Source organism: Nocardioides sp. NPDC127514, from assembly GCF_040302125.1.
Lineage (GTDB): Bacteria > Actinomycetota > Actinomycetes > Propionibacteriales > Nocardioidaceae > Nocardioides.
This window is the reverse complement of sequence record NZ_JBEORF010000012.1, coordinates 56,233-112,464: the sequence shown is the minus strand read 5'-3', so window position 1 is coordinate 112,464 and position 56,232 is coordinate 56,233. Positions and strand designations below refer to the sequence as shown.

The window sequence follows — 56,232 nt, the reverse complement described above, 5'->3', positions numbered from 1 at the left end:
GGCGGCCTACGGTCGCCGGTGGCGCGGGATGCTCGCCACCCTCGGTGTCAGTGGCAAGGCCGGTGAGGTCACTCGCCTCCCGGCCGGGAGCGAGATCGGCGCCCAACTCCTGGTGCTGGTCGGGCTCGGCAAGGCCGGTGCGGACGGGAGCTACTCGGCCGATGCCGTACGCCGCGCCGCCGGCGCCGCCGCTCGCTCGGTCCCCAACGCGACATCCGTCGCTGTGTCCCTTCCCGCCGACACCCCCGAGCTGGTGCGTGCCGTCACCGAGGGCTATGTCCTCGGCGGCTACACCTATACGACCTATAAGTCGAGCGCAGCCAAGTCGAACGGCGGCAAGTCGGGCGGGGACGGCAACGGGCCGAGCGATGTCGCGATCCTGAGCGCGATCGCGCGGCGTACGGACGCGGTCACCGCCTTCGAGGAGGCGCAGGTCCTCGCCCAGGCGGTCGCCGGCACCCGCGAGTGGGTCAACATCCCGCCGGCCGACCTCACTCCCCCGGCGTTCGCCGACGCCATCGCGCACGTGGCCGAGCTGGTCGAGGGCGTCGAGACGACCGTGTACGACGAGAAGCAGCTCGCCGAGCTCGGCTGCGGCGGAATCCTCGCGGTGGGCATGGGCTCGGCGGCCAAGCCGCGTCTGGTCGAGCTCACATACTCCCCCGACGACGCGCGCGGCCACATCGCGCTGGTCGGCAAGGGGATCACCTTCGACTCCGGCGGCCTCACCATCAAGCCGGGCAGCTCGATGTCCACGATGAAGTCGGACATGGCCGGTGCCGCCGCGGTGGCCCAGGCGACCTTCGCGATCGCCCGCTTCGGGCTGCCGGTGAAGGTCTCCGCGTTCGTGCCGATGGCGGAGAACATGGTCTCCGGCTCGTCCTACCGCCCCGGTGACGTGGTCACCCACTACGGCGGCACGACCGTCGAGGTCTCCAACATGGACGCCGAAGGCCGGATGATCCTCGCCGACGCCCTCGTGCGGGCCACCGAGGTCTCGCCGGACCTGATCATCGACGTCGCCACTCTCACCGGCCACATGGTGATGGCGCTGGGCGACCGGGTCAGCGGCGTACTCGGCTCCGAGGACGTCGTCGACCGTGTTCTCGCCGCCGCCGACGTCGCCGGCGAGCAGATGTGGCCGATGCCCATCCCGGAATGGATGGACGAGCGAATCCGTTCCTCCAAGGTGGCCGACCTCAACCAGCACGACTGGATCCGCTGGGGCGGTGGGCTGTACGCGGCCGCCTTCCTGCGCGAGTTCACCGGCGGTCTCCCCTGGGCCCATCTCGACATCGCCGGACCCTCTTTCAACAGTGGTGGCGCCTCGGGCCATCTCACTCCCGGAGGCACGGGTGTGGCGGTGGCAACACTGGTGGACTACGTACGCGAGATGGCTACCGATCAGTAGTGGTCCGGTTGACACAGCGCTGCGGGGGTAGTGACAAGATGGGCTCCGTGATCGACGCCCTTGGCCGCCCGTCTGGCGGCATCATGAGTGCGTCGGGCAGGTGTCGACCCAGACCGATGCGCCTTTCTCTCACGGAGTCTCCTCGCCGAGCCCTCGGGCTCGGTCGTGGCGACGCGCGTGTCCGGACATACAAGTAGAGCAACGAACAGACGTAGAACGAAGGAACCCATGGCCACCGAAGTAACTCTCCCGGCACTCGGCGAGTCCGTCACCGAGGGCACCGTCACCCGCTGGCTCAAGCAGGTCGGCGACACGGTTGCGGTCGACGAGGCCCTGCTGGAGGTCTCCACCGACAAGGTCGACACCGAGATCCCCTCGCCGGTCGCCGGCACCGTGCTCGAGATCAAGGCGTCCGAGGACGACACCGTCGAGGTCGGTGGCCTGCTCGCCATCATCGGCGCTGCAGACGAGGCCGGCGCCGATGACGCTCCCGCGGAGCCCGCCGCGCCCGCGGCCGAGCCGGAGGCTGCCGCCCCCGCCGCCGAGCCCGAGGCTCCGGCGGCTCCGGCCGAGCCCGAGGCTCCCGCCGAGCCCGCCGCGCCTGCCGCTCCGGCGCCCGCCGCCGGTGGCAACGCCACCGAGGTCGCTCTCCCCGCGCTGGGCGAGTCGGTCACCGAGGGCACCGTCACCCGCTGGCTCAAGCAGGTCGGCGACACGGTCGCCGTCGACGACGCGCTGCTGGAGGTCTCCACCGACAAGGTCGACACCGAGATCCCCTCGCCGGTCGCCGGCACCCTGCTCGAGATCAAGGTCGCCGAGGACGAGACCGTCGAGGTCGGCGCCGTCCTCGCGCTCGTCGGTGACGCCGGCGCCGCTCCGGCCGCCGAGCCCGCGCCCGCCGCCCCGGCCCCGGAGCCCACCCCCGAGCCCGAGCCTGCTCCTGCCCCGGAGCCCGAGCCCGCTCCGGCCGCCGCCGCACCCGCGCCGGCTCCGGCCGCTCCGGCTCCTGCCGCGCCGGCCCCGGCCGCTCCCGCTCCTGCGGCCCCCGCCCACGCCGCGCCGTCCACCGACGGTTCCCCGGCCATCCAGCCCGGCGGCTACGTGACCCCGCTCGTACGCAAGCTCGCCGCCCAGCACAACGTCGACCTCGACACCGTCCAGGGTTCGGGCGTCGGTGGCCGCATCCGCAAGGAGGACATCCTCCAGGCGGCCGCCGCGAAGTCGGCTCCGGCCGCTGCCCCGGCAGCCGCCGCTCCGGCGGCCTCGGCTGCTCCGGCCGCCTCCGCCGCCCCCGCGGCCCCGTCGCCGCTGCGTGGCACCACCGAGAAGATCTCGCGTCTGCGCAAGGTGATCGCCGAGCGGATGACCGAGTCGCTGCACACCGCGGCGCAGCTGACCCAGGTCATGGAGGTCGATGTCACCAACATCGCCCGCCTCCGTGAGGCCAACAAGGCCGGGTTCCTGCAGCGCGAGGGCGTCAAGCTGACCTACCTGCCGTTCTTCGCCAAGGCCGCGATCGACGCACTCAAGGTGCACCCGAAGCTCAACGCCGGGATCGACATCGAGGCCGGCACGGTCACCTACTACGACCGCGAGAACATCGCCTTCGCCGTCGACACCGAGAAGGGTCTGCTGACCCCCGTCGTCAAGGACGCGGGCGACCTCTCGATCGCCGGCATCGCGAAGAAGATCGCGGACGTCGCCGACCGCACGCGCAACAACAAGATCACCCCGGACGAGCTCTCCGGCGGCACCTTCACGATCACCAACCTGGGTTCGTTCGGTGCGCTCTTCGACACCCCGATCATCAACCAGCCGCAGGTCGCCATCCTCGGCCCGGGTGCTGTCGTGAAGCGTCCGGTCGTCATCGACGACCCGGACCTCGGCGAGACGATCGCGGTGCGCTACATGGTCAACGTCGCGCTGACCTACGACCACCGCCTGGTCGACGGCGCCGACGCCGGCCGCTTCCTCCAGGACGTCAAGAAGCGCCTCGAGGCTGCTCAGTTCGAGCTCTGAGCCGGTAAGCAACGAGCGGCGCGGTCCCCACGGGGGCCGCGCCGCTCGTCATCTCACCGGGGTGACGACTACAGGTCCATGTCGGACATGTCGGTGATCTTGCCGCTCGGCTTCTCGATGGTCACGGGCTCACCGTGAGCGGACAGGTCGAAGACGATGTTTCCGGAGTCCCCGCCATCCATCTTCATGCGCACCAGCCGACCCTCGGAGTCGACGTTGAGATCGACGGTGGAGCCCTCCGCCCCGAAGTCCGACTCGCCCGCATCGAACGTGTAGTGAGCGGTGTCGACACCGTCGATCGTCGCCTGCCCGACGTACGTCGTGGTGTCCGCAGAGATCGCGTGGGTGACAGAGTCCAGGAAGAGGTTGGGCGACGGCATCATCGCCGACATCACGGTGGCGAACCCGCCCATCACCCATTCGCCATCCATGCTGGCGTACGCGATGTCGTCGAGAGTGACGAACTCGACCGTGCTCGGTCCGTCGTCGCCGCTGATCTCGCCTTTCACGTGGAAGGCCATCGGGTCCTGCTGATAGTCGCCTTCGCCGGTTCCGGCGATCTTCTCGCCCTCCTCGACGGCGTTGATCTCCATGTCGACGTGGACTGTCGACATGGACGCGGCGGCCGCTTTCACGACCTTCATGGCCTCGGACGCCGACAGCGTGGTGCCGGGCTCGATCGAAGGTGCGGCATCGGCCGCGGAAGCCGTGTCTCTCGCGTCGCTGCCGGTCTCACCACATGCCGCAACGGTGCAGGTCGCGGTCAGGGCGAGGACGGCCGCCGCGAGGCGGCGACGGTTCTGGGTGGTACGCACGTCTGGGTGCCTTTCAAGACTGATCCGAAGACCGATCGCTCCCGAGCGCGGCCAGTCGAAACACGCGCATTCTGCGCACAGCCTCTTTACCTCCGCCGGGATATCGCCAAACCGTTATCCCGCCGATCCGGCGTTCACCGTTCCGGGCACTGCCCGCCCGGCTCGGCCCGGGGCGTACGATCTCGGTGTGACTGAGCTGCGCTTCGTTGAGGTCGGGACGATCGACTACCTGGACGCCTGGGAGCTGCAGAAGCAGATCCATCAGCGCGTGGTCGACCGCGAAGAGCCCGACACGGTGCTGCTGCTCGAGCACCCGCCGACCTACACCGCGGGGAAGCGTACGAAGCCGGAGGACCGGCCCGCTGATCCCGGCGGCGCCCCGGTGATCGACGTCGACCGCGGCGGCGAGGTGACCTTCCACGGCCCCGGCCAGATCGTCGCCTACCCGATCGTGCGGCTGCCGGAGAAGGTCAAGGTCGTCGACTTCGTACGCCGCCTGGAGCAGGCGATGATCCGCACCTGCGCCGAGTTCGGCGTCACCGCCTACCGCGTCCCGGGCCGCAGCGGGGTGTGGCTGCCCGCGGGCGAGACCCCTGACGGCGTACGCCGCCTGGAGCGCAAGGTCGGAGCGATCGGGCTGCGGGTCAGCCAGCACGTGACCATGCACGGCATCGCGCTCAACTGCGACGTCGACCTGGGCTGGTACGAGCGGTTCGTGCCGTGCGGTATCTCCGACGCCGGGGTCACCACCCTCTCGATCGAGGCCGGGCGGCAGATCGGCAACGCCGAGGCGATGCCGGTGCTCCACGCGCAGATCGCGGAGATGCTCTCCTGGCGCGACTACGAGCAGGGCCCGAGCCTCGAAGCCAAGCCCGACCCCGCGAAGACTCCGCGGGTCCCGCTGCTCTCCCCCAGCCTGGGCTGAGCGGCGGCCGGCGACGATCGGTGTGACCGACCAGTAGCCGCCTGCCTTCGAGGTTCCACCACCACGCGGCGTACCCTTGTGGGGTGACTCAAGCTCCTGCCCCAGAAGGTCGCAAGCTCCTCCGTCTCGAGGTCCGCAACGCGCAGACTCCGATCGAACGCAAACCGGAGTGGATCAAGACCAAAGCGAAGATGGGGCCCGAATACAAGGAGCTCACCGCGCTGGTGAAGTCCGAGGGCCTGCACACGGTGTGCCAGGAGGCCGGCTGCCCCAACATCTTCGAGTGCTGGGAGGACCGCGAGGCCACCTTCCTCATCGGTGGCGACCAGTGCACCCGGCGCTGCGACTTCTGCCAGATCGACACCGGCAAGCCGACCGACCTCGACCGTGACGAGCCCCGCCGCGTGGCCGAGTCCGTGCAGACCATGGGCCTGAAGTACGCCACCATCACCGGTGTCGCCCGTGACGACCTCGCCGACGGCGGTGCCTGGCTCTACGCCGAGACCGTCAAGCAGATCCACGAACTCAACCCCGAGACCGGCGTCGAGAACCTCATCCCCGACTTCAACGGCATCCCGGAGCTCCTCCAGGAGGTCTTCGAGTCCCGCCCCGAGGTGCTGGCGCACAACGTCGAGACCGTCCCGCGGATCTTCAAGCGGATCCGTCCCGCGTTCCGCTACGAGCGCAGCCTCGACGTGATCACCCAGGCCCGCGACTTCGGCCTGGTCACCAAGTCCAACCTGATCCTGGGCATGGGCGAGACCCGCGAAGAGGTCTCCGAGGCGCTGCGCGACCTGCACGCGGCCGGCTGTGAGCTGATCACGATCACGCAGTACCTGCGCCCGAGCGTGCGTCACCACCCCGTCGAGCGCTGGGTCAAGCCCGAGGAGTTCATCGAGCTCCAGGCCGAGGCCGAGGAGATTGGTTTCTCCGGCGTCATGTCCGGTCCGCTCGTTCGTTCGTCCTACCGCGCCGGTCGGCTGTACCGTCAGGCGATCGAGGCGCGCGACGCCTCCTCCGTGGCTTCGTGAGTCCCTGCGTACGAGAACTGAAAGAGGAAGATGTCCCAGACCGACCCGAGCACCATGAGTCGCCGCCAGCAGATGGTGGAGACCTACAAGCTCACCAAGCAGTCAGACCCCAAGATCGGCCTCATCCTCGGCTCGATCTTCGTGGTCGTCGCCGCGGTCGCCGGCGTGATCTTCTGGTTCCTGCCCGGCGAGGGCATCTTCTCCTGGATCTTCACGATCGTCGGCGCCCTGCTGGCCGGCCTTCTCGCCGCGATGGTGGTCTTCTCGCGGCGCGCGCAGAAGGTGATGTACGCCCGGCTCGAGGGCCAGGTCGGAGGCGGCTACGCTGCCCTGACCATGCTCCGCCGAGGCTGGACCGTCACCCAGGCGGTCGGCGTCGAGCCGCGCAGCCAGACGCTGGTCCACCGCGTGGTCGGTCCTCCGGGAGTCGTCCTCGTCGGTGAAGGCAACAGCCCGAGCAAGGTCCGCTCGCTGCTGGCCAGCACCAAGCGCACCCACGCCCGCGTCCTGTCCGAGGTGCCGATCACGACCGTCGTCGCCGGCAACGGTGAGGACGAGGTGCCGCTGCCTCAGCTGACCAAGCACGTCACCAAGATCGGCCGCAACGTCTCCGGCCCCGAGATCACCGACATCCTCAACCGCCTCAAGGCCGTCGACGCCACCCGCGGCACCATGCCGATCCCGAAGGGCCCCGTCCCGACCTCGATGAAGGGCATGCGCGGCAACCTCCGCGGCCGCTGACAGTTCTTGATTGGATAGTCCGGGACGTTCCCGTCCATTACTCACAGGTATATGGGCCGGAACGTCCCGGACTTCATTTCCCCGTCGAGTTCCATCGCCGTCATCTGGCCTCGCGCCGCTCCCACGGCACCCTCAAACTGACGGAACCTCGACGGTGAAGTCCTCGTCGTTGTTATTGAAATCGATCCGCATGGAGAAGTCCGGCACGGTGTCCTCCGGATCAAACACGATCGAGACCGGATCGCCCTCGTCGTCCGTCCAGAAGTACGCATCGACCACCTCCGGAAGGTCGACCTCCGCAAGCTCCGCGACGCCTGCGAGCGCATCTCCCAGTCCTCCGACCGGAAGAGTGAGCAGATATCTGGGACCTTCCATCGCCCCCGACGGATCGTCGCCCTCGTAGGTCGCAGCGTCTAGATCCCGCGCGATGGCTTCCACCATGTCCAGCGGGCGGGCGATCTCGTCGCGCAACGCGAGTTCTTTGACGTTTGACGCCCGAATCCAGTTCTCTTCCGCTCCATAGTCGGAGTAGCTCAGGTATGCCTCGTCGCTGTCAGGAACCCTCACGTCGACGACCTTCGAGCCAAGCTTCATGCCGGCGAAACTCCATCTCGCCTGTGAGGGCGCCTCATCCCCTACCGTGGCTTTGGCATCCAGCGAGACATAGATCGCCTCGTCGGGCGTCGGACCAACGTTCATCGACATCTTCATGTGAGTTGATTCGATCTGCTCGAGCGAGCTCTTGAGTACGTCAGTGGATGTATGCGAGGAGGTAGAGGCCTCCTGACCACATCCCACCAACGCGACAGCGCACATGGATACGGCTGCAGGTCCGACCAGTGAATACGTCAATCGACGATCTTTGTGCACCCGCAACGCCCCCATCACCTTGCCATCACCGAACAGTCCCTGGATGGTCACACATCACTCCCCGACGCGAGGGCGAAGTCGCAGAAGCGTTGCACGACCAATACCGGTCACTCGGACCGGCGTGCCCGGATCGCGTAGAGGAGCGGGATCCGGGGCGCCTGCTCGGGCAGCCTGAACCAGCCGTCCTCCCCCGCCACCATGGACGGGAAGCGAGGCCACGGCAGCCGCTCGTCCTCGCGGACGAGCTCGATCCGCAGGCCCGCTCCGGCGAGGGCGGTGACGACCTCGCCGACCCCGTGGCGCCACTCGTACGCCGTCGTGGCGGTGCTCAGCGCCGGGCCGTCGGTGTAGGTGTGGGTCGAGTCCTTGGCGATCGCGCCGCGGCCCGAGAGGTAGTCGTGGCGCAGCTCGAGGGAGTCCTCCCGACCGGGCTCCGGCACCTCACCGAGGGCGTCGAGGAGCGGGTGGAACTCGGCCAGATAGAGGAAGCCGCCGGGCTTGAGCAGATCGTGGACGACCCGTGCCCACAGGTCGATGTCGGGCAGGTAGCAGACCGCGCCCTTGCCGGTGTAGACGACGTCGAACCGGCCGGCGCCCAGGACCTCGACGGCGTCGTGGACGTCGGCCTCGTGGTAGTCGACGGCCAGCCCGCGCTCGGCGGCGATCCGGCGCGCCGCGGCCACGGCCTCGGCCGAGATGTCCAGGCCGTACGTCACCGCACCCCGCTGCGCGAACGCCACCGTCTCAGTGCCCAGATGACACTGCAGATGCACGACCTCGCACCCGGCCAGCTCGCCGAGGTCGCTCCACTCGTAGTCGGCGAACCACGACTCCGCGGGCCGCGACCCGTCGATGCCGTAGAAGGCGCTGGCGAGGTGGATCGGCGTACGCGCGTCCCAGTTGGCCCGGTTGGCCTCGATCTGCCGGGTGATTTCGGGGTCGAGAGTCATGGGAGCACGGTCCCACGAATGCTGTGCTCCGAAAACGACAAAGGGCCGGCCCCGTACGGGACCGGCCCTGCTGCCTACGAACTGGCTGTCAGCCGGCCATGCTCGGCATGTCGGTGACCTGGTCCGCCGGCGGCGCCTCGATGGTCACGTCCTCGCCGTGCTTGGACAGGAGCATCTCGACGGTGCCCATCTCGCCCATGCCGACCTCGGCCTTGCGGAGCAGGCCGTCCGCGTCGACCCAGATGTCCTGGTCGATCGTCTTGGGCATGCCCTTGGTGCTGTCGGCACCGAGGCTCTCGGCGAGCCCGGCGGAGTCGACGGTGAAGCTGTAGTGCTTGGTGTCGGTGCCGTCGACCTTCTCCTCGCCCTCGAACTTGGAGGACTTGATCGACTCCTCCATGCCGTCGAAGAAGGCGAGCGGGTTGCTCATCGACTCCAGGCTGGTCCCGCCCATCTTGGCGAGATCGTCGGTGCTCGCGGTCACCCACGAGTCGCCCATCATGCCCTTGATGTAGATCTTCTCGTCGACAAGGATCGTCTCCAGATCCATGTTCATCGAGCCACCACTCATCTTCATGGTGGAGTGCTGCGCCGGCGGCTCCTTCTGGATGTCGCCCTCGCCGGTCATCGAGACCGTCTGACCCGACGCCTTCGCGTCCATCTTCGTGGTGAAGTGGGCGGTGTCGATGTCGGTCGCCTTCTTCATCACCTCGGTCATCTCCTCGGCCGAGACCGAGTCACCCTCGCTGGCACCGCCGGCCCCACCACCGCCACCGCAGGCCACCAGGCCCGAGAGCGATACGGCCAGCACGCCTGCCACAGCGGCGCGGCGCCAGAGGCCACGTGGCCCGAGAGTACGGTTGAGCGTCATTGAGCTTCCCTTCGTGTTTGCCGCTGCTTGCGGCTGACCTGTCAAACTTACCCTCGGAAGCTGCTCAACCAAGCCGGCGAAACACGTGTCGATAGGTCTGAAGCGTGACGGTCGCCGTACCCGCCGCCAGATCGTGGAGCCCGCGCCGGTCAGGACGGAAGACCAGCGGCGGTACGACGAGGACGACCAGGATCTGACGGGCGATGCTCCGCAGCGGATCGAGCGGGCGTACGTCCGGCTCACCGGCCGTCACCCGCACCGTACGCAGCCGGGTGACGAGCTTGCCGAAGGAGCCGCCGCCGAGCGTGGTGAAGACCGCCGTCTGCACGATGAAGACGACCAGGATCCACAGGTTGTCTGTCGGCCGCGGGTCGACACCGGCGAGCAGCGACCCGAACGGCAGCGCCCGTACGCCGAGGAAGACCGACGCCACCAGCGACGACGCGAGCCAGTCGATGAAGAGTGCCAGGACGCGCCTGCCCCAGCTCGCGGTGTCATAAGGCAGAGTGGGCGTCGCAGGAGTGGCGGAACTGGTCACGTCGTAAGCGTAGGCGGCAACGTCTTGAGGGGTGAGATCCGGGATGGTTGCCGATCAAATCACACAACCTGTTACACGCCTGAAACATTTGCGACACTCCTGCGCAACCGTCCCTTCGTAATTTGCGTGGCACGGTCGGATCCATGAGGGTCCGGCCTCGATCGCGAGAGACCTATCTGGCTCTTCCCGCCCGGGTGAGCCAAGGAGGATTGATGTTCAGCACTGACGACGAGCTCTTGAAGTTCATCTCTGACGAGGGGGTCGAGTTCGTCGACATCCGTTTCGTCGACCTGCCTGGCGTCCAGCAGCACTTCACGGTGCCGGTGTCGTCGTTCAACCTGGAGCCGATGGCCTTCGACGGTTCGTCGATCCGTGGTTTCCAGACGATCAACGAGTCCGACATGGCGCTCTACCCGGACGTCACGACTGCGTACATCGACCCGTTCCGCGCCGCGAAGACCCTCGCGCTGATGTACTTCGTGCACGACCCGATCACCGGGGAGGCCTACTCTCGCGACCCGCGCAACATCGCGCGCAAGGCCCTGGCGTACCTCGCCTCGACCGGCATCGGTGACACCGCGTTCTTCGCCCCCGAGGCGGAGTTCTTCATCTTCGACAAGGTCGCCTACAACACCTCCGAGGGCGAGTCGTTCTACAAGATCGACTCCGTCGAGGCCTGGTGGAACTCGGGTGCCGACAAGAACCCCGACGGCTCGGACAACCTGGGCTACAAGACGCGCTACAAGGGCGGCTACTTCCCGGTCTCCCCCACCGACCACTTCGCCGACCTGCGCGACACGATGGTCAAGAACCTCGAGGCCTCCGGCCTGCTCGTCGAGCGCGCCCACCACGAGGTCGGCACCGCCGGCCAGGCCGAGATCAACTACAAGTTCGACACCCTGCTCAAGGCTGCCGACGATGTCATGAAGTTCAAGTACATCGTCAAGAACACCGCCTGGGAGGCCGGCAAGACGGTCACCTTCATGCCGAAGCCCGTCTTCGGTGACAACGGCTCGGGCATGCACGTCCACCAGTCGATCTGGAACGCCGGCGAGCCGCTGTTCTACGACGAGACCGGCTACGGCGGCCTCTCCGACATGGCCCGCTGGTACATCGGCGGCATCCTGAAGCACGCCCCGTCGGTGCTGGCGTTCACCAACCCGACCGTGAACTCCTTCCACCGCCTGGTCCCGGGCTTCGAGGCTCCGATCTCGCTGGTCTACTCCTCGCGCAACCGCTCCGCCGCGGTCCGCATCCCGATCACCGGCACCAACCCGAAGGCCAAGCGCGTCGAGACCCGGTTCCCGGACCCGTCCTCGAACCCGTACCTCGCCTTCTCGGCCCTGCTCCTCGCCGGCATCGACGGTATCCAGAACAAGATCGAGCCGCCCGCTCCGATCGACAAGGACATCTACGAGCTGCCGCCGGACGAGATGGCCGAGATCAACCAGGTGCCGACCTCCCTCGGTGCCGTCCTGTCGGCTCTGGAGAGCGACCACGACTTCCTCACCGTGGGCGACGTCTTCACCCCCGACCTGATCGAGACCTGGATCGACTACAAGACCAACGACGAGATCCTCCCGATCCAGCTCCGCCCGCACCCGCACGAGTTCGAGCTCTACTACGACATCTAGAATTCGTTCTAGTACGCCATGTGGCCCCTGACCTGCATCTTTGCAGGCCCAGGGGCCACTGTCGTTCTCGCTCTGAAGGTGAAATTCCGCAGAGATTCCGCAGAAGACGTACCTCAGAAGAGCCCCGGCGGCTCCGGGCCTGCCGACCTGCGAGGCGGGTCGCGCCTCTGGCGCGGATCCTGGTCCCGTTTTAAGGGTCGTTGGTGATAGACCTTCGCCACCGCGGCGCGAGAGGTGTCGTCGCGGTCGGGCCACAGGTGGCCGTAGGTGTCGAGGGTCGTCTTCGCCGAGGCATGCCGGAGCCTCGCCTGGACGATCTTGACGTCGAGGCCGGAGGCGATGAGCAGCGAGGCGAAGTAGTGGCGCAGGTCGTGGAAGCGGAAATCCTCCGGCAGTCCCTTGACCTTCTCACGAGCGGCACGCATCGCCCGCTCGACGGTCCACGGGCTGGCCGGGTTGCCCCACTCGTCGGTCATGATGCTGCGCCCCCTGGCCCGCTTCACCGCGGTCGCGAGCTCACGCACCATCTGGGTGGGGATCGGGATCGGCGTCTGGCTCATGTCGGACTTCAACGGGTCCTCGGGCCACTGGACCGCGGGCTTGATGAGGCCTTGCTTGAAGTCGACATCGGACGGGCGCAGCGCCGCAGCCTCGGCGAGCCGCAGCCCCGCATGGGCGCCGAGCAGGATCGCTTGGCGTACACCGACCGGGAACTGCTCGTACAGCGCCCAGACCTGGCTGGTGGTGGCCACGAAGGGCCGCTGCTTGCCCATCCCCGGAGACGTACGCCGCGAGCACGGGTTGCGCGGGACCAAGCCGTCGTGGACGGCGTCGGTGAACAGTTGCGAGAGGCGGGAGTGAAGGGCGTAGACGTAGGAGTCTGCGTACCCCTCGGCCTTGAGCACCGACGTCCAGGCGCGGACATCGGAAGGACGGACTGCGCTGAGCGGCACCGCGGCGAATTCCTCCTTGATGAGCTTCAGGTGCGTCCTGGCCTGGGTGACGGTCGACTTGCGCCGGGTGCCGTAGCCGGCCAGCCAGCGCTCAGCCCACTCCCCCACGGTCAGCTTGGCGTCCTTCGGGGCGACGTGGTCGCCGCGTACGACGGAGGCGATCTGCTGGTCGAGCCAGGCCTGCGCCTCGGCCTTGCGGTGGAAGTGCCGGGTGCGCTCCTCGCCGGCGGCGTCGACGTAGCGTGCACGCCAGCGGGTGACCTTGCCTGCGACCGCGGACGGCACCTCGGTCGTGCTTCCGTCGGCGTCCTTGACCCGCTTGCGCCAGCGGTCCTCTACGGCTCCTCGCTGGCGGCGGTACTGCAGGTTCATGCGCGCCTCCCTCGTCCGACGGGAAGGATGTCGGGCCTGTCGGCCAGGCGCTGCTGTCGGATGTAGCCGCGGACGTCGCCAACGGTGGTCACGAGCCGGCGGCCCATCTTGAAGAAGCACGGGCCGGTGCCGAGCTGGCGCCACCAGCGCAGCGTGTTGACCGGGACCCTGAGGATCTCAGCGGTCTCGGTCAGGGTGAGGAGCTCTTCGGAGTCCCGCTCGGGGAACGGGACGTTCATGCTGGTCATGCCTACCTCCGGTAGTGGTGTGGATACTCCCCAAGGCGTTCTGCCGGTCGCGAGCGGTCAATGCGGGTTGCGGCCAACCGTCGCCGGAAGGAGCTGGTTCAGCAGGTAGGTGTGCAGGGCTCCCCACGGCGTCGCCGAAATATCTCCGATCGGGTAATTTGCTGCCAATGGACCGGCCGACGATCATCGAGGAGGCCAGGCGCGCGAGCGGCCTGACCCAGGTGGAGCTCGCCCGTCGGGCTGGTACGTCGCAGTCGACCCTGTCGGCCTACGAGCGCGGTCTGAAGTCACCGTCGCTCAAGGTGACCGAGCGGCTGATGCTGGCAGCGGGCTACGACCTCGGCATGATCACGCAGGTGCGCTTCGGCGCGGTCATGGAGACCCGGACCGAGGGCTATTTAGTGCCGGACCGGCTCTGGCGAGTCGAGGTCCCGAACTGTTTCGCGACAGTCACCTTCCCCGACTACACGCAAGGCACCGACCAGGCCATCTGGAACCTGCGCAAACGTCCCGACCGGCGTCGCCTGTACGAGAACGTGCTGACCAAGGGCCGCGCGGACCGGATTGTCCGCTGGGTCGACGGCGCTCTCCTGGTCGACTTGTGGGACGAACTCACCCTGCCGCCCCGGCTTCAGCAAGCATGGGCCCCACTCATCGAAGCCGCGGCGAACGGACCGATGGAGCGTGGCTGAGCCGACCACTGGACTCGAGCACTTTCGAAAGAAACGAAAGCGAGTTACGCTTACTTCGAAAGGGGTGTTGACATGACCGCAGAACCGCTCGACCAGCAGACGTACGTGGCCTCCGCCACCGACGCTCTCGCAGATGTCCTCGACTTCATCAAGGCCTACGAGTCCCGGCGTTCGGCCGGCTCCGGAGACCAGCACCTGTCGTTGGGCTCCGACGGCGACGATCACGTCGATCTGCCCGACCCCGTCTACCGAGCACTCACCCAGGTGGTCGAGGCGCTGGCAGCCGGCAAAGCCGTGACCATCGCACCGCAGCACCAGCTGCTCACCACCCAGCAGGCTGCAGACCTGCTCGGCCTGAGCCGACCGACGGTCGTCAAGCTCATCGACGACGGCGCACTCCCAGCCGAGACGCCCGGCGCGAAGCGGCGCCTGATCCGCCTCGACGATCTCCTCGCCTACCGCACACGGCGTCGTGAGGCCCAGCTGAAAGCGATCTTCGAGACCTCGACGGGCGACCTCGACCTGGACGAGGACCCTGAAGTTGTCGCCGAGCAGATCCGGCGGGTCCGGGCCGAGGTTGGCAAACGGCGACGCGCGCGCGCCGAGAGCTGACGAGGCTACGTGCGAACCGCCGTTCTCGACACCAACGTGTTGTGGCCGAGTCTTCAGCGCGACTTCCTGCTCTCGATGGTCGCGTTCGGAATGTATCGGCCACTGTGGAGCGATGCGATCCTCGAAGAACTCGAGCATCACGAATCCCTCAAGCTGACCCGGCGCGGCACCGATCCAGATGCCGCGGCGGATTCAGCCGCACGGCTCGTCGGGGTGATGCGCACCGCCTTCGACGATGCCCTGGTGACCGGATGGGAGCCACTCGACGGCACGTTCGGCCTCCCCGACCGCGACGACGAGCACGTGCTGGCCGCCGCTGTGGCAGGCGGAGCGAGTTCGATCGTCACCGACAACCTGCGCCATTTCCCCGCCCGGCTGCTTCCCGCCGGGATCGAGGCGCTGACCGCCAAGGAGTTCGCAGCCACGACCGTCGAGGCGGACCCGGCGGTTGCCGCCACCGCGCTCCGCGCCATCTCCGCACGGTACCGGAACCCACCACGTACGAGCCTCGACCTGCTCGACGTCCTGGCCACCCGATACGGGATGAAGGATGTCGACGCTCTGCTTCGCCCTCTCATCTCTGAAGAGAACTGAGTCGTCGACCGACGACGTCACCTGAACGTCATGAGCACGAGGCTCACATGCCGATGCCACGCTCTTGGGACGAGGGCGACGTCCTCTGCGGCGGTGCTCCCATGGCGGCCGGGGACCGCTCGTATTCGGGACGCAGCCGGCTCGGTCGCCCGAGATAGCGCCGTGCGGCGTTCGGGCCGTAGCGCTCGATATCCTCGGCCGCCAGTTCGGCCGCGTGTGCAGGCCCGAGATCAGCGCGGTTGCGGCTGAACACCTCGACCCACTGACGGCATGCGTCCTCCAGGTCCTCCGCAACCAGGTGCGCGACGTTGCGTCGGCGGCCGCGGGTCATGCCGACGTACGCCGCCGCAGCACCGGTGTGTTCGCCGATGAGGAGATGGGCGGTGTCGACGGTCTCACCCTGAGCCCCATGGACAGTGCTCGCGTAGGCGAGCTCGACGTATCTGTTCACATAGTCGGCCGGCAGATGGCGCGCGCCTGCCGGGCCTTTGATGCGGAGTCCACCCCGGCGATCGACTGCGGTCACGGTCCAGCAGTCGCGGTTGGCGACGTCGAGGTCGCGGCTATTGCGCCGCGTAGCGATCCGGTCACCGGCGCCGATCTTCTCCCCCGCGCCGGTCACCACCGCCCCCGCACCCCATCGCGGCTCTGCCTCACGTCGCTGCCGGACCGCGTCATTGAGCGCGACCACCTCCTCACGGGTGTCCGCCAGCAGAAGGGGCGGTTGGTCATCGGCACCGATCCGGGCGAGCGCATGACGACGCTCGACCTCGCTGGCATAGACGACCACGTCTCCGCGCATCACCAGCTGCTCGAAGACGCCGTACGCGTCCACGCCGTCGCGCATCTTCAATGTCAGCGCGGCGTAGGTCGGGTCGCTGAAGCGGTGGACTACGTCGAGGGTGAGATGGGTGCTCCCACTGGCCCACCGAGCGGCAAGGTCGAGCACGCCGCCACGTCCGACGGCCGGGAGCTGGTGATGGTCGCCCACGAGAGCGACCCGCGCATGTGACTCGTCGGCGATGATGAGCAATGCCCGGGCCAGGTCTTGGTCGAGCATGCCGGCCTCGTCGACCAGCAGCAGATCGCCCGGTCTCACGCGGGCGTGTCGAGCGATCGGGATCCCTGCGTTGTCGGTCCCGGTCGCGACGCGTCCCCAGTGACCATCCTCGTCCCACCGGAACCCGTGCTGGTAGGCCAGCCAGGCCGCCGAGGACGCCGCGCCACCGACCTCGCGACCGGCGACCATGGCCGCCTTCTTGGTAGGGGTGACGACGATCATCCGTCTTCGCTGTCTTCTCAGCACTGCCGAAGCCGTGGCAAGCGTCTTCGTCTTGCCCGAGCCAGCGGCACCTTCGATCACCAACAGCGCCCCGCTCCCGATCAACGCGTTGACGGCCTTGCGCTGCGCAGGATCGAGATCCGGTGCCTGTCCCAGACGACCCGTGCGCGCCTCGACCTCGGCACGTCGGGCGAAGCGATCGTTGAGCTCGGCCTCGACAGCGAGCACCCGATGGGACGTGAGTGCGCGGACGTGCTCGGGCACATCGGTACGCGAGAGCAGGGGCTCGCACTGGCTGGTCGCTCGGGCCGTGATGTCCTCCGCCAACTCCCGACGCACCATCGGTTCGGCGACGACGCCGACCTCGGCGATCAGCACCTCAGCCCCGCCGCGGATGTCCGCGGCGTTCCAGGCCGAGGCTTTCGCTCCCAGTCGGTCCACGACCAGCCCTGCCGCCAGATCCCGATCGAGCGTCCCGATCGCCGTCACAGACAATGACACCGATGACCGCGGTGGGCGGTGCCCGAGCGCGTACAACTCGTCGATCCAATGGCGAGCCATCTCGGCTCCATCGACCGGAGCAACCTTGTCCGGGCGAGCATCCGCCCACGCCCGCCGATCCCATGCTCGCCGCAGGCGAGGACCGGGTTCGTCCCCGGGATGCTCCTCCCGCCACTGCGCCTCGTACCGCGCCACGTTGCCGTTGATCTGCTCCGCCCGCGAGGAGAACTCTCCGACGAACCTGGACAGCTCATTGACCTCACCGGTCGCCCGGTCCAGCGTGTACCCGTGGGCGGCGAGCACGCGCCGGAACTCAGGGTCGCTCATCACCACCGCATGGCCGATCCCGTTGATCGCAGCGATGCTCTCCCGCGTCCCGACCGTGTGCAGCCCCCGCCACTTGCCCTCGGCGAAGACACGGCTGTTGATCTGCAGATGGAGATGACGGTGCGGGTCACCAGCACGGGAGGTGAAATGCCGGATCACCGCCGCCTCGATCGAGGCGACTGGCACCTGCACCTGCCGATCCCTCGGCCCGACCCGGGTGGTCGCATGCTGAGCGACCCAGCCGATGATCTCCTGTGCCGCCCGTTGTTGGGCGGCGTCGTAAGCTGCTCCGATCTCGGGATGTAACGCGGCAGCCAGCGACCAGGTCTTCGGACCGTTCACAATCACCTCGACGAACCGGACCGGCGGCCGCTTTCCGCCGTCGTTGATCAGCCGGCCCTTCGCGACGCCGGTCTCAACGTCATAACCGGCCACCCACCGCTCGTAGGTCCCACCGTCCATCGATCCATGGTCAACCACGCCGTCCGGAGTGGCACCAATGCGCTCCGCGAGGCCGCCCCTATCGGCCAGGTAGTAGTCATCGGCCCGGGCGTGGTCCTTCTCCAGGTAGCTTCTGGCCGCTTTCACTGGCCCGTTGTAGAACTTGATCCCGCCATGCATCACATACCCCCTTGCTCCTCGGGCGGCGGACATCTCCAGGCGGCTCCAGCGACGGTCGTCGACAACCGTCAAGTACCCTGAAAATGCGGGTCGGCCGCCCGAAGGCGGCCGAGTTGCTCCCTATCTTCGTAGCATGCGTGCCGATGGCTTTGAAGTGTCGTATCTCCTGATCAGGGGTCGATTTCTTGGGCACGTCAGTGTTCGTCGAAGGTCGTCATCAACCGAAATTCTGCTCGCGAAGCCCCGAGGACTCACTCATCGGAGATCACCGCAAGGGCGAGTCGCGGGCGATCCACTACGGACAGGTCGTTCGTGCCGCGCGGATCGGCTCTGGCGCAAGCCTCTCCAGCAGCCAAGTTCCTCCGCGCACAGATCCCTAACAGCCGCCTGGCAAGCGGTCATCGTGCACCTTTCTGCGACAGACGCAGAACGACTCTGCACCTCACCGCCCACCGGGGAGGACCGCACGTATGAGCAGGATCCCCGCCACGATTGCTGAAGATTCCTATCTCAGCCTTTCAGACCCGCTGAGTACGTCGGGCAGTCGGTCAGGACACTTCGACGGCGAATCACCGCGGAGCACTTCCCGCACACAGATTCGGTCCGCGATCAGTTCGGATTCCCCTCGCCGATCTCGAGGCCACAGCCCTGTGTGCACTGAATCGACCCACGGGGAGTCGTCACAGCCGTCATCGAATCCCCACGATCTCCTGGAGTGCTTCAGGGCTTGTGATTGCGCCGATCGCGACGACAGCCTCCGGATCCTCCCCTTGCAGGATCCGCTTCACCGGAATCTCAAGCCGCTTTCCGGACAGGGTGCGGGGAATGCGGCTGATGACGTGAATCCTGTCGGGCACGTGTCGTGGGGAGAGCTGCCGTCGCAGAACGTCGCGCAGAGCTGCCTCGAGAGGTTCAGGATCGGTTCCCTCGCGCACTGAGACGAGGAGCACGAGCTGGTCCTCGCCATCGGAGGCAAGGTGAACGACGAGGCTGTCCGCGATCTGCGGCAGTTCTTCGATCGCTGCGTAGAACTCGGCTGTACCTAGGCGTACACCACCGCGGTTCAGCGTGGCGTCGCTGCGGCCGCTCACCTCGACGGCGCCATCGGCGCCGATGACTGCCCAGTCGCCGTGACACCACACACCGGGATAGCGCGAGAAGTAGGTCTCCCGGTATCGCTGACCGCTGTGGTCGCCCCAGAGCGCCAGGGGCATCGACGGCATGGGCTTGGTGATGACGAGCTCGCCGACTCGGCCGAGCACCAACTGTCCCTCATCGTCGAAGGCCTCCACGGCACATCCGAGCAGCCTGGCCGACATGACGCCGGCGCGAACCGGAAGCGTGGGTGCCCAGCCGAGGAACGGCGTGCATACGTCGGTTCCACCAGAGATGTTTGCGATGGGTACCGGAGCGACGGCTTCGGTGATCCAGCGATAGCCCGCCGGCGGCAACGGCGCGCCCGTCGTAGCGATCAAGCGCAACGTCTGGAGCGAGGCGATCTGGCGGGGCGCCACCCCGAGCTTTCGACATGCCATGATGTATGGCGCGCTGCAGCCGAAGGCGGTGATCGCCAACTCGTCGATCATCCTCCAGAGCTGGGCGGGGTCCGGCTCGAGTGGATCGCCATCTACAAGGACGACGGTGGCCCCTACGCCCAGGCCAGAGACGAGGAAGTTCCACATCATCCAGCCCGTGGTGGTGAACCAGAAGAAGGTGTCGCGAGGTCCGAGGTCGTGGTGAAGGGCGAGCGCCTTGAGGTGCTCCAGTGTGATTCCTCCGTGGCCATGCACGATCGGCTTGGGCAGACCCGTGGTGCCCGAGGAGAACAGGATGTAGAGCGGAGCGTCGAAGGGCAGCGGCTCGAATGCTAGCTCCCCGGGTTCGGCGAGGAGGTCGTCCCAGGACTGGTCACCCGGAGGGGTCGGTGCGCCGGGGTCGAGGTATCCGATCCATACCGTGGTCCGGATGCTCGGAACCTGATTGCGGATCTCGGCGACCTGGTCGCGCCGGTCGATGCGCTTGGCGGCGTACCGGTATCCGTCGCAAGCGAGCAGGAGGACCGGTTCGATCTGTCGCCAGCGATCCACGACCGACTGCGTTCCGAACTCCGGTGGGCACGACGTGAAGACTGCGCCGATGCTGGCGCAGGCCAGCATGAGCACCAGGGTCTCGGGTGCGTTCGGGGCATAGGCGGCAACGCGGTCCCCGGCATGCACATCGGCCCGGATCAGGCCTGCTCGGGCCGCGGCGACCTGGGCACGGAGCTCCCCGGCGGTGAGTCGTACGTCGGGCCGCGACTGCGACCGGCCGACTACCATCACCTCATCGGGTCCGCGTCCGGGCATCCGCAACATCGTCTCGGCATAGTTGAGCCGTGCATGCGGGAACCAAACAGCGCCGGGCATCGTGATCTCCTCGAGTGCCGGCTGAGGCTCGCCGGGGAGCTCGAAGTAACGCCAGATGCTCGACCAGAATCCGTCGAGGTCGCTGACCGACCACTCCCACAGTTCGTCATAGTTGCCGTCTCGGCCGAGCCAGGTCTGGTATCGCTCGATTCGGGACGTTCCGTCAAGTGGCGGATCCCAAAGGACCGGGCCGCTGACCATCATCTCGCTCATTCAGTGACTCGCCATCGCGATGTTGCTGCTGGACAACACCTCGAGGAGTAGAGGCAGGCGTCGTCCGGTCGTCACAATGGCCGACGCGCCGAGCCGAAGTGCTTCGGCAACCTCGGTGGCGGAATCTGTTGGCTCGTCGAACACGGCCGATCGTGCGGCCCACGCCCCTTGCCCCGGCCCGTCGGTGAGATCACGGACCTCGACCCCGTCTGGGACCTCGTCCGGGTGGAGCACCGGCAGTGGGGCCAGTTCTCTCGCCCAGGAGAACAGCATCTGAAGGTTCTCGTCCGTGGTCTCGTCGTAGGTCTCCAGCGGGAGCGCGCCGTCGTACACCTTGCCCGTGGTGCCGTCGACGGTGACGACCCGTCCCGCGAGGGCGGTGACTGTTCCCGCGCCACATCCGACGACGCAGGGCACACCGAGCTCGCGGCTGACGACGGCCGCGTGCGACGTCGCTCCGCCGACCCCTGTCATGACACCGTTTGCCAAGGACATGCCGATGAACTCCTCCGGACTGGTCGACTCGCGGGCCAGCACGGCGTCGGTGCCTTCGCTGGTGACTGCCTCGACCTCGGCCGAGCTCGCCGCGACAAGGCCGATCCCAACGCCAGGACAGGCCGGTTCTCCGCTCGCCAATTCGACGGCCTCGCGCCGGGTGCTCTCCCCGATCACGGGGCGCGCGAGAGCGCGAACCTGGTCGGCGGTCACCCGGTCGAGCGCGGTCAGGGGCTCGATCAGCCCCTCGGTGACCATCTCCACTGCCGACCGTGCCGCCGCCAGTGCGGATCGCTTGGCCGACCTCGCCTGCAACAGCCACAGCTTCCCGGACTCGACGGTGAACTCGACGTCCTGGATGTCACGGCCGGTCCGTTCGAGGAGTTCAACGCCAGCCGCCAGCTCCGCATAAGCGTCGGGGAGCACCTCACGAAGGGCGCTCAACGGTTGGCCGTTCACCTCGCCCCCGACCAGAGCCTCACCCTGAGCACTGGGAAGCCACTCGCCAAATAGCGTGCGTTCCCCTGACAACGGGTCGCGGCTGAACACCACACCGGTGCCGGACTTCTCGTCACGGTGGCCGAGAACCATGGCCTGCACCGTCACCGCCGTGCCCAGTTCGTGCGATATCCCGGCGCGATTCCGGTAAGCGACTGCTCGGGGGCTGTTCCATGATGCGAATACCGCCCCGACTGCGCTTGTGAGCTGCTCCCAAGGGTCGTCGGGGATCTTGCCGTCGCCACCGTCGAGGACGACGCTGCGGTAGCAGGATCGGAATCGCCTGAGGGTCTCTCGTGCGTGATCGTCCCCCGAGCTTCGGGCCAGCTCGGCGGCGACACGATCGTTGATGCCGAGGTTGAGGACCGTGTCCATCATCCCGGGCATGCTGATCGCAGCTCCCGATCGGACGGAGACGAGGAGCGGATCTGGGCCGCCGAAGGTTCTTCCCATCTCCGACTCCAACCAGCCGACTCCGCGGCGGATCTCCGCGAGGACCTGCTCGTTCAGGGCACCATGCTCGAGATAGTCGTGACACACCTGTGTGGGTATGACGAACGCTGCGGGAACGTTCAGGTCGAGTCCCGTCATTCGAAAAAGGCTCGCCGCCTTGCCCCCCGTCGTCGCTCGCCCCGGGTCGTGGTCGGTTCCGACTCGATAGATCATCATCGCGCCCGCCCCCCACCATCGACACTCACGGTGCTGCCAGTGACGAACGGGTGGCCGGTGGTGGGGGCACCGGTCACCAGGGCGACCCCACCCTCGATGTCGGTAGTCATTGCGCTCTCCTCTTCATACGTTTCGGTGGTCAGATAGCTGCCGCCGGTCATGCGGTCCTGAGCTCCGGCTCATCACGGAGATGGGTGTAGTCGTTGAGTCCATGGATGACCATCCGGTCGCCGCTGATGTAGACGGTGGTGACCGAGGTGTGTGCCGCGCGGAAGAACATGTCTTCGGTGATGCCGAGGCGGCTCGCGAGAAGGGCATTGATCGCGCCGCCGTGGCAGGCCACGGCAATCGACTGGTTCTCGTGGGCCGCGACGATGCGATCGATCGCGGCGTTGACGCGGCCGCGGAACTGTGCCGACGTCTCGCTCGCCGGATAGGCGTCCCATCGAAGATCACGAACCATCTGAGTGCGGGCGGCCTCCAGCACCTCCTCACCCAGGGAGACCTCAGGCGGTACGTCGCCGGGCAACTGGTAGAAGATGTCGAACTCACGCAGATCACGATCGAGAGCAGGCTTCAGCCCGAGGTGCGATCCCGCTGCCTGCCCCGTGCGGAGGGCGCGGCTCAGCGGCGAGGCGTACACCGCGTCCAGAGGCACCTCCACGAAGCGCTTGGCCAGATGTTCGAGCTGGCGCTCACCGACGCCGGATAGCGGCGGGTCCACGATGTCGGCGGCAGAACTCCCCGCCCTCGGGTAGTCCTGCTGAGCGTGCCGGATCAGATAGAGCGTCGTGCGTGGCCCGTACTTCAACAGCGCCTCGTCCAATGCGTCGACCGGGGCGGCGGGCGGGGCAGACGGACGTGCGGGGTCCAAAGACGTCATGTCATTTCCTCAGCAGCTTGCGGAGATTGGTGGAGGGATCCTGAAGGGTGAAGGCGTCGACAGTGACGCGCTGATCGACCAGTCGACGGAAGACCCCCATGCTGGCGGCGTCGTTGACGCAGATCGCACCCCGCAGGCGCCCGGCCGAGATCGCGAGATATGACCACGATTCCGCGCCACCTCGGCGAATGAAGGTCGCCGGTGCACCGGCCTCGTCGGTGGCGAGATCGCCGACTGCCTCGACGTGGTAGTCGTAACGGTCGGTCCAGAACCACGGAGGTGCCTCCGGCTTGCCGGGCTCGCCGAGCAGTGTCGCGGCCGCGCGTTCACCCGTGAGCTTCGCAGCCTCCCAGTGCTCGGCGCGGGGCCGGTCTCGGACCCGGGAGCAGTCACCGACGGCGAGGACTCGAGGATGGCTGGTGCGCTGGTCGGTGTCGACGATGATGCCACCATCGACGGTGAGCTCGGCCTCCTCCGCGAGTGCTGTGCGTGGCTGCGAGCCGCAGCTGACAAGCACCGCATCGAAGCGGCGCGGCGCCAGTTCGCCGGACAGGTGGGCGATGACGCCGGGGTGGGCCTCCTCGAGGCGTCGCAGCGTCGTCTGCACCGTCTCGACCCCGTGCTCACGGTGCATTTGGTGCAGCCAGGCGGCTGTGTCGGTGCCGACCGCCCCCGCGAGCGGCACCTCGGCGGTGTCGACCAGAGTGACCCGGACACCCTGTTTGGTGGCAGTGGAGGCGACCTCGGCACCGATCAGGCCGGCACCGACGATCAGCAGACTGGAACCGGGGGCGAACGCCTTGCGCAGTCGGTCCGCGTCGGGCAGGTCGCGGAGGGTGTGCACCGTGTGGCGCTCGATGCCGGGCACGGGCGGGATGATCGCGTCGGCCCCCAGCGCCAGGACTACCTGCTCGGCGATCAGTTGATCTCCGGTTTCGAGGATCAGACTGACATGGTCCTCGGACGGTACGAGGCTACGTACACGCTGGCCACCGCGGAAGTCGACGTCGTTCTCGGTGAACCAGTGCGCGCCGAGCAACGCGATGTCCTCCGCCGTCCTGGTGCCCGCGAGATACTCCTTGGAAAGCGGCGGTCGATCGTAGGGGAAATCCGCTGGATCCAGGATGATCACCGGTGCGGTATAGCCGCCCGCGCGCAACGTCTTTGCTGTCGAGAGGCCGGCCAGTCCCCCGCCGACGATGACCAGGCCGTGGCCGTTCATGGCGTCCCTTCGGCGAAGAGGTAGACCTCGCCATCACGGACCTCGACCTTGTGTGGTCTGGTTGGCTTCGTTGCGGGCATCCCCTCGACAGCCCCGGTCCTGAGGTTGAACTTGGAGGCGTGCAGAGGGCACTCGACGTATCCGTCCTCCACCCAGCCTTCGGCGAGCGAGGCCACCTCGTGAGTGCACGTGTTGTCCAGCGCCCAGACGCACCCTTCCTCGTCGCGCAGCAGCGCGATGTCGTCCTGAGTGCCGGCGAGGTCGCGGGGCACGACGATTCCCTCGCCTTCGGGAATGTCCTCGACAGCCGCCACCCGCAGCCCGCCGGACGTCACAGACTCAGTCATCATGAGCTCCCCTCGACGGCCCGGTCGATACCGAGTATCTGGAGCAGGTCTTCGTGCAGCTCCATCCAGATGTCGTGGTAGGAGTCGCAGCCGAAGCCGGTGAACCGCTTGGTCTCTCCGTCGCGCAGGGCGCGGAGCGCGGTCTCGAGTCGAGCCGGATAGAGCTCGAGGTGGTCAGGCGCCGACGTCATCTTGGCGAGCGTGGTCAACGCACGCTCGTGCGTGGAGGCGAGTCGATCGACGACCTCGGCGTCGTAGTCGTCGTCGTCGTGTTCGTTGGGGTTGCCGTCCCGGATCTGCCAGTCCGAGCAGGTGGCCTTGACATCGGCGTTGATGGTGAGGAACTCGCCTTCGTACAGGGTTGCCAGCTTCTCTCGCGAGATCTCGTCGAGGAACCCAGCGACTACGACGGCATGGTGCTCGCGGCCCTCTGGCGTGATCCGCCACAGCGAGCGCCTGTCCAAGAACGCTGCCCGGCCGGCGGACTCCATGCGCACGAGTGCGTCGGCCAGGACCTCCTCATCGAGGCCGGTCAGTGCTTGAAGCGCCGAGATCGCTGCCATTCCCTTGATCCGCAGCGCGTGCAGCGTCAGCTCCATCGGATCGGGTCCGCCACCGGTCGCCACGTCGGTGGCCGTCGTGCTCTTGGGCTCAGTCATGGGTCGCCTCCGCGAGTAGGAAGTCGATGAGGACCTGATCGTGTTCCTCTGGCTTCTCCCATTGCGGCCAGTGACCTGCGTCGGCCATGCAGTAGAAGCTCGAGTTCGGGATCCTGTCGGCGATGTAGCGGGCGTATTCCGGGCTCCAGTCCGGATTGTGCTCGGTCCAGAAGACCAGCGTCTCTGGCGCGAAGGCCGCCAGCTCGTCCTCTGTACGCACCGGTAGCGGCAGCTTGCCCGTGGTGTCGATCCGGTAGACGCGGTGCATGGCTGCGTTGACGGTCGGGTCCTGGTAGATGCCCAGTCTGACTCGAACCATTTCATCGGTCATGCGCTCCGGCTCGTGAACGAGCCAGCGCATACGCTCGTGCATCGACTCGAACGTCGGGTTACGCACCACGTCCGCGGAGAGTCCGCCGAGCTTCGACCGCGCCTTGCGCTCCGCCGACGCGGCGGCGAGCCGTTCGTCGAGGATCTGCACCCGCGGTAGGCCGGTGTTGAGCACCAGCTTGTCACAGCGCTCTGGAAATCGTCGGCCCAGCTCGAACGTGACGTGGCCCCCGAGAGACTCGCCCTGGACGTGAGCCTTGGGCCAGCCCATCGCGTCCATCAGGTCGACCACGCCCTCGGCCATGACCGCGACCCAGTCGGCGTCGTCCCACGGCTCCTTGCTCGAGTAGCCGTGGTAGACCATGTCGGCCGCGACCACATGGAAGCGCTCACCGAGCGGTCGCATGTTTCGTGCCCAGCATTCGGCATGTCCGCCGACGCCGTGCAGCAGGATCAATGGAGGCAACCCCGCCCGGCCGGTCTCGATGATGCGGTGGGCGTACTTCGGCCCCTGAACCACACGGTTCTGGGCGCCGAGCAGCTCGACGGCCAGCTCCGGCCAGTCGTCGAGCGGCCGTACGATCGGCTGGGTACTGAGCTTCAGGTCTCGTGCGGTCATACCGGCTCCTTGAGGTCGAGTCGACCGGACGGCACGTCGGGAGCGGCAGGCGGCTCGGCGGGAAAGCTCTCGCCGTCCATGAGCTGGGCGTAGCGACGGTAGAAGCTCCGCGCCGCGGCCTCGCTCACGTAGCCGGAGATCCGGCCCGGGTAGCGTGGATCATCGGTCCACTCGTGCTCCATGCTCATCTGGTAGTTGAACGGGAAGCGGCGCTGCATCTGGCCACGCAGGACCCGCTGGATGTCGGCCCAGTTCTCGCCATCGTCCTGCTCGAGCAGTCCGGATGCATTGAAGAGCAGCTGTGTGAAACGACGCTGTTCGTCCTTGAGCTCCGGTGAGGCGGCAGCATCGACCAGCACCCAGGCGTAGATGTCCATCGCGTGAGGACCTCGTGGGTGCCATACCCGCAAAGTCGAGATGCCTGGCAGGTACGACATCGTGGGGAACACGTTCGCGTGTCCCGAGAGCGGCCCCTGCATCCGGTCCTTACCCAGGCGGTCGGTCATCTCCGCCCAGTGCTTCTCGTAGTAGTCGCACAGCTCCTTGGTGAATCCGCGCGCCAGGAACTTGCCCATCCAGTTCTCCGAGACCGCGAAGCCCGCGCCGTGACCCAAGGCACTGTTGAACTGTGCCCCGCCTCCATGTCCCCACTTCGCAGTGTCCTCCGGCAGATCTTTCGACAGCGTGGCGATCGCTGAGGCGTGGCTGATCGGTGCGTGGTAGTTGTCGGAGGCGAACTGCTCTGCCGCCAGCTTCCAGTTGCCCTCGACTCGCCACTTGAGAACGCCACCGATGACCTCGGTGCCGCCCTCACGGCGGTCCAGGAAGGCGTCGAGGTACCAGGCCATCTCCCCAAGGTATTCCTCGAGCGGCGGCACATCGGGGTCCCAGCTACCGAAGATGAGGCCCTTGTAGTTCTCCACTCGGGTGACGGGGATCATTCCCCACTTGCTCTTGTCGATGGCGTTGCGATAGCCCTCTTCCTCGTACGGGACGTTGATCAGATCACCGTCGAGGTTGTAGGCCCACCCGTGGTACGTGCAGGTGAACGCCTTGGTGTTCCCGACCTCGGCGCGGCACACGGGCATGCCACGATGGCGGCAGGAGTTGAGCAGCGCGCGGATCTGTCCGTCTCGGCCCTTGACGACGACGACGGGGTCCTCCCCCATCCACGTCGCGAAGTAGTCGCCAGGCTTCTTCAGCTGGGACTCGTGTGCCAGCAGGAGCCAGCAGCGCCCGAAGATGCGGTCGAGCTCTTGGCGATAGATGTCCTCATCGACGAAGATCTCGCGTGAGATCAGCCCCTGTTCGGTGTTGATGAAGTCAGAGATGTTCTTCGGCTCGTAGCCGGGAGTGCTCACAGGCACGGTGTGCTCCTTGCTCATCGCTTGTCATGTCCCCAGATGCTGGATGCCGGGTGGTCAACAGGGCGCCAGGACGCGTCGTCGACGACGGTGCCTCCCCAGCCGTACTCGATCTCGAAGCCCGAAGGTGTCCGGCAGTAGAAGCTGAACATCCCGTCGTTGGTGTGCTCGCCCAGGCCGCGGGACACCGCGCCGGCTTCCTCGCAGCGCTCATAAGCCCGACCGACCATGTTCATCTCGGTCACCTCCAGCATGAGGTGGTTGAGCTCGGTCGGACCCGTCCGGTTGGTGAGGGCGAGACTGTGGTGGCGTGCGGCGGAGCCGGCGCAATGCATGAAGGTCACCACGCGGTCGCCCCGGGTGATTGTGTCGGTGAGCCTGAGTCCGAGGACCGTGCGGGCGAACTCGATCATTTCTGCAAGAGGCTCGAGCACGAGCACTGCATGGCCTGCTCCAAGTCCCTCTGCGACAAATCGTGTGCCCCTCGGTGTGGCGAGCGGAACCCTGCTGCGACGGGGCCGTGCTACAACCTCCTGCCGGACCTCGCCGGGACCCATCACCCACGCCAGGGAGCCGCAGCCGCGTTCGACCGGGTCACCGATCTGTGCACCTGGTGTGGCGGCTGCCCACGCCGCGACGAACGCATCGTCTGGCAGCTCCCAGCCCAACGCGACCACGCGGTCGGTATCGGCGGCCTTCAGCTCCCATCGGAAGTCGCGCGAGTCGATCCGAATGCGGGCGACGTCACCGTCACGGGTGATGGCGACATCAAGAAGATTGGTGGCGAAGTCGACCCAGGAGTCGAGGTCGGCGACCTCGAGTATCACGTGTGCCAGGGCCGTAACGGGAGGAACGGTAAGAGTCATCGGGATACCCATCAGAAGAAGATGCTCAGGTTCTTGGCGAGGATGAGGGTCTGGTCGAGCTCGATGCGGCGAGAGGCGATCAACCAGCCGGCAGGACCGCCAGGTCGCAGCACGTCCACTCGGCAGCCGGCGAAGACATCTGGTGGATTGGTCTCGCCCCGACGGCGGTAGAGCAGGAAGTTCGAGAGCACCTTGTGCTCGCCATTCTCGGCCTGTGCGTGCACGATCACGTTGGTGATCAGGTGCCGAGTGCGGGACTGCGGTTCCTCCGACCAGGCCTGGCCGGTCCCGAGACGGTCGATCCTCATCTGAAGGTGCTGCAGGTTGTCGTCGAAATGGGCCACCTCGGTGGGCAGCGCCACCTCGAACTTGCGCTCTCGCTTGGTTCGCGTGGTGAGGGTCGGTGCCCAGTAGTGGACGTCCTCCGCCATCAGCTCGAGCCACTCGACGTAGCGCCGCTCGTCTTGGAGCTGTGCCTCGAAGTAGAGGAACTGCTCGATGTCGTGCTGCACAGCGGCCGGCGCAGGGGGCGGCCGCATGGTGGATGTCTGAGTCACTTCTCTCCCTCGTTGGTCATGGCAAACTCACGGGCCCGCTCACGGTCGCGCCGACCGCGCACCCGGGTCCCGGTCAGGTCGATCACGGTGCCTGTGGTCGTGGGCGATTCCCGGGGCGACGCCAGGAGCACGTATGGCCAGCTGTAGTCGGCGGGAACCACGTCGTGATCGGTCACAGTGCGCTGGCGCAGGCCTTCCTGCGGAAGGAGCTCAGTGATCACCCGGTGGTCCTGCCCAAGCGCTCCCGGACCTCGCAGATCGGAGTGCATGACACCGGGCGCCACCCCGTTGACCCGGATCTCGGGTGCCCACTCATAGGCGAGCTGTCGGATGAGCCCGTGGGCGGCGTGCTTTGAGGCGACGTACAGGGGCCCGCCTCCGCCGGGGTAGGCGTAGCCCCCGCTGAGAGTGACGATCACGTTTCCTCGGACTCGTCGCAGTTGTTCGCGAGCACACATCGCACCGAGGAGAACCGCCTTGACATTGACCCCGAAGACCTCGCCGAACGACGAGTCGAGGTTGTCCACATCCAGCTGAGCCGCGGACGTGCCGAAATCCCAGATGCCGGCGTTGGCGACCAAACAGTCAAGTTGCCCGTACGTGGCGACAGCATGGCGGACCGCCTTCGTCGTGTCCGCCGCGACCGTTACGTCTCCGACGACAACCTCGATCTCCGGGTGAGCCGCTGCCAGCTCGGCCGCCTTCTGTGAGGAGCGCTCCAGCACGACGACGCGGGCACCTGCACCGACGAAGGTGCCGACAAGGGCGTTTCCCAGGCCGCTGCCGCCCCCCGTGATCAGAGCAACCGTTCCCGAGAGCCGACGCGATGGCATCTCGTCAGACCTCCTCGATGGTGATCGTTCCGGTACCACCGTCGACGGTCACGCGGGCACCGTCGGGGATACGGTCGACAGCATCGGGGACCGAGACCACAGCAGGGATCCCCAGCTCGCGAGAGACGATGACGGCATGGCTGATCGGTGAGCCCGCCTCGACGACAACCGCACCGGCGGTAAGGAAGAGTGGGCCCCAGGTGGAATCGGTGATCTCGGCGACCAGGACGTCGCCGTCCTCGACCTTGGCCGCCTCGTCGATCGATTGGATGGTCCGCGCCCGACCGGTGTGTGTGCCCGGGGCCGCGGCGAGCCCGGTGATCACGGAACCGGCTTCGACACCGGCCACGCGGGAGGCCCTGCGAGGCTTGAAGGCATCCTTGGTCGGGGCCTCGCCGGCGAAGACGAAGGGCGGTTCGAGCGCGCACAACTCCTCGAGCTGGTGGCGTCGCGCAGCGATGGTGGCTGCGGCGGAGGCCGGATCGGCCAGATAGTCCTCGAGCTCGGCGTCCAGGACCAGCATGATGTCGTCGGCCGCGCCAGCTCCCGCGGCTGCGACCCGTCGGCCGAGCTCGCGCAGCGCGAGCCGTGCCTCCTGGATGCATTTGACGCAGTTGGTCTTCGCGCGCTCCCGACCGGGCAGCAGCAGCTTGACATTGGCGGCGGCGCCCAGGAACTGGCTCAGCGTCTCTTCGTCCCCGGCGAGCAGGGCGGCGACCTCGCCGATCGCCTTCTCCCGGCGTTCGGCGAGCTCGGCGGTCTTCGCCGTCGGAGCTTGGCTGTCGTCGGCGCGACGCAGCAGGTCGAGCATCTCCACTGCCAGCGAGGGGTGGGTGGCGAAGGTAGCGGAGCGGAGTTCCCACATGTTCTTGCCGTAGGCACCGTGCTGCTGGATGAACTCATCCCACACGACCAAGAAGTCGGCCGCGTCGGGATTCTTCGCCAGGCGCTCCAGCAGACCGTCGGTACCCCCTTCGAAGGCGGTGGTGAGAGTCGCCGATGCGCGAACTTGCCGGGACAAGGCCCACAGACCGTCTGAAGTGCCGGTCGAGTCGACCTCACCGAGCCCGGCGAGGATCTCGGATGCCAACTCTGAGCGACCAACGGCCGTGCACACCCCTGACACCACCGAAGTCACCACGTTGGCGCCGTACAGCAGGTAGATGTGGCTGCCGAAGAACCTACGCATCTCCCCGGTGAATCGGCGTGCACGGCCGAGGAGCTCGGCGTCCGTCAGGGACTGGAGGTCACCCCGCGCGGCGGCCTCACCGTCGATATATGCCTTGTCCTCGTCTAGGAAGGCCAGGTCCGGACCGGTGAGCAGACTCATCAGCCATGCGCCCGCCTGCGCGGTGCGCTCCGCGTTCTCGTCAGCCGGTGACGGAACGTATGCCGGGGCCTCCTGGTCGCCGAAGAACGACTGGTCCATCTGCTCAGGCGTCATCCCGGGAAGCCGGACCGCGAGGACCCGCGAAGCCGAGACGTTGATGTAGACGTAGCCACCGAAAGCTCCACACACTTCGTTGTCATCCGCGCGGAACTCCTCGAGAGCGAACGCGCCGATCTTGGCCAGCGCGTCGCGCCAGCCCAGCTCGTAGCCGCGAAAGCCCAGCAGGTCCCAGGTCAACGGGGAGACGGCTTCAGCGAAGACCTCCCCGACGTTGCCACGAGTCCAGACAGGGAAGCGCTCGCTCGGTTCGTCATCGATCAAGAAGAGCTTCGCTGTAGATCCAGTCATGTTGTTTCCCCTTGCGTCGTCCTGATTCGTAGCCCCTTGTGACACTCGCCACGAAATCATATAGTCGTGACGCCCGTCAAGGGCACGGGGTATCCACTTTCCAGGAGAGGCAGGACCAATGGGACAGCTCGAAGGCAAGGTCGCGGTGATAACAGGAGCTACCGGCGACATCGGCGCGGCGACCGCGCGCAGATTCGCGGTCGAGGGAGCGTCACTACTTTTGGTGGCGCGCCGCCAAGAGGCTCTCGACAAGCTCAGCCAGGAGATCAAGTCCGAGGTCGGCGAAAGCGTCGAGGTCGAGTTGGCGTGCGCCGACGTGACCCGAGAAGAGGACGTGGCGGGCTACGTCGAAGCCGCCCAGAAGCACTTCGGCCGCATCGACGTGTTCGTCAACAACGCCGGCTACCAGGGGGTCGTCGCACCCACCGGGGATTACCCGCTCGACGAGTTCGACAAGGTCATCGCGACCAATGTCCGCGGCACCTGGCTGGGCATGCGGGCCGTCATGCCCGCCATGGCGGCCGGTGGTGGCGGGAGCGTGGTGATCACCTCGTCGATGGGCGGCACCAAGGGTTTCCCAGGCTTCTCCGCCTACGTGACCAGCAAGCACGCGAACGTCGGCCTGATGCGCACCTGCGCCGCAGAGGGTGTGGCCGCGGGAATCCGGGTGAACTGCGTCAACCCCGGCCCGATCGAGAGTCAGATGATGAACGCGATCCACAGCCTCGCGGCCCCCGACATGCCATCGGCCGTCAAGGACCAGTTCCTGGCCGGAGTGCCGATGGGCCGCTACGGCGACGCAGCCGAGGTCGCCAGCGTGATGACTTTCCTCGCATCCGACTCCGCCAGCTATGTCACCGGCGCCTGCTACAGCGTCGACGGTGGCGTGATGATCTAGCGACTCGGCTCAACAAGCTTGGCTTCGACATACTCGCGCGCAGCCGGATAGAGCAGCTTGCGCAGTTCGAAGAACAAGTCTGCAGCCTGATTCCCGGGCCAGTCCGCCGGCAACACCTCGGCGGGCAGGCTCGGGTCCAGGACAGGCATGATCCGCCAGGTATGCAGCGCCATCGTGTAGGACACGTACGCCTGGAGAGGATCGACAGACGGAGCCAGCCGGAGCTTTGCCAGTTGCGGACCCTGCAAATGAACGAACTCCCGATACTGCGCCCCCAGCGCTGGCAAGTCCCAGCATCGCTCGACCAGGTCACGCAAGTGCCCGAAGCCCTCGAACTGACCAACGAACAACGTCATCTGGTCGGCCACGCCGAGGTTTCGCCCAAGCTCGACCACATCTGTCTTGAGCCAAGCCGGCGCGAGCCACTGGCCTGCACCCATGCTCGCGAAACCAAGTTGCTCCAGCCCAGAGCGCAGCAAATGCCTGCGGTCGCGCTCGCTCTCGGGCAGTGAGTACGACACCAACAGCCAACCGTCGACGAGCCTGGCCGGCTCCCTGTGAACAAAGATCCGACGGGACCGCTGCTCGATCCTCGCGACCATCGCTGGCGTGAACACGAGTCCAGCCTCCCCGTCTCGCCGCTCGCGAGACAGCATGCCCTGCTCCACGAGCCGGTCAGTCGCCGCACGCGCTGCCTTGGTGGTGAGCCCCAGATCCTCGAGCAAGCCCACGAGCACGCGCAACCGGACCCAGTCGCCGAGAACCTCCCAATAGCCACCCAGCAGCGTGAAGATCAAACGACGCGGACGACCGGCGGTACCGAGATTTCCGAACGAAGTCACGCAACAAGAGTACCCCAGGATATTTACGCTCGTCACATGGAAGCGAATCGACAGGTTGGGTCCGGGGGCATCGCCGGTGCAGGGTTGCGCGTTGAAGCCAGTCCGCCGAGGTGGCGCCAGTGATCTTAGGCTAATAGACTTTGCCTATGTCTGAACTCGCGAGCGAACGCTACACCGACCGCATCGCCGCCGGACCGCTCATCCTCGTCCAGGAGGTCTTGAACACCCGCGCCGCCGGCAAGCCCGCACTCGAGGACCTGCTATCGACGCCCGATTCTGCGACGTCGTGGGTCGCCGGCGCCCTGGAGGAGTGGAGTCGCCACACCGGGACGGAGGCGCCGACGATCGAGGTCGACGAACCCGGGATGGTGCGACTTCAGCAGCTCCGAGCATCGCTGCAGATGGCCATCTCAGGTGCCGTACGGGACACCCCGCTGCGACCCGCACGGAACGGGGTGGGCGGCACGCTCGAGGTCAGGATCGACGCCGATGGCACCTTCGCCCTGACACCGAACGGCAATGACGTCCGGTGGGTCGTCGCCGCAACGCTCAACGAGATCACGAACGCCCAGCTGACAGGAACGTGGCGTCGGTTGAAGATGTGCCGCAATCGGGCATGCTCGGTCGCGTTCTATGACGGCACGAACCCCAACAACGGCGCCTGGCATGACGTGCGTATCTGCGGCAACGCCGTCAACCTTCGAGCCTCGCGGCAGCGCCGGGCGGCCGCACGCGCATAGCTCCGCGCGACCGCCCGACCTGGCGACTATTCGGCCTTTGCCGCCCGGCAGGACCCCCACAGGGCGCCGGGATTGATACGCGACGGGTGGCGCTCGAGCATGTACTCGTAGAGCTCGACGGCGTTGCCGGTGCGACGCACCCCGCTCTCGAAGTCCAGAATGTAGCGGCGGGTCTCCTCGATGTGACGGGGGTCGTCATCTGCGACTGGGTCCTTGTGGCCTGCGACGATCGCGGTCGGTGCCAGCGCCTCGACCGTGTCGAGCGCCCTGAGCCACTCGGCTCGCCCGTCTGCGTCTGATGCCGCGAGCATGAGGTGCACGCCGTTGTAGATCACGTCGCCCGCAACGACCAGCCCGAGGTCGGGAACATGCAGGCAGGTGGTGTTGTCCCCGTCGGTGTGTCCCAGGCGGACCGGTCGGACCTCCGCCCCGCCCACGGTCAGGACCTCGCCGTCGAGCGGTTCCGCGAGCACGAGCCGCTCAGGGATCTGGTCGGGGAACCAAGCGCGCCAGACCGCCTTGAGCACCTCGGGCGAGGACTGGTACGCCATCTCCTCGACGACCTCCGGAAGCGCGACGGCGCGCGCATCGGGGTACTGATCCAGAACAGCGCCGAGGCCGAACCAGTGATCGCCATGGCCGTGCGTGACGTACACGCTCGTCACTGGGGCGCCACGCTCGCTGAGCCACCGACGCAGACCCTCGGCCTGCGCGATCGTGAAGAGCGGATCCACCAACAGCGCCTCTCCCCCGCCCGAGACGAGGATGCTCGAGGTCGGCGACCAGCGACGCTCGTCGAGATCGGGCGGGACGTCGGGGTTGGTGGTCGGCATGCCGTCTGCGATGTGCACGGCGTAGGTCAAGTCGTTCGATGTCATGGGTGACTCCTCGCATCTCTGGTATTCGCCCCACTCCGGGCCTCGTCGAGTGACGGCGTTGACATGAGCATAAACCCTATGCTTATGTCATCGCGTTCGAGTGGAGCACGGATCTCGAGGCAGCGGCTCCAGCCACCCGACCGCAAGAGAGCGATCGTCAAAGGAGACACGAGATGAACAGCCCAACTACGGAGACGCCGACCGCGGTGCTCGTCCACGGATACCTGGACGACGGCGCCATCTGGAACAGCGTCCGCACCGTCCTCGACGACCGGTCGATCCCGTCGATCGCCTTCAAGCTCGCCGGCATGGGCGACCGAGCCTCGGACCCAGGCCCGTTCACGCTCGTCCGATGGGCAGATGACCTCGAGACCGTCCTGCGCACGGTCGAGGGCCCGGTCGTGCTCGTCGGCCACAGCATGGGCGGCCAGATCGCCGAGCTCGTCGCAGCCCGTCTGGCCACGCAGGTACGTTCGCTGGTCCTGGTCAATCCGATCCCGCTGGCGGGCACTCACCTGCCCCCGGAGCAGATCGCGCCTTTCCGGGCACCGGATCTCGAGCTCGACGCCCAACGCGCCTTCCGGGCCACCCTCGCCACGGCCTTCCCTGCCGAGGAGAGTGACCGGCTCGCCCAGGTGACACTGAGCGTCGCTCCCTCGACCATCGCCGACACGGCAACAGCATGGAACGAAGGCCACCCCGACGGACAGCAGCCCAGCGCGTACCACGGGAGTGTCACCGTCCTGCGTGGCGAGAACGACCCCTTCGTCACGGACGAGATCATCTCCGCGTACGTCGCTCCCCGCTTTCCCGGTGTCACCACGCAGACGATCGCCGGCGCGGGTCACTGGGCGCACGCCGAGAACCCAGCGGCAGTCGCTGCGGTCATCGGCACGGTCGTCGAGGCGACCACGTCGAACACCGCCGACGGCCGCCCCGCCGAGAACTGGATGTCCGCGTTCGAGCAGCGCACCGAGGAGTCATTCGGGATGGCGCTCTCGCCGAACGTGCGGCTGGAGGCGAGTGCGCTCGCCAAGCCCCTGGAGCGCAAGGAGCAGGTCGAGGCCGCCATGGCCGCGGTGAGCGCCCTGTACGAACGGCTCGAGTTCGTGCGACAGGTGCAGGACGGCCAGCGGACCTATCTGGAGTGGGAGGCGGCCGCGTTCGGCGGGTTCGAGATGAAGGGGATCACCATCCTGACGCGCGATGAGGAAGGTCTCATCACCGAGATCGCCATCCACCACCGTCCTCTCGGGGCCGTGGTGCAGATCAACGCGAACGCCGGGGCGGCCCTGACTGCGCGCGGCCTCGTCCCCGCCGAGCACTTCGACTTCACGGAAGGCGAATGACCATGACCGAACGTATCGACGTGGAGTTCACCGCCGACGGCGAGGTGACGCTGCGCGGCTGGCTCTACCTGCCGGACAGCGAGGGCCCACGCCCCGCGATCACGATGGCGCACGGTTTCGGCGGCAATCGCGAGATGGGCCTCGACCCGTACGCACGCAAGTTCGCCGACGCCGGCTTCGTGGTGCTCATCCACGATCACCGCACCTTCGGCGCCAGCGACGGCGAGCCCCGCAACGACACCGACCCGTGGCGTCAGATCGCGGACTGGCGCCGTGCGATCAGCTTCCTGGAGGCCCGGCCGGAGGTCGATGCGGACCGCATCGGGGTATGGGGCACGAGCTTCGCTGGCGGTCACGCGATCGTGCTCGGCGCGACCGATGTGCGGATCAAGGCCGTGGTGTCGCAGGTGCCCACCATCAGCGGGTTCGAGCAGTGGCAGCGCAAGATCACGCCGGAGCGCATCGCCGCTTTCGAGCTTGCCCAAGCCGAGGACGAACGCGCTCTGGCCGCCGGCGGCGAGCTGCGCTACCTGACCTCCATCGGCGACGATCCGTCCGACCCGGCCCTGTACTCCGGCCCGGACGCGGTGCGCTTCTACCGTGACCTGGTTCCGCCGGGCCGCGAGAACAACACGGTGACAGCGCGCTCCAGCCGGGCCGCACGGCTGTACGAGCCGGGCGTATGGATCCCTCGCGTCTCACCCAAGCCGCTCATGATGATCGTCGCGACCGGCGAGACGGTGATCCCGGCCGACATCCAGCTCGCCGCCTTCGAACGGGCACTGGCCCCGAAGGAGCTCGTCCTGGTGTCCGGCGGGCACTTCGACGTCTACAAGGTGCACTTCGAGGAGTCCAGCGGGGCTGCGCTGTCGTGGTTCCGCACGCACCTCGACCCGGCCGCAGCCTCAACCGGCTCCTGAGGCGGCGGCGGTTCGCGCTGCTGCGACCGCCTCACCCGATGAGCTGCATGCCCGCACACACACTCTTCAACCAAGGAATTGCCATGTCCGTCCTCACCCACTCCGTCGATGGCGATGTCGCCACGATCGTCCTCGACAACCCTCCGCAGAATCGCTTTGCGCCCGAGTTCGCCGAAGAACTCAGTGATGCCGTCGACGCCATCACACGTAGCCAGGCCCGTGCCGTCCTGCTGCGCGCCGAAGGCCCCGACTTCAGCTACGGTGGCGACTTCCGGCCCTGGCTCGGCGCCGACCTCGCCAGCCTGCGCGCCGACTTCGACCAGATCATGGCCGTGATCAACCGGTTCGAGCAGCTCCCCGTCCCCGTCGTGGCTGCAGTCCAGGGCCTGTGCTTCGGTGGCGGGTTCGAGCTCGCGCTCCGCGCCGACATCATCCTCGCCGCCGAGGGCGCCCGCTTCGGCCATCCCGAGCAGTCGCTCGGCATCGTCACCCTCCTCGGCGGGATCCACCGCGTGGCCGAACGGGCCGGCCGGGCCCGCGCCTACGAGTGGGCCCTGACCTCCGAGCAGGTGCCCGCTTCGGTCATGGCTGAGGCCGGGGTCATCAACCGCGTCGTCCCCGACGATGAGCTGCGCGCCGAAGCCGAGGCCTTCGCCCTGAAGATCGCCCAAGGTCCCACTCGGGCACATGTCGTACACAAAAGGCTGCTGCGAGCCTGGGCCACCGGCGGCATCCCGTCCGCCGATCAGCAGCTGTTCGATCTCGCCGTCCCGCTCTACGAGACCGAGGACGTCAAGGACGGTCTTGCCTCCGCCGCCAAGGCCCTGGCAGAGGGCCGTCCCCGGCCAATCCTCCCGTTCAAGGGCCGCTGACCCCTCACCGCTACGTAAAGGACTCCTCATGATCATCGATTCCGCGGACCTGGACGCGAAGTCTGCCTACAAGCTGCTCATCGGCAGTGTCATTCCCCGTCCCATCGCTTGGGTGAGCACCGAGTCCACCGACGGCGTGGGCAATCTGGCCCCCATCTCCTTCTTCACGGTGGTCGGGCGCAAACCGCCGCGGATCTCGCTGTCGATGCAGCCGCGCTCAGATGGCGTCACGCTGAAGGACAGTTTCGTCAACATCCGCGACACCGGCGAGTTCGTGACCAACATGGCCACTCTGGAGCAGATCGAGGGGTTGCACCGCAGCGCGTTCGAGTTCGAGCCCGACGTCGACGAGTTCGACACGATCGGACTGGAGAAAGAGCCGTCCGAGGCCGTCCGCCCGCCGCGCATCAAGGGTGCACCCATCGCGTTCGAGTGCACCGTCGACCGCATCCTCTCCGCTCCCGACGGCGTCAACAACCTCGTGTGGGGCAATGTGGTTCGCTTCTACATCAGGGACGACCTGTACGTGGAGGGCGGCCGGATCGACTTCGGGGCCATCAACCCGGTCGGACGACTCGCCGCTGAGTACACCCTGGTGAACAACACGTTCGTTCCTCCGCTCGCCGCCGAGGTGATCGACCAGTACTCCGGTCGCCGGATGGAGCGCCTGGACCAGAAGGACGCGCACTATTCGCCGATCGACACACCCAGCTGGTCGCCGTCCGGCGCCGTCCTCGAGTAAGCATCAGCGGCGGACCACACGCGACTTCGACGTGATCGTCGCGCGTTCGGGCCTCACCGGGTGGCCCTTCACCAGTCCTCGGTCACCTGGGCAGCCGCGCCCTGGTGACCGAGGATTGGTCTTGGGGTGGCAGCTAGGCAGGGGGCGACACCCGTTGGGTGGCGCGGAAGGCCAGCGGGGTGTGGCCCGTGTGGCGTTGGAAGAACTTGCCGAAGTGGGTAGCGCTGGTGAAGCCGAGGTGGGCCGCGATGGTGGAGGCGGGTTCGGTGCCATGGGCTAGGAGGCGCTTGGCCTCCAGGACGAGGCGCTGGTCGAGGTAGTCCTTCGCGCTGACGCCCGCCCCGGTCTGGGTGGCACGGGTGAGGGTGCGGGTGGAGTAACCGAGCTCGCGGGCGTAGTCGTCGATTCGGTGGGTGCGGGTGAAGCCTCGTTCGACAGCGTCGCGAAAGCGGAGGAAGGGCTCCGGTGCGGATTCCGCGGCCTGGCCCTGCTGCTGCAGGTTGGCGAGGCGCAGGAGTATGACGTCGAGCAGGCGGTGCAGCAGCGCGGTGTGTACCGGCAGCGGATGATGGCCCCATTGGGAGAACTCGACGATCAGCTGCTCAGCGGCCGCTGCGAGAACAGGGATCCCCGAAGGTTCAGGGCGGTACAGCGGCATTGGCGTGATGCTGGTGCCGAGTCCGGTGAGTTCTGCAGTCTCGGGGGCGACGAAGTCCTCCCGGAAGAAGATCAGGATGGCCTCGGCCTGGTCATGGTTCTGCCACTGGTGCACCTGGCCGGGCCGGATCCACAGCCAGGAGCCGGGCGGCAGAACGTATCCGGTGAAGTCGACACGGTGAGTCAGGGTGCCGGCGGTGACCAGCATGAGGGTGTGGAAGTCCTGCCGGTGCGGGGTGGCGATGTGCCAGGGCCAGTCACGGGTACGGTCGCGGAAATCAGCCAGGGTCAGGACCTCCATGCCCACCGGGGTCCCGGCCGGAGGCTGGAACCCCACCTTCGGCATCCCCTCGCTCCCCCGACCGGGGTAGTGCCCCGCGTGTCGCCTGTGGACCATCACGAGACCGCAGCGTACCTCGCTGGAGGTCCGGTTCCGTCGCAGTATGGAGGTGTTCGGGGGGCCGCGGGCCCCTGGGGAAATGCCAGCGGTGTCCGTTTTCGCCGATGGCCGCTCGCGAGCCGCGCGATCCACCTCGCCCGCGTCCTCTGACCACTCATCCGCATTTCGACAGGAGTACAACCATGCACGGCAACCTCACGGTCATCGACAAGGGCCAAGTCCGAATCCACAGCTACACCGCACCCGAGGACGGCCTGGACGTCACCACCCAGCTGATCGAGACGCCGTCGCGGATCATCGCCGTCGACGCGCAGTTCGTCCTTGCCTACGCCGACGAGGTCGTCGCCTACGCCAAGAGCCTCGGCAAGCCGCTCGACCGCCTGGTCGTCAGCCATGCGCATCCCGACCACTACCAGGGCGCGGCCCGTTTCGGCGTACCCGTGCACGCGCTGCCCGAGACCACCGCGGAGATCGTCGCCATGGGCGCCAAGACGGATCTGCCCACCGGCGCCGAGATCCCCCTCGCCGACGTGACTCCGACCGTGGAGATCACCCCGGGCACCGAGGTCATCGACGGCATCCCGTTCGTCTTCGAGAAGGTCACCGGCGGCGAGATCCACACCACTCTCGTGATCAAGCTGCCCGAGGAAGGTGTCCTGGTCGCTCAGGACGTCGTCTACAACCACACCCACCTGTGGTTCCTGGACAAGGACTTCGACGGCTGGCAGGCCAACATCGACCGCTTCGCGGCCGAGACCGAGTACGACACGATCCTGCCCGGCCACGGCGAGCCGACCACCCCGGCCATCTGGGCAGAGCTCACCGACTATGTCAACGCCGGCCGCGAGCTGCTCGGCGACGACGGCGACACGTACAAGAAGGCCATCACCGAGCGCTACCCCAGCTACCAGGGCGTGGCTCTCATCGACGTCGCCAACTCCTACATGTTCGGCCCTCAGAACTGAGTCCGCTCCGACGTTTCAATAACCTCCACGGCACCAGGTTCTGAGCACAAAGTGGGGCACGCTGCGAAAAGCAGCGCGCCCCACTTTGCATTCCGGTAGGTCCCCAGGCGGGCTGGTGGGATCTCGCTTCCCCTACGCCGGCTTTCGGGGCCTTTCACGATCGAGGATGTGGTGGCGCCTCAAGGCAACCGGGATCCTAGCGGCGTACGGCGGCCACCATGTTCTCGAACAGTTCGAACACGTCGCCGGTTCCGCCGCGCGCCACCCAGATGTCCACGGCAGCATCCACGCAGGCCAGCGCGGCCGCCACGATTCCGCGCGCTGCGGACTCCGGATCCTCGACATCCTTGAGTCGCTTCGCGATCTCGGGCGCCAACAGCTCTTGCCATTGCTTCTGCTTCTCCAGACGGAACCCCTGTAGCGAGGGGTTCTCGCGGAGAAGCCGCGAGATCCTCAGCGTCTCGTCCGTTACCTCGGTGGGTCCGAATCCCTCGGCTTGAAACACCGCGGCCCGCAGGGCCTCCCACGGCCCCTCGTTCGTGTCGCGCGCTTGGAGTGCCGCCAGGACGGCGTTTCCGCGCTCGGTGACATTGGCGACAGCGATGTCCTCCTTGGAGGTGAAGTACCGAAACAGGGATCGCCGGGAGATTCCCACCGTCTCGGCGATCTGATCGATCGTCGTCGCCGCGAAACCTTGCTCGAGAAACAGGGTCATGGCGGCGTTGCTGATGTCTGCCCGTACCGCGAGGCGGGTGCGGGCGCGAAGGTCGAGAGGTTCCATACAGTCAGAATAGCGCAAGAATGTCAGAGGTGGCACTCAGTGCCACTTTGTGTGTATAGTGGCGGTATGGCCACTTTCGACTACACCCATCACACGACACTGATCACAGGCGCGAGCTCGGGGCTCGGCGCCGAGTTCGCCCGCCAGCTGGCCGCACGAGGTTCGAACCTCGTGCTGGTCGCACGCCGCGCCGACCGACTGGAGGCGCTAGCCGCAGACCTCACCAAGGAGCACAACGTGACGGTCACCCCCGTCGCGTTCGACCTGGGCTCTCCCGATGCCGGGCGCCGGCTGCGCGATGAGCTCCGCGAGCGGGGCTTGATCGTCACCAGCCTCGTGAACTGCGCCGGCTTCGGCACCCACACCCCCTTCGCAGCGGAGGATCCGGATCGGATGCAGGCGCAGCTGACCCTGAACATCGCCAGCCTGGTCGACGTCTCCCATGCCTTCCTTCCCCAGCTGACCGGCGTGCTGGTGAACATCGCGAGCCTCCTGGGTCACCAGCCCTGGCCGACGGCGGCGGTCTACGGCGCGAGCAAGAGCTTCGTGCTGAACTTCACCGAAGCCCTGTGGCAGGAGACCCGGGCGTCCGGGTCGGACCTGAAGGTTCTCGCGCTGAGCCCGGGGCCCACGCGCACGGAGTTCTTCGATGTCGCCGGCTCGAAGGAGATGAGTGCGGGGGCTCCCATGCAGACCCCCGCGCAGGTCGTGCACACCGCGCTGCGCACCCTGGATCGACGCAACCCGCCGCCGAGCGTGGTCTCCGGAACGACCAACAAGGCCATCTCGCAGATCTCCCGTTTCCTCAGCCGCCGACACACCGCTCAGGTGTTCGGTCGCATCACCCGCACTACTCACTGACCACGCGAAGAAGGCAGAAATGAAGAACATGACCGCGCCCGTGGGATCGGGCGCAGACACCGAACGCTTCACCACCGTGCTGAACAGTCAGCGCGCGGCGTACCTGCGGGACGGCGCCCCCTCGCTCGAGCAGCGCCGCGATGACCTGAAGCGGTTCCGCGCCGCGTTCCTCGCCCACCGAAGCGACATCGAGACCGCCATCGACCGCGACTTCGGCGGCCGGGCACGTCACGAGACCGCGATGATGGAGGTGCTGGGTGTCGTCAACGCCATCGACTACCTCGCCAAGCACCTGAAGAGCCTGATGAAGCCCAGCCGCAGAGGAATCGACCTCCAGCTACTCCTCGGGCGGAACCGGGTGGAGTACCAGCCGCTCGGAGTCGTCGGGGTCATCTCGCCCTGGAACTACCCGATCAACCTCGCACTCACGCCGGTGGTGACCGCGATCGCCGCAGGCAACCGGGTGATGCTCAAGCCCTCGAAGTTCACTCCGGCCACCAACGCCGTCATCGCGACGCTGTTCGCTGAGGTCTTCACGCCCGAACAGGTCGCGCTGACCGAAGGCGACGGACAGACGTTCTCCACCCTGCCCTTCGACCACCTCGTCTTCACCGGCAGCACCGCGGTGGGCAAGTCCGTGATGCGGGCCGCCAGCGAGAATCTCGTGCCCGTCACCCTGGAACTGGGCGGAAAGTCGCCGACGATCGTGGCCCGCGGGCACGCGAACGAGAAGACCGTGGAGCGGATCGTGTTCGGCAAGCTCCTCAGCGGTGGACAGACCTGCATCGCCCCCGACTACGCCCTGGTCCACGAGGACGACCTCGACACGTTCATCTCCAGCTACGACTCCCTGGTCAAGCGCTTCTACCCGGACGGACCGACCAGTCCCGACTACACCGCCATCATCAACGACAAGCAGCACGCACTCCTCCAGGGTCTGATCGACGACGCCGCCGCGCACGGCGCCACGGTCATTCAGGTCGGCGAACGTCCCGAGGATGCCGCACAGCGCCCGCACACCCTCGCCCCCACCGTCGTGCTGAACGTGACCGACGAGATGAAGATCGCGCACGAGGAGATCTTCGGCCCCATCCTCCCCGTGTTCACCTACCGCACGATCGACGAGGCGATCGCGTACGTCAACGCCCGTCCCCGCCCCCTCGCTCTGTATTACTTCGGACCGCGGGACGCACAACGGCGACAGGTTCTCGACCGCACCACCTCGGGCAACGTGACGATCAACGGCACCATCACGCACGTCGCCCAGGACGACCTGCCGTTCGGTGGGGTCGGCGACAGCGGGATCGGCAAATACCACGGCGAAGAGGGGTTCCGCACCCTCAGCCACCCCAAGGGCATCCACGAACAGGGCCGGTACAACTTCGTCGACCTGCTGCACGCCCCCTTCGGGTCTCGAGCAGACCGCCTGCTCGACTTCTTCCTCCGCTGACCCTCAGAGGTGGCCGGCCGCAGTCCAGCCGGCCACCTCTGTCATGCGTCCCGTGTACTTGGGCAGGTCATAGCTGGGTGCACACGAACTCGACGAGCCGGTCGATCTGTCCAGGTCGCACGGCGCCGGAGCGGGCACGAACCCGGTAGCCCATCGCCGCGTCGCACGCGATCGTCACAACATCTTCCGCACCCGTGGGCACCCGCCCCTTGAAGCGTCGGATCTGTGCGCGCACCCGTTCCCGCGAACGGTCGAAATGCGCCGTAACCAGCTCCCGGACCTCCGGATCGTCGTCGGTGACGTCCGCGGCAGCGAGCGTCGCAAAACACCCCGCTGGGCGGCCCCCGACCTGGGGCGGTGGGCCGAGCACCTCCCGGAGCGCATCGGCAAGCGTGGTCGCTCGCGCGGCCGCCTCTTCCTTCGCGGTCTCGACCTGCTGCATGTAGTGACGCAAGGACGCCAAGTACAGGGCGTGCTTGTCGCCGAAGGTGTCGTACATGCTGCGCTTGCCGATGCCCATCTGCGCCGCGAGCTCCGCCGTCGAGGCCCCGTCGTACCCGGTGCGCCAGAAGGTCAGCATCGCCTGCTCCAGCACCTCTTCAGGGACGAACTCCTTAGGACGCGCCATGAACCCTCCTTCGACAGCAGCAGAAACCTATCCTAGTATTGCACCGTACGGTCTCAAACGAGAGGGCATCGCGTTGCGCGAGCAGAACACCATCACCACCTCGGACGAGAGTCCGTTCCATCCTCAGGCTGACACCCGACGACTCCCCTATTCGACACTCGGGATCGCGTTGGGCCTCGCCGGCACCGGCAGCGCGTGGAGCCTGGCCGTCGTGGAATTCGGCGTACCTTCCTGGATCAGTGAAGTGCTCTTCGCGATCAGTGCTGCCTGGTGGTTGACCGTCGTCGTCGCACGACTGCCGTTCACTCGCGCGCGCCTGCGTCACCTGATCAACGACATCCAGCACCCGATCACCGGTCCGTTTCCCGCCTACGTCCCGGTCGTGGCCTTGCTCCTCACCGGCCACTACGCCACGTACCTGCCCTCAGCGGCGGGAACCGTGCTCTGCATCATCTGGGTCGTGATCCTGACCGGCATGTGCGCACAGATGCTTGCGTTCTGGCTCAGCGGCGCCCTGCATCTCGAACAGATCCACCCCGGCTACGCCCTCCCGGTCATCGCGGGACCCTTCATCGCCGCGATGACGCTGACAGGCGTGGGGTACCCGACCGCGGGGATCGCCGCCGCAACCGTCGGCGGCTTCTACTGGCTCACCCTCGGGACCGTCATCTTCCTCCGTCTCATCCATGGCGCGCCGCTCCCCGCCTCCCTCACCCCGACCCTGGCCGTTCTCGTCACCCCGCCCGCGACCGCCGGCCTTGCATGGTTCGCGCTCCAAGCCGGACGAACAGACACGGTCCAGAACGGGCTGGCCGGCGTCGTCGTGCTGTTCCTGTGCACGCAGGTGTTCATGCTCCCGAACTATCTCTCCGGCCCCTTCCACCTCGGCTACTGGGCATTCTCGTTCCCCGCCGCCGCTCTCGCGTCCTACAGCCTGCGATGGGCAGTCGCCCACCCCAGCGTGTTCACGGAGACCGTGGCCGTGATCGCCCTGTGCGCCACGACCGCGCTGCTCCTCGTACTCGGCGCCGGGACCGCCCTACTGATTCGTCGACCACGCGCCGTACAGCCGGCGGCGACCGGCCTGGGTACATGATCCGCTCGCCGCATGAGTTGCATGGGTACGCTCGCGCGGCATACCGCCCACCTCGGGACTGAAGTGGTGCGCAGACCCATCAGGTAGCTGAACGGGAACCGCACATTGGACAAGGGGTATCGCATGACCATCGCCGCACTGACCAGCCTTTCCGAAGGTGCAGTCATTCCCTTCGGCGGGGACCGACACACAACCGTTCCCCCCGAGCTCGCCGCGGCGTTCCGCGCGGGCGACCAGCTGCACGTCGTACAGTCGACCGGGGCGCTCTTGCACGTGCCGAAGGCGATCCGGTCCGCTGTGACAACAGTGGTCGACGCGGCGGTCGACGCGTTCGCGCAACTGCGGACAGTTCGGTCGGACGCGGTCCAGCGCTTCTACACCGCCTTCGCCGACATGCTGGCCGACGAGGTCGTCTGGGATCGCATCGACGCCGCCAACACCGACGACGTGCTCCGGGCCGAGGAGCAGGGCCGGTCGACGACCAGGCTGAGGGTCTCGGCCCAGATGCGTGACGACATGGTCGCCGGCCTGCGCGGCTGGGCCGCGCAGCAGGATGCCCGCGCAGCCGACGGTTCTACCGACCTGGTCGAGCGCGTCGATCACGACGGCTGGAGCGTCGAGATCGTCTCCGCCCCACTGGGCGTCATCGGCTTCGTCTTCGAAGGGCGTCCCAACGTCTTCGCCGACGCCGCCGGCGTCCTGGCCACGGGCAACACCGCGGTGCTCCGCATCGGCGGCGACGCGCTCGCAACAGCTCAGGCGATCGACCAGCACGCCCTGCGCCCCGCCCTAGGATCCGCCGGCCTGCCCGAAGGCGCCATCAGCCTGATCGGGGTCCGCGAGCGCTCCGCCGGCTGGGCCCTGTTCAGCGACCCCCGCCTGGCACTGGCCGTCGTACGCGGCTCAGGTGCCGCCGTGACCCAGCTCGGCAGCGTCGCCCGCCAGAGCGGGATCCAGGTGAGCGCGCATGGCACCGGCGGCGCGTGGCTCGTCGCCGACACCACCGCCGACACCGAGCGCTTCGCACGCGTCGTACGGCATTCCCTGGACCGGAAGGTGTGCAACACCCTCAACGTCGTCGCCGTCCCACGCGACCGCGCCGCCGACCTCGTGCCCGTGCTGCTGCGGGCAGCAGACCAGGCGGCCGCCGCGCGAGGTGGCGACGCCCGGGTCCACGTCGCCAACGGCAGCGAAGGCTGGGTGCCGACCTCCGAGTTCGAGCGCCGCATCGACGTACGTCGGGCCGAGCAGACCTCCCCCGAGCCGCGGGCAAGCCTGCTGCCCCTCGACGAGCTCGGCACCGAGTGGGAATGGGAGGACACCCCCGAGCTGAGCCTCGTAGTCGTCGACGACGTCGACCAGGCAGCCAAACTCTTCAACACCTACAGCCCCCAGTTCGTGGCGTCCTTCGTCTCGACAGACCCCGCCGCCCACGCCCGGTTCCGCAACCTGGTCAACGCCCCCTTCGTCGGCGACGGATTCACCCGCTGGGTCGACGGACAGTACGCGCTCGACCGCCCCGAACTGGGACTGTCCAACTGGGAGAACGGCCGACTGCTCGGCCGAGCCGGCGTACTCACCGGCGCCGACCTGACCACCCGACGCACCTTCGCCCACCACGACGACTTCGACCAGCACCGCTGACCGGCGCGACCGTCCCTTTCGCATTCAATCCAGCCAACCGCCTGGCCGGTCACGCAGGTCGCATGGCTACGCCGGGCCGTCGTGAATCAGAACCCTGCCGCGCTCAGAATCGCGTCGAGGAGTCCAGGAAACCGCTGGTCCAGGTCAGCACGGCGCAATGTGATGGTGCGTTGTCGGCCATTGGGCTCACTCTGCACGACCCCAGCAAGCCGCAGCACCTTCAAGTGATGCGACAGGGTCGACTTCGGCAGCGGATCGTCCTCAGGCTGACAACGCGCTACGTCAAGCGGACCTGATGCGAGGCGCTGCACTATACCTAACCGGGCTGCATCACTGATCGCGAACAGCACGTCTGTCAGCTCGAGGTCACGCGCATCCGGATGTTCCACCGTCTTCGCACCAGCCAGCATCGTTCCACAATAGTTGAACAGATCGTAGATGGGCACTCGTACCCACCCTGGCGACCGACCTTTGATGAGCCACTCGAAAGGGACGACACGGCTGTGAGGACGACCGCGCCGACGACATCGAACCCGACCTCACCCTCGCGAGGCCTCCGGGTACCCGGGCAGTCGTTCAAGGCGCGGCGAGGAAGGAGCGCCGCCGACCGACCCCTCGGAGCGCCGTCGACTCAGCGTGGAGTCGACGGCACTCTCGACGGGCTCGTGCCGACGATCCCGGGGTGGCGTAGCACCGCAGCACGATCAGCACACCCTTTCCGGCATCCGGTCGAGGTGAGGTCAGTTCGGCAACAGGTGGTTCACGACACATCCCTCCGCGGCGGGCTTACCCGCCAAGCGGTCGAGGAGCCACTCGTTGGCGGCAGGGATACCGACGGCCCCGAGGCTGGCGAAGTGTTCGGTCCCTGGGTAGGAGGTGAACTCAGAGGTCGCGCCCTTCGAGCACCAGTCCTTGTGCAGCTTCGGCGCCATGTGCGGGGGCACGATGGTGTCGATGGTGCCATTGAAGAGGTACGTCGGCATCTCAGGGGCTGTGCCGCCGAGCTTGGACTCGGCCATCGCTGCCCGCCACGCCGGCAAGGTCGTGACATCGGGAGACGTCACCTGACCGTAAGTGATCGTGCCGAAGGCGGCGAGGTTCTCCGGCGTGCACGAGGCACGGACGCGATCGAAGACTTGCCGGCCCTCAGGGGTGGCGTAGCGATCGAGGTTCAAGTCCGGAAAGGCCGCGTCCAGACCGGTGAGCGCCGCGAGTCCGAACCCGACCCCGGCAGTCGGGTTGCCGTCGAAGTGGGCCGTTTGCTCCTGCATGTCAGTAGGGGGCGCGCCCGAGACCACGCCCTCGACATGAGGAAGCAGTTCCGGTGCGTAGGCGGGCAATAGCTCGGCGATGGCCGCCGCCGCTTGACCACCCTGGGAGAAGCCCATGTAGCCGAGAGGTGATGCGCCGTTCAAATCATCGTTCGAGTCGAGGCGCAATGCCGCGCGCGTCGCGTCGATGCCGTTCTGCGCCTCGCTCTGCGCGACCAAGTACTCCTGCTCGAGCGGTGTCCCGCTACCGACGTAGTCGGTGATGACGACGGTGATTCCTGCGGCCAACTGCTGCGCGTATGCCGGGAACTGGACCGGCTCGATGCTCCGCAGGTCGACCGTCTTGCGGTCGTAGAAGTTGGAGGGCGCACAGGCGTCCGCCAGCCCCCGTGTCCCCGGTGTGTGCGTGACGATCGGCCGGGCGCCACCGGGTCCCGGCACCTGCGCGGGAACGAGAGGAGTCAGAACGATCCCAGTGACGGGAACGCGCTCACCTTGCTTGTTCGTCGACAGATACATGATCCGCTGAACGGTTGCCCCGGGGACCGGAGGCAAGTCCTCACGACGAATGACGTCGCCCGGTCGCCCTTCAGGCAGCGGCGTCGGCGGGACATAGAAATCACTGACCGGTAGGGACGGCACAGGCGGCAGGGCGCCGAACAGCCCAGGGCCATTGTCTTCTCCTGCAGCGAGCGCTGGGCTCACGCCCCAGGCAACGGCCGCGACCAGCGCCAGCGCCACAGGACCTGCTGCGCGAGCGAGGCGCGACCTCCTCGTAGTGATCTTGGCGCCTCGACCGAGTGCGAGGTGCCGACCTCCGCGTCGACCCATGACCTCTCCCTTCGTAAGAGTCTGTGACAAGCAACAACGGTAACTTTGGAGCCGGGTTACCGAGTTACCCCCGTTCGGGGGTGCGCGTGCCGCAGCTCAGTAGTCGGCCGATCGGTGATGAAGGCCGCAGCGAGAACCTCGTCCCGGTCCTCGACTCGGCGGCAAGTCCCCGCCGATCGTCGCCAAGGGCCGCGTACACGACCGCACCGTGTCGTCCATCGCCTTCGGCAAGCTCCTCAGCAGAAGGCAGCCCGACCGCCCGATGTGGTGATCGCGGGACGATCGGCGACGTTCACGTTCGGCCAAACAAAAGCCCGCGTTGAGCGGGGTTCCAGACCACGCGCTCGAGCGCGGCGGGTTCGCCGATCGCGCACATGCCGATGGCCCTGCTCGCGCTACGCGGTTCTGTACGAAGACCTTCCCTTCCGGTGTTTGTGACTTCGCCAAGCCGGGCGTGGCGCAACAGCCGACGGTACCGTGGTTGACCTACCAGAACCCGGACGGCAGCGTCATCTACGGCGGAACGCCGATGGGCGCCCCTCCGACGTCGACCTGGGCTACGCCCGCGGCCTGATTTGGCCAGGAACCCCGGCAACTCGTCTACGGAGTCAGTGACCTTGGGGCTACGCAAGCGGGCAACAGCCTGGGCCGAGGCACACCACGTCGCCGGGACAGCCGCGGCTTCGACTGCCGGCCTTGCGTCGAGCGACAGGAGAATCTCCTGACTTGGCAGCAAGGCCAGAGGTAGGTGCGAGCCCGTGCGGACGATCACCAAGCATCGGGAACTCTCGACTAGGGCGCGCCAGATCGGCTCTGTGGCGACAGTCGCCATCGTCGCGATCTCCGTGGGCACCGGTTCCGCTGCCGCGCTGCCCGGCTCGGCCGGGTCCCGCGGCGCCTGATCTGGGACAACGAGTCCGGCATCGGCCGCGGCAAGCGCCACGCCGAAGGGGTCGGGGGGCCTTCACCGGCACCCTGGCCACCACCATGCAGCGACTCAAACCCTGCGACCCTGAGTCCAAGGGCCTGGTCGAGCGACACAACGGCTACTTCGACCCTCCTTCATGCCCGGTCGCGAGTTCACCTCACCGGCCGACTTCAACACCCAGTTCGCCCAGTGGCTCTTGGTCGCGAACGCCCGGGTGGTGCGCACGATCAAGGCTCGTCCGGTTGATCTGCTCGATGCGGACAGGGCCGCGATGCTGCCGCTTCCGCCGGTCGCGCCGGCGGTGGGGTGGGTCAACCGGGTCCGGCTGGGACGTGACTACTACGTCCGCGTGGACTCCTCTGACTACTCCGTCGACCCAGCGGTGATCGGCCGCTTCGTCGATGTGAGTGCTGACTTGTCCAGGGTCGAGGTTCGCTGCGAGGGACGCATCGTCGCAGCACATGACCGGGTCTGGGCACGCGGCCAAACCATCACCGACCCCACCCACGTGGCGGACGCGAAGGTGCTGCGCGAGCAGTACCAGCAACCCCGGCCAGCGCCCGATCCCAACGACGGGCTGCTGCGGGACCTGGCCGACTACGACCGCGCCTTTGGCCTCATCGACGGCGGCCTGAACGACGGCTCTGCTGACGGCGAAGAGGTGACCTGATGGCGACCGCGAAGTCGAAGAGCGACGCGACCGAGGCACTCAAGCAGCTGACCCGCCTGGCATCAGCGTTGAAGGCGCCCGGGATCACCGAATCGGCTGCCCGATTGGCCGACCACGCCCGCGATGCCGGCTGGACCCACGAGGAGTACCTCGCCACGGTCCTCGACCGTGAAGTCGCAGCCCGCAGCGCATCCGGTGCCCAGTTGCGGATCCGTGCTGCTGGGTTCGCCGCACGCAAGACGATCGAGGAGTTCGACTGGGACGCCCAACCCGCCGTCCGGCAACAGATCGCGGCCCTGGCATCGGGTGGGTTCCTCACCGAAGCCCGCAACGTCGTCCTACTCGGTCCACCGGGACCGGGAAGACCCACCTGGCCACCGGGCTGGGCATCGCCGCCGCCAACCCCGGCCACCGCTTCCTGTTCGCCACCGCAACCGAATGGGTCACCCGGCTCACCGAGGCCCACCGCGCCGGCCGCCTCCCCAACGAGCTCGCCCGCCTACGCCGCTACGGGCTGATCATCGTCGACGAAGTCGAGTACCTACCCTTCGAGCAAGACGCCGCGAACCTGTTCTTCCAGCTGGTCAGCAGCCGCTATGAACCCGCCTCGCTGATCCTGACATCCAATCTGCCCTTAAGCGGCTGGGGAGGCGTCTTCGGTGACCAGGCCGTCGCTGCCGCGATGATCGACCGCGTCGTCCACCACGCCGACGTCCTGACCCTGAAGCGCGCCCGATTCATCGCCTCAGGCGTAGATGTCCGCCGCCGCCTGCATGTGGGACTCGACGACTCCGAGGGCGGCCTCGATGTCGCCGCGCTCGATGGCGTCGACGATGGGCGCGTGCTGATCTCGGGACATGATCTCGGGCAGCTCGTCGGCCTTGTTGCTCATGATCGAGACCCGGATGCGCCCCTCCAGGTGGCGCCAGCTCTCCACGAGCATCGGGTTCTCGGCCAGCTGGCACATCAGCAGATGGAACCCCAGGTCGGACTCCAGCCGCTCGGCGAAGCCGGCGTTCGCGTCGGCCAAGCGCTCGAGCTCCTCGCGGAGCCGGGCCACCGCCTCCGCGCGCCGCGGCGAGGCGATGATCGTCTTCACCGCCAGGCCCTCCAGGGCCGTGCGCACCTGATAGAGGCCGCGCACCTCCTCGGCGGTCATGCTGTAGACCTGCAGCCGACCGCGGACGCCGGGCTCGACGAGACCCTCCTGCTGAAGGTGGCGCAGCGCCTCACGGACCGTCCCGCGACTGATCCCGAGGCGCGTGGCGAGCTCGACCTCACCCAGGTGGTCGCCCGGACGGTACTGCCCCGAGGTGATCGCTCCGCGCAGCGTCTGCAACGCGCGCTCCCGCAGGGTGCTGCGGTCCAGCTGGGTGAACGGCTCGATCGTGGCCACGGTCGTCTCCTCCATCGGGTTGCCGGCGTGCGTGGACCGGCGCGGTTCATCGTACGCGGCCCACTGTCGGAATGGCGACTGTCAACATTTATACACAGGAACCCTTGACAGGACCAAGTGACGGGAGTCACTCTCTATGTCGACTGTTAACAGTCAACCTACCCGAGGAGAGACGCACCTCTCCGTGACCCAGGGAGACTCAGATGGACGGGAAACCGCTCCCCGACCCCCACCTCGCCGAGGCCACCAACTGGCACCCGGTCGAGGGGACGCCCGCCAAGAAGCGCGTCGCGATGGGATCCTCGATCGGCGCGACGATCGAGACGTACGACTTCATCGGCTTCGGTACGGCCGCGGCGCTCTACTTCAACACCGTCTTCTTCCCCGCGAACGACCCGCTCTCGGGCACGCTGCTCTCCTTCGCCACGCTCGGCGTCGGCTTCGCGGTGCGACCGCTGGGCGGGATCGTGGGCGGCTATCTCGGTGACAAGATCGGCCGCAAGCCGGTCCTCGTCGGCTCGCTGCTCCTGATGGGCATCGCGACGGTGATGATCGGCCTGCTGCCCACCTATCAGCAGGTGGGCGTCTGGGCGGGCATCCTCCTGGTCGCCGTCCGCGTCGTCCAGGGCCTCGCCTTCGGAGCCGAGTGGGGCGGCGCGATCCTGATGACTTTCGAGCACGCGCCCTGGCGCCGACGAGGGCTCTACACGGGCATCACGCAGGCGGGCTTTCCGGTCGGCCTGCTCCTCGCCAACCTCGCGTTCCTGGCCAGCGTGCCACTGGGCGACCAGTGGGCCTGGCGGGTGCCGTTCCTGCTGAGCGCCGTCCTCATCGTGGTGGGCATCGTGATCCGGCTCAAGGTCGAGGAGTCGCCGGAGTTCGAGGAGCTCAAGAGCGAGGGCGAGGTCGCCAAGAACCCGCTCCTCGAAGTGCTGCGCACCGACTGGCGCAACGTCCTGCGCGCCTTCTGCCTGCGCATCGCCGAGACCGCGGGCTATGCCGTCTCGGTCACCTTCATGCTCTCCTACCTGGAGAGCGAGGATCTCGCCGAGCGTCCGGTCATCCTCACGGGCCTCCTGCTCGCGGCCGGGATCGGGATCGCCGCCACCACGCTGTGGGGCGCACTCACGGACAGAATCGGACGCCGACCCGTCTATGTGTTCGGCACGATCGTGACGCTCGCGTGGGGCGTACCGCTGTTCCTGCTGGTCAACACCGGGACCGCGGCGCTCATCGTGATCGCGTTCGTGATCAGCTATGCGATCTGCCAGAACTCGCTGGCCGGCGTCCAGGGCGCCTGGTTCTCCGAGCTGTTCGCGGTCAAGACGCGTACGTCCGGAGCCTCGCTCGCCTACCAGCTCTCCGCCGTCGTCTCCGGCTTCACCCCGCTGATCGCCACCGCGCTGTACGCCGGGGTCGGCTGGATCGGACCGGCGCTGCTGCTCTCCGCCTACGGCCTGCTCGGCCTGGTCGCCGCGGTCGTCACCGCGGAGACCTGGGGCCCCAAGGAGAGGGCCGAGGTGGCCGAGCTCGAGCGCGTCGCGCTCGCCTCGCGCGGCACCGCTCCGGCCGTCCCGACCGACCGGGTCGCCCCGCGGGCGACCGCCACCTCCGAAGGAAAGTGACCGATGACCTCCACACACACGATCGCCGAGGCGCCCACCCGGCAGGAGCGGATCTCGCGCCTGCGGGAGTCCGCCCACCGGATCCGTCACAACGCGCTGCTGATGGGCGAGGTGCAGGGCCAGGGCTACATCGGGCAGGCGCTCGGCGTGGCGGACATCCTCGCCGTCGCCTACTGCGACCAGCTCCGCTTCCGTCCCGAGGATCCCGAGTGGGCCGGCCGCGACCGGTTCCTGCTGTCCATCGGGCACTACGCGATCGCACTCTACGCCGCGCTCGCCGAGGCCGGGACGATCCCGGTCTCCGAGCTGGAGACCTATGGCTCCGACGAGTCGCGGCTGCCGATGTCGGGGATGGCGTCCTACACCCCAGGGATGGAGATCTCGGGCGGGTCGCTCGGTCACGGGCTCACCGTGGCGGCCGGGATGGCCCTCGGGCTGCGCCGGCTCGGCAGCGATTCCCGGATCTTCAACCTGCTCTCCGACGGCGAGCTCGACGAGGGGTCGACCTGGGAGGCGGCGCTGGAGTGCTCCAGCCACGGGCTCGACAACGTCACCGCCATCGTGGACGTCAACGCCCTGCAGGCCGACGGCCCGACCGCGACCGTACTCCGCACCGAGCCGGTGACCGACAAGTGGCGCGCCTTCGGATGGCACGCCATCCGGGTCGACGGCAACGACATCGGCGCCCTCGTCGACGCCTTCGACGCCGCATCCGCTCACCGCGGGGCGCCGAGCGTGATCATCTGCGATACCCGGATCGGGCGCGGCGTACCGCTTCTGGAGGACCGGGAGAAGGCCCACTTCATGCGGGTCGAGGAGCACGAGTGGCAGATCGCCCGCACCCAGCTCGAGGAAGGTTTCATCCGATGACCAGCATTGCTGCTCCCGCGAAGAAGAAGCTCACCACGTCGGCGATGATCGCCTCCTTCGCCGACCCGGGACAGAAGACGACGCCGGCGCCCTTCGGGCACGCACTGGCGAGGCTGGCCGAGGAGCGCTCAGAGATCGTCGGGCTCTCCGCGGACCTGGCGAAGTACACCGACATGCACATCTTCCGCGAGGCCCACCCGGAGCGGTTCTTCCAGATGGGGATGGCCGAGCAGGCCTTGCTGGGGGCGGCCGCGGGGATGGCCGAGGTGGGGCTGGTGCCTTTCGCCTCGACCTACTCCGTCTTCGCCACCCGGCGTGCCTACGACTTCCTGTGCCTCGACATCGCCGAGCCGGGGCTGAACGTCAACGTCGTCGGAGCGCTCCCGGGGCTGACCACGGGCTATGGCCCCAGCCACCAGGCCACCGAGGACCTCGCCATCCTGCGTGCCTGCCCGAACCTGACAGTGGTCGACCCGTGCGACGCGGTCGACATCGAGCAGGCGGTGCCGCAGCTGGCCTCCCATGCCGGCCCGACCTACCTCCGGCTGCTGCGCGGGGCCGTGCCGCGCGTGCTCGACGAGTACGACTACACCTTCCGGCTGGGGAAAGCGGCCGAGCTGCGTACCGGGCGGGACGTCGTGCTCATCTCGACCGGGCTGATGACCATGCGGGCGCTGCAGGCGGCCGAGCGCCTCGAGAAGGACCACGTGGACGTCTCGGTCCTGCACGTGCCGACGATCAAGCCGCTCGACCGCGAGGCGATCATCACCGCGGCCGACCGCGACCGACTCGTGGTCACCCTGGAGAACCACACCGTCGTCGGCGGTCTCGCCGAGGCGGTCGCCTCCACGCTCGCGTTCGCCGGAGTAGGGCGGCGGATCGTGCCGATCGCGCTGCCGGACGAGTTCCTCGCCGCCGGCGCCCTGCCCACCCTCCACGATCGCTACGGGCTGTCGACCGACTCGATCATCGACCGCGTACGCACCGAGCTCACCCACTGATCAGGAGAAACACCATGCCCCGCACCGCCATCGTCACCGGAGCCGCCTCCCGACGCGGCATCGGCCGCGCCACCGCCCACGCCCTCGCCGCTGCCGGCTGGGACGTCGCCATCCTCGACCTCGACGAGATCGCCGCCAAGGAGACCGCGGCCGAGATCGCCGATCGCCACGGCGTCGCTGTCCACGGCCTGGCCTGCGACGTCACCAACGAG

54 protein-coding genes and 1 pseudogene (2 of these 55 cut by a window edge) are annotated in these 56,232 nt (G+C 67.4%); 27 read left to right on the top strand and 28 right to left on the bottom strand.

Annotated features, from left to right (window positions below):
- Window positions 1-1,411, top strand: the 3' portion of a protein-coding gene (locus tag ABTX24_RS11710; protein ID WP_350839732.1) for a leucyl aminopeptidase. The gene continues 131 nt to the left of window position 1, outside the view; 1,411 of the gene's 1,542 nt are visible here — the last part of the coding sequence; its start codon lies off the left edge, out of view; its stop codon occupies window positions 1,409-1,411.
- Window positions 1,412-1,639: 228 nt separating this feature from the next.
- Window positions 1,640-3,430 carry a 2-oxoglutarate dehydrogenase, E2 component, dihydrolipoamide succinyltransferase gene (sucB, locus tag ABTX24_RS11705; RefSeq protein ID WP_350839730.1) on the top strand — a complete coding sequence of 597 codons (1,791 nt, stop codon included), beginning with the start codon at window positions 1,640-1,642 and terminating at the stop codon, window positions 3,428-3,430.
- 68 nt (window positions 3,431-3,498) lie between these two features.
- Here the strand turns inward: sucB and ABTX24_RS11700 are convergent, their stop codons facing one another.
- Window positions 3,499-4,245, bottom strand: a complete 747-nt coding sequence (locus ABTX24_RS11700; protein ID WP_350839728.1) for a DUF6612 family protein — start codon at window positions 4,243-4,245, stop codon at window positions 3,499-3,501.
- A gap of 187 nt (window positions 4,246-4,432) precedes the next feature.
- On the opposite strand from ABTX24_RS11700, the gene lipB reads away from it, so the two are divergent.
- The 3 genes from lipB to ABTX24_RS11685 all read left to right on the top strand — a co-directional run bounded on the left by lipB (window position 4,433) and on the right by ABTX24_RS11685 (window position 6,942).
- Window positions 4,433-5,170 (top strand): lipoyl(octanoyl) transferase LipB, encoded by a 738-nt coding sequence (gene lipB, locus ABTX24_RS11695; protein ID WP_350718307.1) that lies wholly within the window; start codon window positions 4,433-4,435, stop codon window positions 5,168-5,170.
- Between the two features lie 83 nt (window positions 5,171-5,253).
- On the top strand, window positions 5,254-6,201 hold the full coding sequence (gene lipA / locus ABTX24_RS11690; protein WP_160022404.1) for a lipoyl synthase: 948 nt from the start codon (window positions 5,254-5,256) through the stop codon (window positions 6,199-6,201).
- 30 nt (window positions 6,202-6,231) lie between these two features.
- On the top strand, window positions 6,232-6,942 hold the full coding sequence (locus ABTX24_RS11685) for a DUF4191 domain-containing protein (protein ID WP_350718309.1): 711 nt from the start codon (window positions 6,232-6,234) through the stop codon (window positions 6,940-6,942).
- Between the two features lie 132 nt (window positions 6,943-7,074).
- On the opposite strand, the gene ABTX24_RS11680 is transcribed toward ABTX24_RS11685, so the two are convergent.
- From ABTX24_RS11680 to ABTX24_RS11665, 4 genes are all read right to left on the bottom strand, one after another.
- Window positions 7,075-7,863 (bottom strand): hypothetical protein, encoded by a 789-nt coding sequence (locus tag ABTX24_RS11680; protein WP_350839726.1) that lies wholly within the window; start codon window positions 7,861-7,863, stop codon window positions 7,075-7,077.
- Between the two features lie 56 nt (window positions 7,864-7,919).
- Complete coding sequence (locus ABTX24_RS11675) at window positions 7,920-8,762, bottom strand: class I SAM-dependent methyltransferase (protein WP_350839724.1); 843 nt, start codon at window positions 8,760-8,762, stop codon at window positions 7,920-7,922.
- A gap of 88 nt (window positions 8,763-8,850) precedes the next feature.
- Window positions 8,851-9,633, bottom strand: a complete 783-nt coding sequence (locus tag ABTX24_RS11670; protein WP_160022398.1) for an SCO4651 family lipoprotein — start codon at window positions 9,631-9,633, stop codon at window positions 8,851-8,853.
- A 64-nt stretch (window positions 9,634-9,697) separates the two neighbouring features.
- A complete protein-coding gene (locus ABTX24_RS11665) occupies window positions 9,698-10,171 on the bottom strand; it encodes an RDD family protein (RefSeq protein WP_350839722.1) in 474 nt (157 codons plus the stop codon).
- Between the two features lie 212 nt (window positions 10,172-10,383).
- On the opposite strand from ABTX24_RS11665, the gene glnA reads away from it, so the two are divergent.
- Complete coding sequence (glnA, locus tag ABTX24_RS11660; protein ID WP_160022394.1) at window positions 10,384-11,805, top strand: type I glutamate--ammonia ligase; 1,422 nt, start codon at window positions 10,384-10,386, stop codon at window positions 11,803-11,805.
- A 113-nt stretch (window positions 11,806-11,918) separates the two neighbouring features.
- On the opposite strand, the gene ABTX24_RS11655 is transcribed toward glnA, so the two are convergent.
- Together ABTX24_RS11655 and ABTX24_RS11650 are read right to left on the bottom strand one after the other, a co-directional pair.
- Entirely contained in the window at window positions 11,919-13,130 is a 1,212-nt protein-coding gene (locus ABTX24_RS11655; protein ID WP_350839720.1) for a tyrosine-type recombinase/integrase, read from the bottom strand.
- Entirely contained in the window at window positions 13,127-13,378 is a 252-nt protein-coding gene (locus tag ABTX24_RS11650) for a helix-turn-helix domain-containing protein (protein ID WP_350839718.1), read from the bottom strand. Before ABTX24_RS11650 ends, ABTX24_RS11655 begins: the two co-directional genes overlap by 4 nt.
- Window positions 13,379-13,545: 167 nt before the next feature.
- Here ABTX24_RS11650 and ABTX24_RS11645 point away from each other — a divergent pair, with 167 nt between their 5' ends.
- From ABTX24_RS11645 to ABTX24_RS11635, 3 genes are all read left to right on the top strand, one after another.
- Window positions 13,546-14,070: a helix-turn-helix domain-containing protein gene (locus ABTX24_RS11645; protein ID WP_350839716.1), complete on the top strand. Its 525-nt coding sequence runs from the start codon at window positions 13,546-13,548 to the stop codon at window positions 14,068-14,070.
- A gap of 72 nt (window positions 14,071-14,142) precedes the next feature.
- Window positions 14,143-14,682, top strand: coding sequence for a helix-turn-helix domain-containing protein (locus tag ABTX24_RS11640; protein WP_350839714.1), 540 nt, complete (start codon window positions 14,143-14,145; stop codon window positions 14,680-14,682).
- 9 nt (window positions 14,683-14,691) lie between these two features.
- Window positions 14,692-15,276: a PIN domain-containing protein gene (locus ABTX24_RS11635; RefSeq protein WP_350839712.1), complete on the top strand. Its 585-nt coding sequence runs from the start codon at window positions 14,692-14,694 to the stop codon at window positions 15,274-15,276.
- 43 nt (window positions 15,277-15,319) lie between these two features.
- On the opposite strand, the gene mobF is transcribed toward ABTX24_RS11635, so the two are convergent.
- From mobF to ABTX24_RS11570, 13 genes are all read right to left on the bottom strand, one after another.
- The gene (mobF, locus tag ABTX24_RS11630; protein ID WP_350839710.1) at window positions 15,320-17,974 is read right to left on the bottom strand and encodes a MobF family relaxase; all 2,655 of its coding nucleotides are present in this window, start codon (window positions 17,972-17,974) and stop codon (window positions 15,320-15,322) included.
- 722 nt (window positions 17,975-18,696) lie between these two features.
- Entirely contained in the window at window positions 18,697-20,625 is a 1,929-nt protein-coding gene (locus ABTX24_RS11625) for an acetoacetate--CoA ligase (protein ID WP_350839708.1), read from the bottom strand.
- Complete coding sequence (locus tag ABTX24_RS11620) at window positions 20,626-22,284, bottom strand: pyruvate, phosphate dikinase (protein WP_350839789.1); 1,659 nt, start codon at window positions 22,282-22,284, stop codon at window positions 20,626-20,628.
- A gap of 160 nt (window positions 22,285-22,444) precedes the next feature.
- Window positions 22,445-23,113: a histidine phosphatase family protein gene (locus ABTX24_RS11615; protein ID WP_350839706.1), complete on the bottom strand. Its 669-nt coding sequence runs from the start codon at window positions 23,111-23,113 to the stop codon at window positions 22,445-22,447.
- 58 nt (window positions 23,114-23,171) lie between these two features.
- Window positions 23,172-24,392 (bottom strand): NAD(P)/FAD-dependent oxidoreductase, encoded by a 1,221-nt coding sequence (locus ABTX24_RS11610; protein WP_350839704.1) that lies wholly within the window; start codon window positions 24,390-24,392, stop codon window positions 23,172-23,174.
- The gene (locus ABTX24_RS11605) at window positions 24,389-24,739 is read right to left on the bottom strand and encodes a non-heme iron oxygenase ferredoxin subunit (RefSeq protein WP_350839702.1); all 351 of its coding nucleotides are present in this window, start codon (window positions 24,737-24,739) and stop codon (window positions 24,389-24,391) included. The genes ABTX24_RS11610 and ABTX24_RS11605 overlap by 4 nt, the downstream gene beginning before the upstream one ends.
- Window positions 24,739-25,398, bottom strand: coding sequence for a hypothetical protein (locus ABTX24_RS11600; protein WP_350839700.1), 660 nt, complete (start codon window positions 25,396-25,398; stop codon window positions 24,739-24,741). The genes ABTX24_RS11605 and ABTX24_RS11600 overlap by 1 nt, the downstream gene beginning before the upstream one ends.
- The gene (locus ABTX24_RS11595) at window positions 25,391-26,347 is read right to left on the bottom strand and encodes an alpha/beta fold hydrolase (RefSeq protein WP_350839698.1); all 957 of its coding nucleotides are present in this window, start codon (window positions 26,345-26,347) and stop codon (window positions 25,391-25,393) included. Before ABTX24_RS11595 ends, ABTX24_RS11600 begins: the two co-directional genes overlap by 8 nt.
- The gene (locus tag ABTX24_RS11590; RefSeq protein ID WP_350839696.1) at window positions 26,344-27,714 is read right to left on the bottom strand and encodes an aromatic ring-hydroxylating dioxygenase subunit alpha; all 1,371 of its coding nucleotides are present in this window, start codon (window positions 27,712-27,714) and stop codon (window positions 26,344-26,346) included. The genes ABTX24_RS11595 and ABTX24_RS11590 overlap by 4 nt, the downstream gene beginning before the upstream one ends.
- A 14-nt stretch (window positions 27,715-27,728) precedes the next feature.
- On the bottom strand, window positions 27,729-28,538 hold the full coding sequence (locus tag ABTX24_RS11585; RefSeq protein ID WP_350839694.1) for a VOC family protein: 810 nt from the start codon (window positions 28,536-28,538) through the stop codon (window positions 27,729-27,731).
- A 50-nt stretch (window positions 28,539-28,588) separates the two neighbouring features.
- Window positions 28,589-29,116, bottom strand: a complete 528-nt coding sequence (locus ABTX24_RS11580) for a 3-phenylpropionate/cinnamic acid dioxygenase subunit beta (RefSeq protein ID WP_350839693.1) — start codon at window positions 29,114-29,116, stop codon at window positions 28,589-28,591.
- A gap of 14 nt (window positions 29,117-29,130) precedes the next feature.
- The gene (locus ABTX24_RS11575; RefSeq protein ID WP_350839692.1) at window positions 29,131-30,006 is read right to left on the bottom strand and encodes an SDR family NAD(P)-dependent oxidoreductase; all 876 of its coding nucleotides are present in this window, start codon (window positions 30,004-30,006) and stop codon (window positions 29,131-29,133) included.
- Window positions 29,972-31,705, bottom strand: a complete 1,734-nt coding sequence (locus ABTX24_RS11570; protein WP_350839690.1) for a PEP-utilizing enzyme — start codon at window positions 31,703-31,705, stop codon at window positions 29,972-29,974. Before ABTX24_RS11570 ends, ABTX24_RS11575 begins: the two co-directional genes overlap by 35 nt.
- A 118-nt stretch (window positions 31,706-31,823) precedes the next feature.
- Here ABTX24_RS11570 and ABTX24_RS11565 point away from each other — a divergent pair, with 118 nt between their 5' ends.
- Window positions 31,824-32,603 carry an SDR family NAD(P)-dependent oxidoreductase gene (locus tag ABTX24_RS11565; protein WP_350839688.1) on the top strand — a complete coding sequence of 260 codons (780 nt, stop codon included), beginning with the start codon at window positions 31,824-31,826 and terminating at the stop codon, window positions 32,601-32,603.
- Here the strand turns inward: ABTX24_RS11565 and ABTX24_RS11560 are convergent.
- Window positions 32,600-33,445 (bottom strand): PaaX family transcriptional regulator, encoded by an 846-nt coding sequence (locus tag ABTX24_RS11560; protein ID WP_350839686.1) that lies wholly within the window; start codon window positions 33,443-33,445, stop codon window positions 32,600-32,602. The genes ABTX24_RS11565 and ABTX24_RS11560 overlap by 4 nt on opposite strands.
- Window positions 33,446-33,591: 146 nt before the next feature.
- Here ABTX24_RS11560 and ABTX24_RS11555 point away from each other — a divergent pair, with 146 nt between their 5' ends.
- A complete protein-coding gene (locus ABTX24_RS11555; RefSeq protein WP_350839684.1) occupies window positions 33,592-34,185 on the top strand; it encodes a CGNR zinc finger domain-containing protein in 594 nt (197 codons plus the stop codon).
- 26 nt (window positions 34,186-34,211) lie between these two features.
- On the opposite strand, the gene ABTX24_RS11550 is transcribed toward ABTX24_RS11555, so the two are convergent.
- A complete protein-coding gene (locus tag ABTX24_RS11550) occupies window positions 34,212-35,063 on the bottom strand; it encodes an MBL fold metallo-hydrolase (RefSeq protein WP_350839682.1) in 852 nt (283 codons plus the stop codon).
- 173 nt (window positions 35,064-35,236) lie between these two features.
- Here ABTX24_RS11550 and ABTX24_RS11545 point away from each other — a divergent pair, with 173 nt between their 5' ends.
- The 4 genes from ABTX24_RS11545 to ABTX24_RS11530 all read left to right on the top strand — a co-directional run bounded on the left by ABTX24_RS11545 (window position 35,237) and on the right by ABTX24_RS11530 (window position 38,946).
- Entirely contained in the window at window positions 35,237-36,412 is a 1,176-nt protein-coding gene (locus ABTX24_RS11545) for an alpha/beta fold hydrolase (protein ID WP_350839680.1), read from the top strand.
- Window positions 36,413-36,414: 2 nt separating this feature from the next.
- The gene (locus ABTX24_RS11540; protein WP_350839678.1) at window positions 36,415-37,332 is read left to right on the top strand and encodes an alpha/beta hydrolase; all 918 of its coding nucleotides are present in this window, start codon (window positions 36,415-36,417) and stop codon (window positions 37,330-37,332) included.
- A gap of 83 nt (window positions 37,333-37,415) precedes the next feature.
- A complete protein-coding gene (locus tag ABTX24_RS11535) occupies window positions 37,416-38,204 on the top strand; it encodes an enoyl-CoA hydratase/isomerase family protein (RefSeq protein WP_350839676.1) in 789 nt (262 codons plus the stop codon).
- Window positions 38,205-38,232: 28 nt separating this feature from the next.
- Window positions 38,233-38,946 (top strand): flavin reductase family protein, encoded by a 714-nt coding sequence (locus ABTX24_RS11530; RefSeq protein WP_350839674.1) that lies wholly within the window; start codon window positions 38,233-38,235, stop codon window positions 38,944-38,946.
- 133 nt (window positions 38,947-39,079) lie between these two features.
- Here the strand turns inward: ABTX24_RS11530 and ABTX24_RS11525 are convergent, their stop codons facing one another.
- The gene (locus ABTX24_RS11525) at window positions 39,080-39,949 is read right to left on the bottom strand and encodes a helix-turn-helix domain-containing protein (RefSeq protein ID WP_350839672.1); all 870 of its coding nucleotides are present in this window, start codon (window positions 39,947-39,949) and stop codon (window positions 39,080-39,082) included.
- 236 nt (window positions 39,950-40,185) lie between these two features.
- Between ABTX24_RS11525 and ABTX24_RS11520 the strand changes: the two genes are divergently transcribed.
- Entirely contained in the window at window positions 40,186-40,968 is a 783-nt protein-coding gene (locus ABTX24_RS11520) for an MBL fold metallo-hydrolase (RefSeq protein WP_350839670.1), read from the top strand.
- A 196-nt stretch (window positions 40,969-41,164) separates the two neighbouring features.
- On the opposite strand, the gene ABTX24_RS11515 is transcribed toward ABTX24_RS11520, so the two are convergent.
- A complete protein-coding gene (locus ABTX24_RS11515) occupies window positions 41,165-41,749 on the bottom strand; it encodes a TetR/AcrR family transcriptional regulator (protein WP_350839668.1) in 585 nt (194 codons plus the stop codon).
- Window positions 41,750-41,815: 66 nt separating this feature from the next.
- On the opposite strand from ABTX24_RS11515, the gene ABTX24_RS11510 reads away from it, so the two are divergent.
- Both ABTX24_RS11510 and ABTX24_RS11505 read left to right on the top strand, forming a co-directional pair.
- Window positions 41,816-42,610 carry an SDR family NAD(P)-dependent oxidoreductase gene (locus tag ABTX24_RS11510; RefSeq protein WP_350839666.1) on the top strand — a complete coding sequence of 265 codons (795 nt, stop codon included), beginning with the start codon at window positions 41,816-41,818 and terminating at the stop codon, window positions 42,608-42,610.
- A gap of 19 nt (window positions 42,611-42,629) precedes the next feature.
- Complete coding sequence (locus ABTX24_RS11505; protein WP_350839664.1) at window positions 42,630-44,060, top strand: coniferyl aldehyde dehydrogenase; 1,431 nt, start codon at window positions 42,630-42,632, stop codon at window positions 44,058-44,060.
- A 67-nt stretch (window positions 44,061-44,127) separates the two neighbouring features.
- Here the strand turns inward: ABTX24_RS11505 and ABTX24_RS11500 are convergent, their stop codons facing one another.
- Window positions 44,128-44,688, bottom strand: coding sequence for a TetR/AcrR family transcriptional regulator (locus ABTX24_RS11500; protein ID WP_350839662.1), 561 nt, complete (start codon window positions 44,686-44,688; stop codon window positions 44,128-44,130).
- 73 nt (window positions 44,689-44,761) lie between these two features.
- On the opposite strand from ABTX24_RS11500, the gene ABTX24_RS11495 reads away from it, so the two are divergent.
- The gene (locus tag ABTX24_RS11495) at window positions 44,762-45,784 is read left to right on the top strand and encodes an SLAC1 family transporter (RefSeq protein WP_350839660.1); all 1,023 of its coding nucleotides are present in this window, start codon (window positions 44,762-44,764) and stop codon (window positions 45,782-45,784) included.
- A gap of 123 nt (window positions 45,785-45,907) precedes the next feature.
- Window positions 45,908-47,428, top strand: a complete 1,521-nt coding sequence (locus ABTX24_RS11490; RefSeq protein ID WP_350839658.1) for an aldehyde dehydrogenase family protein — start codon at window positions 45,908-45,910, stop codon at window positions 47,426-47,428.
- Window positions 47,429-47,514: 86 nt separating this feature from the next.
- Here the strand turns inward: ABTX24_RS11490 and ABTX24_RS11485 are convergent, their stop codons facing one another.
- The gene (locus tag ABTX24_RS11485) at window positions 47,515-47,874 is read right to left on the bottom strand and encodes an ArsR/SmtB family transcription factor (protein ID WP_350839656.1); all 360 of its coding nucleotides are present in this window, start codon (window positions 47,872-47,874) and stop codon (window positions 47,515-47,517) included.
- Window positions 47,875-48,168: 294 nt separating this feature from the next.
- Window positions 48,169-49,440, bottom strand: a complete 1,272-nt coding sequence (locus ABTX24_RS11480; protein ID WP_350839654.1) for a lipase family protein — start codon at window positions 49,438-49,440, stop codon at window positions 48,169-48,171.
- Between the two features lie 848 nt (window positions 49,441-50,288).
- Here ABTX24_RS11480 and ABTX24_RS11475 point away from each other — a divergent pair.
- The 3 genes and pseudogenes from ABTX24_RS11475 to istB form a co-directional block, all read left to right on the top strand.
- Entirely contained in the window at window positions 50,289-50,432 is a 144-nt protein-coding gene (locus ABTX24_RS11475; protein ID WP_350839652.1) for a hypothetical protein, read from the top strand.
- A 162-nt stretch (window positions 50,433-50,594) separates the two neighbouring features.
- Window positions 50,595-51,128, top strand: a complete 534-nt coding sequence (locus tag ABTX24_RS11470) for a Mu transposase domain-containing protein (protein WP_350839650.1) — start codon at window positions 50,595-50,597, stop codon at window positions 51,126-51,128.
- A pseudogene (gene istB, locus ABTX24_RS11465) lies at window positions 51,128-51,795 on the top strand (IS21-like element helper ATPase IstB); the annotation flags it as partial. The gene ABTX24_RS11470 and the pseudogene istB, both read left to right, overlap by 1 nt.
- Window positions 51,796-51,873: 78 nt before the next feature.
- Here the strand turns inward: istB and ABTX24_RS11460 are convergent.
- Window positions 51,874-52,524: a GntR family transcriptional regulator gene (locus ABTX24_RS11460; RefSeq protein ID WP_350839648.1), complete on the bottom strand. Its 651-nt coding sequence runs from the start codon at window positions 52,522-52,524 to the stop codon at window positions 51,874-51,876.
- A 203-nt stretch (window positions 52,525-52,727) separates the two neighbouring features.
- Between ABTX24_RS11460 and ABTX24_RS11455 the strand changes: the two genes are divergently transcribed.
- The 4 genes in view from ABTX24_RS11455 to ABTX24_RS11440 are tightly spaced (at most 14 nt apart) and all read left to right on the top strand, a layout consistent with a single transcriptional unit that may run on beyond the window.
- A complete protein-coding gene (locus ABTX24_RS11455; RefSeq protein WP_350839646.1) occupies window positions 52,728-54,149 on the top strand; it encodes an MFS transporter in 1,422 nt (473 codons plus the stop codon).
- A 3-nt stretch (window positions 54,150-54,152) separates the two neighbouring features.
- The gene (locus ABTX24_RS11450; protein WP_350839644.1) at window positions 54,153-55,019 is read left to right on the top strand and encodes a transketolase; all 867 of its coding nucleotides are present in this window, start codon (window positions 54,153-54,155) and stop codon (window positions 55,017-55,019) included.
- Window positions 55,016-56,020 (top strand): transketolase family protein, encoded by a 1,005-nt coding sequence (locus tag ABTX24_RS11445; RefSeq protein WP_350839642.1) that lies wholly within the window; start codon window positions 55,016-55,018, stop codon window positions 56,018-56,020. Before ABTX24_RS11450 ends, ABTX24_RS11445 begins: the two co-directional genes overlap by 4 nt.
- Window positions 56,021-56,034: 14 nt before the next feature.
- Window positions 56,035-56,232 carry the 5' end (the start) of an SDR family NAD(P)-dependent oxidoreductase gene (locus ABTX24_RS11440; RefSeq protein WP_350839640.1) on the top strand. 555 nt of this gene lie beyond the right edge of the window, so 198 of the gene's 753 nt are visible here — the first part of the coding sequence; its start codon is at window positions 56,035-56,037; its stop codon lies beyond the right edge, outside the window.

What these genes read in the sequence shown, in the direction of transcription:
- sucB (WP_350839730.1), top strand. Translation starts at nt 1,640, where the DNA reads ATGGCCACCGAAGTAACTCTCCCGGCACTCGGCGAGTCCGTCACCGAG.
- ABTX24_RS11685 (WP_350718309.1), top strand. Translation starts at nt 6,232, where the DNA reads ATGTCCCAGACCGACCCGAGCACCATGAGTCGCCGCCAGCAGATGGTG.
- ABTX24_RS11675 (WP_350839724.1), bottom strand. Translation starts at nt 8,762, where the DNA reads ATGACTCTCGACCCCGAAATCACCCGGCAGATCGAGGCCAACCGGGCC.
- ABTX24_RS11670 (WP_160022398.1), bottom strand. Translation starts at nt 9,633, where the DNA reads ATGACGCTCAACCGTACTCTCGGGCCACGTGGCCTCTGGCGCCGCGCC.
- glnA (WP_160022394.1), top strand. Translation starts at nt 10,384, where the DNA reads ATGTTCAGCACTGACGACGAGCTCTTGAAGTTCATCTCTGACGAGGGG.
- ABTX24_RS11655 (WP_350839720.1), bottom strand. Translation starts at nt 13,130, where the DNA reads ATGAACCTGCAGTACCGCCGCCAGCGAGGAGCCGTAGAGGACCGCTGG.
- ABTX24_RS11650 (WP_350839718.1), bottom strand. Translation starts at nt 13,378, where the DNA reads ATGACCAGCATGAACGTCCCGTTCCCCGAGCGGGACTCCGAAGAGCTC.
- ABTX24_RS11645 (WP_350839716.1), top strand. Translation starts at nt 13,546, where the DNA reads ATGGACCGGCCGACGATCATCGAGGAGGCCAGGCGCGCGAGCGGCCTG.
- ABTX24_RS11640 (WP_350839714.1), top strand. Translation starts at nt 14,143, where the DNA reads ATGACCGCAGAACCGCTCGACCAGCAGACGTACGTGGCCTCCGCCACC.
- ABTX24_RS11625 (WP_350839708.1), bottom strand. Translation starts at nt 20,625, where the DNA reads ATGAGCGAGATGATGGTCAGCGGCCCGGTCCTTTGGGATCCGCCACTT.
- ABTX24_RS11620 (WP_350839789.1), bottom strand. Translation starts at nt 22,284, where the DNA reads ATGATCTATCGAGTCGGAACCGACCACGACCCGGGGCGAGCGACGACG.
- ABTX24_RS11610 (WP_350839704.1), bottom strand. Translation starts at nt 24,392, where the DNA reads ATGAACGGCCACGGCCTGGTCATCGTCGGCGGGGGACTGGCCGGCCTC.
- ABTX24_RS11605 (WP_350839702.1), bottom strand. Translation starts at nt 24,739, where the DNA reads ATGACTGAGTCTGTGACGTCCGGCGGGCTGCGGGTGGCGGCTGTCGAG.
- ABTX24_RS11600 (WP_350839700.1), bottom strand. Translation starts at nt 25,398, where the DNA reads ATGACTGAGCCCAAGAGCACGACGGCCACCGACGTGGCGACCGGTGGC.
- ABTX24_RS11595 (WP_350839698.1), bottom strand. Translation starts at nt 26,347, where the DNA reads ATGACCGCACGAGACCTGAAGCTCAGTACCCAGCCGATCGTACGGCCG.
- ABTX24_RS11580 (WP_350839693.1), bottom strand. Translation starts at nt 29,116, where the DNA reads ATGCGGCCGCCCCCTGCGCCGGCCGCTGTGCAGCACGACATCGAGCAG.
- ABTX24_RS11570 (WP_350839690.1), bottom strand. Translation starts at nt 31,705, where the DNA reads ATGACTGGATCTACAGCGAAGCTCTTCTTGATCGATGACGAACCGAGC.
- ABTX24_RS11565 (WP_350839688.1), top strand. Translation starts at nt 31,824, where the DNA reads ATGGGACAGCTCGAAGGCAAGGTCGCGGTGATAACAGGAGCTACCGGC.
- ABTX24_RS11555 (WP_350839684.1), top strand. Translation starts at nt 33,592, where the DNA reads ATGTCTGAACTCGCGAGCGAACGCTACACCGACCGCATCGCCGCCGGA.
- ABTX24_RS11550 (WP_350839682.1), bottom strand. Translation starts at nt 35,063, where the DNA reads ATGACATCGAACGACTTGACCTACGCCGTGCACATCGCAGACGGCATG.
- ABTX24_RS11545 (WP_350839680.1), top strand. Translation starts at nt 35,237, where the DNA reads ATGAACAGCCCAACTACGGAGACGCCGACCGCGGTGCTCGTCCACGGA.
- ABTX24_RS11540 (WP_350839678.1), top strand. Translation starts at nt 36,415, where the DNA reads ATGACCGAACGTATCGACGTGGAGTTCACCGCCGACGGCGAGGTGACG.
- ABTX24_RS11535 (WP_350839676.1), top strand. Translation starts at nt 37,416, where the DNA reads ATGTCCGTCCTCACCCACTCCGTCGATGGCGATGTCGCCACGATCGTC.
- ABTX24_RS11530 (WP_350839674.1), top strand. Translation starts at nt 38,233, where the DNA reads ATGATCATCGATTCCGCGGACCTGGACGCGAAGTCTGCCTACAAGCTG.
- ABTX24_RS11525 (WP_350839672.1), bottom strand. Translation starts at nt 39,949, where the DNA reads ATGCCGAAGGTGGGGTTCCAGCCTCCGGCCGGGACCCCGGTGGGCATG.
- ABTX24_RS11520 (WP_350839670.1), top strand. Translation starts at nt 40,186, where the DNA reads ATGCACGGCAACCTCACGGTCATCGACAAGGGCCAAGTCCGAATCCAC.
- ABTX24_RS11515 (WP_350839668.1), bottom strand. Translation starts at nt 41,749, where the DNA reads ATGGAACCTCTCGACCTTCGCGCCCGCACCCGCCTCGCGGTACGGGCA.
- ABTX24_RS11510 (WP_350839666.1), top strand. Translation starts at nt 41,816, where the DNA reads ATGGCCACTTTCGACTACACCCATCACACGACACTGATCACAGGCGCG.
- ABTX24_RS11505 (WP_350839664.1), top strand. Translation starts at nt 42,630, where the DNA reads ATGAAGAACATGACCGCGCCCGTGGGATCGGGCGCAGACACCGAACGC.
- ABTX24_RS11500 (WP_350839662.1), bottom strand. Translation starts at nt 44,688, where the DNA reads ATGGCGCGTCCTAAGGAGTTCGTCCCTGAAGAGGTGCTGGAGCAGGCG.
- ABTX24_RS11490 (WP_350839658.1), top strand. Translation starts at nt 45,908, where the DNA reads ATGACCATCGCCGCACTGACCAGCCTTTCCGAAGGTGCAGTCATTCCC.
- ABTX24_RS11470 (WP_350839650.1), top strand. Translation starts at nt 50,595, where the DNA reads ATGCCCGGTCGCGAGTTCACCTCACCGGCCGACTTCAACACCCAGTTC.
- ABTX24_RS11455 (WP_350839646.1), top strand. Translation starts at nt 52,728, where the DNA reads ATGGACGGGAAACCGCTCCCCGACCCCCACCTCGCCGAGGCCACCAAC.
- ABTX24_RS11450 (WP_350839644.1), top strand. Translation starts at nt 54,153, where the DNA reads ATGACCTCCACACACACGATCGCCGAGGCGCCCACCCGGCAGGAGCGG.
- ABTX24_RS11445 (WP_350839642.1), top strand. Translation starts at nt 55,016, where the DNA reads ATGACCAGCATTGCTGCTCCCGCGAAGAAGAAGCTCACCACGTCGGCG.